General features: G+C 61.9%; 55 protein-coding genes (1 of these 55 only partly in view). 25 read left to right on the plus strand and 30 right to left on the minus strand.

The window, feature by feature from the left end:
• Positions 1–35 precede the first annotated feature (35 nt).
• From HX812_RS19040 to HX812_RS19050, 3 genes are read right to left on the minus strand one after another with little or no spacing between them, the layout of a single operon-like run.
• Positions 36–623: an HAD family hydrolase gene (locus HX812_RS19040; protein WP_038847561.1), complete on the minus strand. Its 588-nt coding sequence runs from the start codon at positions 621–623 to the stop codon at positions 36–38.
• A complete protein-coding gene (tesB, locus tag HX812_RS19045; RefSeq protein WP_016976734.1) occupies positions 620–1,489 on the minus strand; it encodes an acyl-CoA thioesterase II in 870 nt (289 codons plus the stop codon). Before tesB ends, HX812_RS19040 begins: the two co-directional genes overlap by 4 nt.
• Positions 1,490–1,527: 38 nt before the next feature.
• Entirely contained in the window at positions 1,528–2,097 is a 570-nt protein-coding gene (locus tag HX812_RS19050) for a GNAT family N-acetyltransferase (RefSeq protein WP_033897913.1), read from the minus strand.
• Between the two features lie 75 nt (positions 2,098–2,172).
• On the opposite strand from HX812_RS19050, the gene HX812_RS19055 reads away from it, so the two are divergent.
• From HX812_RS19055 to HX812_RS19065, 3 genes are all read left to right on the plus strand, one after another.
• On the plus strand, positions 2,173–3,093 hold the full coding sequence (locus tag HX812_RS19055) for a histone deacetylase (protein WP_038847559.1): 921 nt from the start codon (positions 2,173–2,175) through the stop codon (positions 3,091–3,093).
• A gap of 229 nt (positions 3,094–3,322) precedes the next feature.
• Positions 3,323–6,646, plus strand: a complete 3,324-nt coding sequence (locus tag HX812_RS19060) for a type III effector HrpK domain-containing protein (protein WP_038847557.1) — start codon at positions 3,323–3,325, stop codon at positions 6,644–6,646.
• A 73-nt stretch (positions 6,647–6,719) separates the two neighbouring features.
• Positions 6,720–7,949 carry a TIGR03862 family flavoprotein gene (locus tag HX812_RS19065; RefSeq protein WP_038847555.1) on the plus strand — a complete coding sequence of 410 codons (1,230 nt, stop codon included), beginning with the start codon at positions 6,720–6,722 and terminating at the stop codon, positions 7,947–7,949.
• Between the two features lie 80 nt (positions 7,950–8,029).
• On the opposite strand, the gene HX812_RS19070 is transcribed toward HX812_RS19065, so the two are convergent.
• Positions 8,030–9,364 carry a DEAD/DEAH box helicase gene (locus tag HX812_RS19070; RefSeq protein ID WP_038847552.1) on the minus strand — a complete coding sequence of 445 codons (1,335 nt, stop codon included), beginning with the start codon at positions 9,362–9,364 and terminating at the stop codon, positions 8,030–8,032.
• A gap of 48 nt (positions 9,365–9,412) precedes the next feature.
• Positions 9,413–10,309 carry a drug/metabolite exporter YedA gene (yedA, locus tag HX812_RS19075; protein WP_033896507.1) on the minus strand — a complete coding sequence of 299 codons (897 nt, stop codon included), beginning with the start codon at positions 10,307–10,309 and terminating at the stop codon, positions 9,413–9,415.
• A gap of 160 nt (positions 10,310–10,469) precedes the next feature.
• On the opposite strand from yedA, the gene HX812_RS19080 reads away from it, so the two are divergent.
• A complete protein-coding gene (locus tag HX812_RS19080) occupies positions 10,470–10,931 on the plus strand; it encodes an Lrp/AsnC family transcriptional regulator (RefSeq protein ID WP_016976725.1) in 462 nt (153 codons plus the stop codon).
• Between the two features lie 88 nt (positions 10,932–11,019).
• Here HX812_RS19080 and HX812_RS19085 read toward each other — a convergent pair whose 3' ends face one another.
• Positions 11,020–11,268: an acyl carrier protein gene (locus HX812_RS19085; RefSeq protein WP_038847548.1), complete on the minus strand. Its 249-nt coding sequence runs from the start codon at positions 11,266–11,268 to the stop codon at positions 11,020–11,022.
• Between the two features lie 233 nt (positions 11,269–11,501).
• Between HX812_RS19085 and HX812_RS19090 the strand changes: the two genes are divergently transcribed.
• Positions 11,502–11,801 carry a DUF6124 family protein gene (locus HX812_RS19090; protein WP_038847545.1) on the plus strand — a complete coding sequence of 100 codons (300 nt, stop codon included), beginning with the start codon at positions 11,502–11,504 and terminating at the stop codon, positions 11,799–11,801.
• A gap of 202 nt (positions 11,802–12,003) precedes the next feature.
• On the opposite strand, the gene HX812_RS19095 is transcribed toward HX812_RS19090, so the two are convergent.
• The 3 genes from HX812_RS19095 to HX812_RS19105 form a co-directional block, all read right to left on the minus strand.
• Positions 12,004–12,615 carry a PolC-type DNA polymerase III gene (locus tag HX812_RS19095; protein ID WP_038847543.1) on the minus strand — a complete coding sequence of 204 codons (612 nt, stop codon included), beginning with the start codon at positions 12,613–12,615 and terminating at the stop codon, positions 12,004–12,006.
• A 25-nt stretch (positions 12,616–12,640) separates the two neighbouring features.
• Entirely contained in the window at positions 12,641–13,117 is a 477-nt protein-coding gene (locus HX812_RS19100) for an NYN domain-containing protein (protein ID WP_033896500.1), read from the minus strand.
• 117 nt (positions 13,118–13,234) lie between these two features.
• A complete protein-coding gene (locus HX812_RS19105) occupies positions 13,235–13,972 on the minus strand; it encodes a DUF2076 domain-containing protein (RefSeq protein ID WP_038847542.1) in 738 nt (245 codons plus the stop codon).
• A 176-nt stretch (positions 13,973–14,148) separates the two neighbouring features.
• On the opposite strand from HX812_RS19105, the gene HX812_RS19110 reads away from it, so the two are divergent.
• Together HX812_RS19110 and HX812_RS19115 are read left to right on the plus strand one after the other, a co-directional pair.
• Positions 14,149–14,808: a YciC family protein gene (locus HX812_RS19110; RefSeq protein ID WP_033896516.1), complete on the plus strand. Its 660-nt coding sequence runs from the start codon at positions 14,149–14,151 to the stop codon at positions 14,806–14,808.
• Between the two features lie 40 nt (positions 14,809–14,848).
• Positions 14,849–15,937 (plus strand): endonuclease/exonuclease/phosphatase family protein, encoded by a 1,089-nt coding sequence (locus HX812_RS19115; RefSeq protein WP_038847540.1) that lies wholly within the window; start codon positions 14,849–14,851, stop codon positions 15,935–15,937.
• On the opposite strand, the gene hrpB is transcribed toward HX812_RS19115, so the two are convergent.
• Entirely contained in the window at positions 15,938–18,445 is a 2,508-nt protein-coding gene (gene hrpB, locus HX812_RS19120; protein WP_038847538.1) for an ATP-dependent helicase HrpB, read from the minus strand.
• 124 nt (positions 18,446–18,569) lie between these two features.
• On the opposite strand from hrpB, the gene HX812_RS19125 reads away from it, so the two are divergent.
• Together HX812_RS19125 and HX812_RS19130 are read left to right on the plus strand one after the other, a co-directional pair.
• Positions 18,570–18,989, plus strand: a complete 420-nt coding sequence (locus HX812_RS19125) for a hypothetical protein (protein WP_016978610.1) — start codon at positions 18,570–18,572, stop codon at positions 18,987–18,989.
• A 15-nt stretch (positions 18,990–19,004) separates the two neighbouring features.
• A complete protein-coding gene (locus HX812_RS19130; protein ID WP_016978609.1) occupies positions 19,005–19,898 on the plus strand; it encodes a cation diffusion facilitator family transporter in 894 nt (297 codons plus the stop codon).
• Here the strand turns inward: HX812_RS19130 and HX812_RS19135 are convergent.
• Positions 19,895–20,971 carry a DUF6515 family protein gene (locus tag HX812_RS19135; protein ID WP_038847537.1) on the minus strand — a complete coding sequence of 359 codons (1,077 nt, stop codon included), beginning with the start codon at positions 20,969–20,971 and terminating at the stop codon, positions 19,895–19,897. The genes HX812_RS19130 and HX812_RS19135 overlap by 4 nt on opposite strands.
• A 397-nt stretch (positions 20,972–21,368) precedes the next feature.
• Between HX812_RS19135 and HX812_RS19140 the strand changes: the two genes are divergently transcribed.
• Positions 21,369–21,848, plus strand: coding sequence for an Lrp/AsnC family transcriptional regulator (locus HX812_RS19140; RefSeq protein WP_003194418.1), 480 nt, complete (start codon positions 21,369–21,371; stop codon positions 21,846–21,848).
• 201 nt (positions 21,849–22,049) lie between these two features.
• On the plus strand, positions 22,050–22,259 hold the full coding sequence (locus HX812_RS19145; RefSeq protein WP_025999909.1) for a DUF2788 domain-containing protein: 210 nt from the start codon (positions 22,050–22,052) through the stop codon (positions 22,257–22,259).
• On the opposite strand, the gene HX812_RS19150 is transcribed toward HX812_RS19145, so the two are convergent.
• From HX812_RS19150 to HX812_RS19165, 4 genes are all read right to left on the minus strand, one after another.
• Positions 22,254–22,889, minus strand: coding sequence for a pseudouridine synthase (locus HX812_RS19150; protein WP_038847534.1), 636 nt, complete (start codon positions 22,887–22,889; stop codon positions 22,254–22,256). The two genes, HX812_RS19145 and HX812_RS19150, sit on opposite strands and share 6 nt — an antisense overlap.
• 71 nt (positions 22,890–22,960) lie before the next feature.
• Positions 22,961–24,433 (minus strand): AMP nucleosidase, encoded by a 1,473-nt coding sequence (gene amn / locus HX812_RS19155; RefSeq protein ID WP_161630243.1) that lies wholly within the window; start codon positions 24,431–24,433, stop codon positions 22,961–22,963.
• 66 nt (positions 24,434–24,499) lie between these two features.
• The gene (locus tag HX812_RS19160) at positions 24,500–26,146 is read right to left on the minus strand and encodes an acyl-CoA dehydrogenase family protein (RefSeq protein WP_038847531.1); all 1,647 of its coding nucleotides are present in this window, start codon (positions 26,144–26,146) and stop codon (positions 24,500–24,502) included.
• Positions 26,147–26,214: 68 nt separating this feature from the next.
• Positions 26,215–28,605, minus strand: a complete 2,391-nt coding sequence (locus HX812_RS19165) for a 7TM diverse intracellular signaling domain-containing protein (RefSeq protein ID WP_038847529.1) — start codon at positions 28,603–28,605, stop codon at positions 26,215–26,217.
• 276 nt (positions 28,606–28,881) lie between these two features.
• On the opposite strand from HX812_RS19165, the gene HX812_RS19170 reads away from it, so the two are divergent.
• The 4 genes from HX812_RS19170 to HX812_RS19185 all read left to right on the plus strand — a co-directional run bounded on the left by HX812_RS19170 (position 28,882) and on the right by HX812_RS19185 (position 32,402).
• The gene (locus tag HX812_RS19170; RefSeq protein ID WP_038847526.1) at positions 28,882–29,679 is read left to right on the plus strand and encodes a hydroxymethylpyrimidine/phosphomethylpyrimidine kinase; all 798 of its coding nucleotides are present in this window, start codon (positions 28,882–28,884) and stop codon (positions 29,677–29,679) included.
• Between the two features lie 18 nt (positions 29,680–29,697).
• On the plus strand, positions 29,698–30,321 hold the full coding sequence (gene thiE, locus HX812_RS19175; protein ID WP_016978602.1) for a thiamine phosphate synthase: 624 nt from the start codon (positions 29,698–29,700) through the stop codon (positions 30,319–30,321).
• Positions 30,322–30,338: 17 nt separating this feature from the next.
• The gene (gene hemL, locus HX812_RS19180; RefSeq protein WP_038847524.1) at positions 30,339–31,622 is read left to right on the plus strand and encodes a glutamate-1-semialdehyde 2,1-aminomutase; all 1,284 of its coding nucleotides are present in this window, start codon (positions 30,339–30,341) and stop codon (positions 31,620–31,622) included.
• Between the two features lie 225 nt (positions 31,623–31,847).
• Positions 31,848–32,402, plus strand: coding sequence for a tetratricopeptide repeat protein (locus HX812_RS19185; protein ID WP_010206766.1), 555 nt, complete (start codon positions 31,848–31,850; stop codon positions 32,400–32,402).
• An 8-nt stretch (positions 32,403–32,410) separates the two neighbouring features.
• Here the strand turns inward: HX812_RS19185 and HX812_RS19190 are convergent, their stop codons facing one another.
• Positions 32,411–32,737 (minus strand): DUF1820 family protein, encoded by a 327-nt coding sequence (locus tag HX812_RS19190; RefSeq protein WP_003194436.1) that lies wholly within the window; start codon positions 32,735–32,737, stop codon positions 32,411–32,413.
• A gap of 131 nt (positions 32,738–32,868) precedes the next feature.
• On the opposite strand from HX812_RS19190, the gene miaB reads away from it, so the two are divergent.
• The 5 genes from miaB (at position 32,869) to lnt (ending at position 38,179) form a co-directional block, all read left to right on the plus strand.
• Entirely contained in the window at positions 32,869–34,197 is a 1,329-nt protein-coding gene (miaB, locus tag HX812_RS19195; protein WP_038847522.1) for a tRNA (N6-isopentenyl adenosine(37)-C2)-methylthiotransferase MiaB, read from the plus strand.
• 113 nt (positions 34,198–34,310) lie between these two features.
• Positions 34,311–35,315, plus strand: a complete 1,005-nt coding sequence (locus HX812_RS19200) for a PhoH family protein (protein ID WP_016978598.1) — start codon at positions 34,311–34,313, stop codon at positions 35,313–35,315.
• Positions 35,308–35,766: an rRNA maturation RNase YbeY gene (ybeY, locus tag HX812_RS19205; protein ID WP_038847521.1), complete on the plus strand. Its 459-nt coding sequence runs from the start codon at positions 35,308–35,310 to the stop codon at positions 35,764–35,766. Before HX812_RS19200 ends, ybeY begins: the two co-directional genes overlap by 8 nt.
• 41 nt (positions 35,767–35,807) lie before the next feature.
• Entirely contained in the window at positions 35,808–36,647 is an 840-nt protein-coding gene (locus HX812_RS19210; RefSeq protein WP_010206772.1) for an HlyC/CorC family transporter, read from the plus strand.
• Between the two features lie 8 nt (positions 36,648–36,655).
• Complete coding sequence (gene lnt / locus HX812_RS19215) at positions 36,656–38,179, plus strand: apolipoprotein N-acyltransferase (protein WP_038847519.1); 1,524 nt, start codon at positions 36,656–36,658, stop codon at positions 38,177–38,179.
• Between the two features lie 14 nt (positions 38,180–38,193).
• Here the strand turns inward: lnt and HX812_RS19220 are convergent, their stop codons facing one another.
• Positions 38,194–38,955 (minus strand): YdcF family protein, encoded by a 762-nt coding sequence (locus HX812_RS19220; protein WP_038847517.1) that lies wholly within the window; start codon positions 38,953–38,955, stop codon positions 38,194–38,196.
• Between the two features lie 114 nt (positions 38,956–39,069).
• Entirely contained in the window at positions 39,070–39,387 is a 318-nt protein-coding gene (locus HX812_RS19225; RefSeq protein ID WP_038847513.1) for a hypothetical protein, read from the minus strand.
• A 261-nt stretch (positions 39,388–39,648) separates the two neighbouring features.
• Here HX812_RS19225 and leuS point away from each other — a divergent pair, with 261 nt between their 5' ends.
• The 5 genes from leuS (at position 39,649) to HX812_RS19250 (ending at position 45,662) form a co-directional block, all read left to right on the plus strand.
• On the plus strand, positions 39,649–42,255 hold the full coding sequence (gene leuS, locus HX812_RS19230) for a leucine--tRNA ligase (protein ID WP_038847511.1): 2,607 nt from the start codon (positions 39,649–39,651) through the stop codon (positions 42,253–42,255).
• Positions 42,256–42,343: 88 nt separating this feature from the next.
• Positions 42,344–42,949, plus strand: coding sequence for an LPS assembly lipoprotein LptE (lptE, locus tag HX812_RS19235; protein ID WP_038847509.1), 606 nt, complete (start codon positions 42,344–42,346; stop codon positions 42,947–42,949).
• A gap of 39 nt (positions 42,950–42,988) precedes the next feature.
• A complete protein-coding gene (holA, locus tag HX812_RS19240) occupies positions 42,989–44,026 on the plus strand; it encodes a DNA polymerase III subunit delta (RefSeq protein WP_038847506.1) in 1,038 nt (345 codons plus the stop codon).
• An 84-nt stretch (positions 44,027–44,110) separates the two neighbouring features.
• Complete coding sequence (gene arfA / locus HX812_RS19245) at positions 44,111–44,275, plus strand: alternative ribosome rescue factor ArfA (RefSeq protein WP_003176285.1); 165 nt, start codon at positions 44,111–44,113, stop codon at positions 44,273–44,275.
• 61 nt (positions 44,276–44,336) lie between these two features.
• Complete coding sequence (locus HX812_RS19250; RefSeq protein WP_038847503.1) at positions 44,337–45,662, plus strand: lytic murein transglycosylase; 1,326 nt, start codon at positions 44,337–44,339, stop codon at positions 45,660–45,662.
• Between the two features lie 125 nt (positions 45,663–45,787).
• Here the strand turns inward: HX812_RS19250 and HX812_RS19255 are convergent, their stop codons facing one another.
• The 12 genes from HX812_RS19255 to nadD all read right to left on the minus strand — a co-directional run.
• Positions 45,788–46,705: an LD-carboxypeptidase gene (locus HX812_RS19255; protein WP_038847656.1), complete on the minus strand. Its 918-nt coding sequence runs from the start codon at positions 46,703–46,705 to the stop codon at positions 45,788–45,790.
• A 106-nt stretch (positions 46,706–46,811) separates the two neighbouring features.
• Positions 46,812–47,813, minus strand: coding sequence for a lipoyl synthase (gene lipA, locus HX812_RS19260; protein ID WP_017735632.1), 1,002 nt, complete (start codon positions 47,811–47,813; stop codon positions 46,812–46,814).
• 26 nt (positions 47,814–47,839) lie between these two features.
• Positions 47,840–48,487 (minus strand): lipoyl(octanoyl) transferase LipB, encoded by a 648-nt coding sequence (lipB, locus tag HX812_RS19265; protein WP_033896440.1) that lies wholly within the window; start codon positions 48,485–48,487, stop codon positions 47,840–47,842.
• Positions 48,487–48,762, minus strand: a complete 276-nt coding sequence (locus HX812_RS19270; protein ID WP_010206784.1) for a DUF493 domain-containing protein — start codon at positions 48,760–48,762, stop codon at positions 48,487–48,489. Before HX812_RS19270 ends, lipB begins: the two co-directional genes overlap by 1 nt.
• Before the next feature lie 84 nt (positions 48,763–48,846).
• Positions 48,847–50,004 (minus strand): D-alanyl-D-alanine carboxypeptidase family protein, encoded by a 1,158-nt coding sequence (locus tag HX812_RS19275; protein WP_038847502.1) that lies wholly within the window; start codon positions 50,002–50,004, stop codon positions 48,847–48,849.
• 180 nt (positions 50,005–50,184) lie between these two features.
• Positions 50,185–51,183, minus strand: a complete 999-nt coding sequence (locus tag HX812_RS19280) for a septal ring lytic transglycosylase RlpA family protein (protein ID WP_033896438.1) — start codon at positions 51,181–51,183, stop codon at positions 50,185–50,187.
• Positions 51,183–52,193, minus strand: a complete 1,011-nt coding sequence (mltB, locus tag HX812_RS19285) for a lytic murein transglycosylase B (RefSeq protein WP_010206788.1) — start codon at positions 52,191–52,193, stop codon at positions 51,183–51,185. Before mltB ends, HX812_RS19280 begins: the two co-directional genes overlap by 1 nt.
• A gap of 17 nt (positions 52,194–52,210) precedes the next feature.
• On the minus strand, positions 52,211–53,314 hold the full coding sequence (rodA, locus tag HX812_RS19290; RefSeq protein ID WP_050572452.1) for a rod shape-determining protein RodA: 1,104 nt from the start codon (positions 53,312–53,314) through the stop codon (positions 52,211–52,213).
• Positions 53,315–53,345: 31 nt separating this feature from the next.
• Positions 53,346–55,244, minus strand: a complete 1,899-nt coding sequence (gene mrdA / locus HX812_RS19295) for a penicillin-binding protein 2 (protein ID WP_038847499.1) — start codon at positions 55,242–55,244, stop codon at positions 53,346–53,348.
• A gap of 15 nt (positions 55,245–55,259) precedes the next feature.
• The gene (gene rlmH / locus HX812_RS19300) at positions 55,260–55,727 is read right to left on the minus strand and encodes a 23S rRNA (pseudouridine(1915)-N(3))-methyltransferase RlmH (RefSeq protein WP_003176297.1); all 468 of its coding nucleotides are present in this window, start codon (positions 55,725–55,727) and stop codon (positions 55,260–55,262) included.
• 9 nt (positions 55,728–55,736) lie between these two features.
• Positions 55,737–56,231: a ribosome silencing factor gene (rsfS, locus tag HX812_RS19305; protein WP_003237041.1), complete on the minus strand. Its 495-nt coding sequence runs from the start codon at positions 56,229–56,231 to the stop codon at positions 55,737–55,739.
• A gap of 69 nt (positions 56,232–56,300) precedes the next feature.
• Positions 56,301–56,700, minus strand: partial view of a nicotinate-nucleotide adenylyltransferase gene (nadD, locus tag HX812_RS19310; RefSeq protein ID WP_033896435.1) — the 3' portion only. It continues 245 nt past the right edge of the window; 400 of the gene's 645 nt are visible here — the last part of the coding sequence; its start codon lies beyond the right edge, outside the window; the stop codon is at positions 56,301–56,303.

Raw genomic sequence — 56,700 nt, forward strand, 5'->3', positions numbered from 1 at the left:
TTGCTCGCTCCCACATTGGGTCTTCAGAGATCGATCTAAATCATCCGGCGCAACACCGAGCAATCCTCGGCATGCCAATCCACCAACTCCGGCCACGGATTCTCCGGCAAATTCACCAACACCGTCCGCGCCCCCGCCGCCCGACCGCAGTCCAGGTCAAACCGATAATCCCCCACCATCACCATCTCGCTCGGCGCCACGTCCCAAGCGGCCGCCAGTTTCAGCAAGCCATCCGGATCAGGCTTGGGTTGCGCATCGTCACGCCCCAGCACGTCCTCGATGGCAAAGCAGTCTGCCAGACCGATCGCCTCCAAGGTGACGTGCGCCAGCTCGCGCGCATTGCGGGTCAGGATGCCCAGGCGATAACCACGCCCGGCCAACTCGCGCACCAGCGCCACCGCACCTTCAGCCGCGACCGAACCCAGCGCCAACTCGCGCTCATGTTCCAGCAACCAGGCATGCTTGGTCGCCGCGACATCCGCCGGCAACGCCGCCAGGTGCGTGAGGATGTCGTCCTCGGGCGGAATCTCCAGGGCCACGCGAATGGCCGCGAAGTCATGCACGGCGACCGTGAGGGTGCCGTCCATGTCGAACACCCAGTGTTTGATGTCCGACAGACTCATGCCCAATCCTTGCGATGGCGAATCAGGCCTTCCTGGGTCACCGAGGCCACCAGTTGCCCGGCGCGGTTGTACACGCTGCCACGGGAGAAACCCCGGGAATTACCGGCCCATGGGCTGTCCATGGCGTAGAGCAACCAGTCGTCGGCACGCAGGTCGGCGTGGAACCACAGCGCATGGTCAAGGCTGGCGACTTGCATATCTTTCTGCCACACGGTCTTGCCATGGGGCAGCAAGGAGGTGGTCAGCAGGCCGAAGTCCGAGGCGTAGGCCAGCAGGTATTTATGCAGCGCCGGCGAGTCGGCCAACGCGCCATCGGCACGGAACCACACGTACTTGACCGGGTCGGACGGCTGCGGGTTGAACGGGTCTTTTTCGGTAACCGGGCGCACTTCGATGGGCTTAGGGCACAGCAGCTTGTCACGCATGTGCTCGGGGATCAGGTGCGCGCGCTGCTGGGTCAGCTCCAGCTCCGACGGCAGGTTTTCCGGGCCCACTACCACAGGCATGGTGGTCTGGTGGTCGAAGCCTTGTTCGTCGTACTGGAACGAGGTGGTGCAGGTGAAGATCGGGTGGCCCTTCTGGATCGCGGTCACACGGCGCGTGCTGAAACTGCCGCCATCGCGCACACGGTCCACCGAATACACCACCGGCAACTTCGCATCGCCGGGGCGCAGGAAGTAACCGTGCAGGGAATGCACGTGCCGCGCTTCTTCTACGGTCTGGCTGGCGGCCGACAGCGACTGGCCGAGCACCTGGCCGCCGAACAGTTGGCGAAAACCCAGGTCCTGACTGCGGCCGCGAAAGAGGTTTTCCTCGATCGGCTCCAGGGTCAGCAGGTCCACCAGATCTTCCAATACTTGGCTCATAGAGCAACTCCTACAATCTATGGGGCATTCCGGGCTGCTTATCCGTGCAGCGTGTCCAACCATTGGGCGCGGGTGATGCGGTACAAAACATGAGGGCGCAGCGGGTCATCGGCTGCGACCTTGGGGTGTTCAAAATCTGCCTGGGGATCGTAATGCATACCGATGGCCTGCATGACTTTTTGTGAGGGCAGATTGGCCTCCGTGGTGAAGGCGACGATTTCGTCCAGTTTCAAACGATCAAACCCACAGCGCAATGCGGTCCAGGCCGCCTCGCTGGCATAGCCCAGCCCCCAGTGTTCACGGGCCAGGCGCCAGCCGATTTCCACCGCAGGGGTAAAATCAGCCTCGAAACTGACATTCAGCAACCCGGTGAGGCCGATGAATTCACCCGTGTCCTTGCGCTGCAAAGCCCACAGGCCAAAGCCATACTCGGCGAAGTGCCCACGAATGCGGCCGATCAGCGCGGCGCTTTCCAGGTGACTCAGCTTGGCCGGGAAATAGCGCATCACCTGTGGGTCGGCGCACATGCGCGCAAACTCCGCCAGGTCGCTGTCGCGCCATTGGCGCAGCACCAGGCGTGCGCTTTCCAATTCCAGTATCGGCTCCATGGGTCCCCTCCCTTGCCATGTGCGTGAGTGTACAACGCGGGTAAGATGCGTCGCAGGTTCCCGTCAGAAAATCCCATGCCTTTGCCATTGATCTACCACGATGACTACAGCCCCGAGTTCCCGGCGGACCACCGGTTCCCCATGGACAAATTCCGCCTGTTGCGCGACCACCTGGTAGACAGTGGCCTGACCGAGGACAGCCAACTGCTGCGCCCACAACTCTGCCCACCCGAGATTCTGGCCCTGGCCCATGACGCTGGGTATATCGAGCGCTACATGGGCGGCGAATTGTCCCGCGAAGACCAGCGCCGCCTCGGCCTGCCCTGGAACGAAGCCCTGGCCCGCCGTACCGTGCGAGCGGTGGGCGGTTCGATTCTCGCGGCGGAACAAGCCCTGGAACACGGCCTGGCCTGCCACCTGGCCGGCGGCACCCACCACGCCCACTACGATTACCCGGCAGGCTTCTGCATCTTCAATGACCTGGCGGTGATCAGCCATTACCTGCTGGCCAGCGGCCGGGTCAGCCGTGTGCTGATCTTCGATTGCGACGTGCACCAGGGCGACGGCACCGCGCGCATCCTCCACGACACACCGGACGCCATCACCGTATCGCTGCACTGCGAAAAGAACTTCCCCGCGCGCAAGGCCCAGAGCGACTGGGACATTCCGCTACCCATGGGCATGGGCGATGCCGACTACCTCAAGGTGGTGGACGATGCCCTCAACTACCTGCTGCCGCTGTACCAACCCGACCTGGTGCTGTACGACGCTGGCGTCGATGTGCACAAGGACGACGCCCTCGGTTACCTCAAGCTGACAGACCAGGGCGTCGCCGCCCGCGATGAAAGCGTGATGCGCCACTGCCTGGGCCGCGATATCCCGGTGATGGGCGTGATCGGTGGCGGCTACAGCAAGGACCGCCCGGCCCTCGCCCGCCGCCACGGCATCCTGCATCACAGCGCGCAACGGGTGTGGACGTCATCAGGTTGTCACTGAAATGTGGGCGTTACCCACAATCCCTGTGGAACCACCTGTGGATAACTTGAGCGTAACGGCCTGAAAGCCAGTAGCCGTATAGCCCGCAAGAAACTGTACGTTTTTTGACCAGATACTTTTCCACAGCCGTGAAACGTTGTGGAACTTGGCGCCGGCGGCCGTTTTGCAACAAAACTGCCGCACGCCGTCGTCAACCTGAAGGCCTCTCCCGCTTTCAGAGTACCCAGCGATGGCAACTTACAAGATCGGCAGTAGCGCGACGCCCGGCAATGACGACGCCCTGAAGAAAGTCGCCGCCACCTTCGACGTGGCGATGTCCCGCGCCCTCTCCGGCTTCAAGGAAGCCGCCCACCCCGGCAACTTCAAGGTGCTGGCGGTAACCGATAACACCAAGGACAAAAAGATCGCCGACGTCAAAGCCACCGGCGACCAGGAAGCGATCAAGCGCCTCAACGACCCGAACCTGGCCGACATCAGCAACACCGGTGTGCCCCTGGCCAACATCGCCAGCATCACCAAGATTTCCGACAACGTCCTGGAGCTGAAAACCCGCGACGGCAAGGACATCATCATTATCAAGCAGATGACCCCGTACCTGTTCGAAGGCATGGCTGGCAAAGTCGACGCCGTGGACGCGCTGAACAAGAGCAAGGCCGACGGCTACCGCATCGCCCAGGCCGGCGACACCGCGCCGGGCCTGGACACCTACAAGGGCATCGGCCCGGCCGATGAAGTCGGGCCGGGCATGATCCGTTACGAAACCCTGTCGGGCGACAAGGTCATCGTCAGTAAGGAAACCAATAGCGACCTGTATGAAAAGGTTAAGTCTGACGGCGAAACCTGGGGCCTGATCAACGACAGCAAAAATGACGGGTATCGCCTGGCCGGTGCCGATGAGGCCGGCAGCGTGAGCCTGGTGGGCACGCCGGAAGAACTCGGCCACGGGCTGATCCGCTACGAGACCGCTTCCGGCGACAAGATCATCGTGTCCCAGGCCATCAGCCCCGACCTGTACGCCTCGGTGGTCAAGGAGTCCAACGGCATCTTTGGCGTCGACGGCGCCGTGGACACCAACTGGATCGACAACTCCAAGTACGCCAGCGCCAAGGACTGGGACAAGATCGTCGGCAACACCAGCGGCACACCGACCCAGGAAGAACGCGACCTCGACCGCCCGCGCGCCGCCTCGAAAATGCTCAGCGACAACTGGGACAAATGGGGCCTGCACGACCGCCCCATCGACTTCTCCAACCCGCCCGCCGACCTGCCACCCGAAGCCCAGGCTTGCCTCAAGTACCTGGCCGGCAGCCCGAGCCTGATGAACGCCCTCGACAGCGGCGGCCTGGGCAAAAGTGATGGGGTGATTACCCACGCCGATGTGGATAAGTTCATCAGCCAGTCGAACAAGGATCTGTCGGCCGCTTCGAAGTCCTACAGCACCTTCCTCAGCAAGAACCCCGATGCCACCGGCTTGGCCAAGGAAAACGCCAAGTCCGCCGCCATCGTCATGGCGAATATCTCCCTGGTAAGCAGCGCCGGCCCGGAAATGCAGGGGCCCAACCAGCGCGCCAACAATGGCAGCCTGAACACCGCCAACCTCAAGGCGATCAAGGATGACTCGGGCCTGAGCCCCGAGCTGACCGGCGCGGCAGGCTATTGGTCCACCCCCGGCATGCTGCGCACCCTCGACATGGCCGGCGACCTGCCCGCCACCGCCAAGGCCGACGGCATCACTCAACAGAAAAACCTCGGTGCCTGGCTGGAAAACCAGGCGCCCAAGGACGACCACGGCGTGTTGATGATGCTCAGCAACGCCGCGGTGCGCAGCTCGGTGGCCGACGTCGACACCTCCAAACTGACCAAGGACGTGCTCGAACACCCGGAGAACTACGACGGCAAGACCAAAGCCGCCGTGATGATGGAAATCAGCGACGCCCGCGCGCGCATGGCCGCCAGTGACAAAGTGGGCGACGGCGACCTGTATGCGGGGATTACCGCGGACACCGAATACCACCTCAACCCGACCAAATCCAAGGTCACCAACCAGCTCGACGCCGCCATCGGCCAGCTGTCCAGCGACCCGGACGTGAAGACCTTCTTGGCGCAGAACCAGGCGTCCGGCATGCGCGATATCGTCAACAGCGACCCGGCGATCAAGCATGAGCTGCAGGCCTACCAAGACGGCCAGATCAACAGCGGCAACGTGCTCAACACCGCCCTGAACACCAAAGGCGCCGATGGCAAACCGCTGTCGCTCATGGACGCCCTGAGCCTGGCCGGCACCGACGCCACCCTCACCGACCTGGCATTGGGCGGCGATGGGCATGTGGACCTGAGTGTCATCGCGCAAAAGTCCGGCAAGTCCGGGGACATCGAGCAGTTCTTCAAGGACCACATCCTCAACGGCAAGGACCTGGAAGACGCCCTCGCCCAGCCGAATGCCGACCCGATGACCGCCATCGGCCAGTACGCCGCCCACGCCGAGCTGCTCAAGGAATTCCTCGGTGACAAGGTCTCGGCCCAGGACTCATCGACGGTGCAGCAGTACGTCAACCAGGCGGTGTCCGACTCCCTGGTCAACGGCGCCAACGACGACGTGCTCAAGGGGGCGTTCGGCGATGCCAATGGCAACTTCGACGAAGCCAAGACCACGGCCATCATCGAGAAAGCCATGGCCGACGACCCGGAGATGTTCAAAGACGCCACGGGGGCGCAGATCAAGCCGCAGGACGTGATCTCGTTGATCCGCTCGATGTGGGACGTGAACCGCCAGGGCGAGAAGATCAGCGACGTACTGCCCAAGGCCGTGGATGGGCTGAAGCTCAACGTCAGCGATTCGTACAAACAGGGCCTGCTGCACATCGGCAGCGCCTTGCTGGCCGGCGGCGTGCTGGCGGCGCGCTCGGCCACGGGCGGCAACAGCCCGGCAGACAACGCCGGGCGCGTGGCGGCAGGCATGCAGTTTGCCGGCCTGATCACCGAAGGCGGCACCAAATACGCCAAGGAAGCCGGCTACGGCATGACCTGGAAACCCACGCCGATCGATCCGAATAAACCCCAAGGGATCGGCGACTTCCCCACCGGCAAAATGGTGCAGAACACCGACGGCCTCAACCGACTGGGCAACCTGGGCAAGATCGTCGGCGGCACCGGCAGCTTTATCGGCGGTGTGTTCGGCCTGATCAGCGGGGTCAACAGCGCGTTTGCCGGGGATAAACTCAACGCCGGCTTCTCCCTCACCAGCGGCGCCCTGGGCACCGGCGCGGCAGTGGCCTCGATCATCGAAGGCGGCGCGGGCCTGTTCGGCATTGCCGATGCGGCGGCCATCGCGGGGACCTTCGCCGGCGTACTGGGTTGGGCCACCGCCGGCCTGGGCATCGTGACCAGCTTTGTGTTCCCGATCATCGAGGTGGTGAAGCGGGAAAAACAACAGGACGCGTTCTTTGGCAACCTGGTGCCGACCCTGGATAAATATGGCCTGACGGGCGGCCCGATCACCGACGCCGACCGCAAGGATGAATACCCGCCCTACGCCAACACTGGTTTTGCCTGAGTACTTTTTGCCTAACGGCACGGGGCGCGCATTGCTTACAATGGGCGCCCTTTGTTTTTGACCAGGCCTGCCGATGTCCGCTACTGCTCCTTCCCACGTTGCCATCATCGGCGGCGGCCCTGCCGGGCTGATGGCCGCCGAAGTTCTGAGCCAGGCGGGCGTGCGGGTGGACCTGTACGACGGCATGCCCTCGGTGGGGCGCAAGTTTCTGCTGGCCGGCGTGGGCGGCATGAACATCACCCACTCCGAAGCGTACCCGGCGTTTCTGTCGCGCTACGCCGAACGCGCGCCGCACATGGCCCCGTTGCTGCGTAGTTTCGGGGCAGAGGCGTTGTGTGAATGGATTCATGGCTTGGGCATCGAGACGTTTGTCGGCACCTCCGGCCGCGTGTTTCCCACCGACATGAAAGCCGCGCCCCTGTTGCGCGCCTGGCTCAAGCGCCTGCGCGACCAAGGTGTGGTTATCCACACCCGTCATCGTTGGCTGGGTTGGAATGCCGAGGACGACTTACTTATCCACAGCCCCGACGGTGAGAAAACTGTCCACAGCGACGCCGTGCTGCTGGCCCTTGGCGGCGGCAGCTGGTCGCGGTTGGGATCTGACGGCGCCTGGCTCAAGTTGTTGGAGGACAAAGGCGTGCCTTACGCCCCGCTGCAACCGAGCAACTGCGGTTTCGAGGTGTCGGCCTGGAGCGAATTGATGGTCAGCAAATTCGCCGGCGCGCCGTTGAAAAACGTCGCGATTGGTTTGGGTGACGACAAGCCACGCCTCGGCGAATGCGTTATCACCGCCAGCGGGATCGAAGGCAGCCTGATCTACGCGTTGTCAGCGCCGATCCGCGAAGCGATCAACCGCGACGGCTCGGCCACCGTGCACATCGACCTGCTGCCGAGCAAGGCGCTGGACAAGGTTCAGGGCGCCTTGGACAAACCCCGTGGCTCACGTTCGATGAGCAAACACCTGCACAGTCAGTTGGGCTTGGATGGGGTCAAAGCCGCACTGCTGCGCGAGTTGGCGCCGGCCGACCACTTCAATGATCCGGCGCAATTGGCGGTGGATATCAAGGCGCTGCCTTTGACTCTGGTAAAGACCCGGCCGATGGATGAAGCCATCAGCACAGCGGGCGGCGTGCCGTTTGAGGCGTTGGATGAGCGCTTGATGCTCAAGCAATTGCCGGGGGTGTTTTGTGCGGGGGAGATGCTGGACTGGGAAGCGCCTACGGGCGGGTATTTGCTGACGGGGTGTTTTGCCAGCGGGCGGGCTGCCGGGCGCGGCCTGTTGGAATGGCTTAACCGACGCTGAGGATCCTGTGGTGAGCGGGCTTGCCCGCTCACTACAACAAGCCCGCTCACCACAGACAGCGCTCTCAATGCAGCAGTAACTTACTTCTTCTTACGCGGCCCGGTATTGAACACCGGCACCTTGCGCACCGGCTTGATCGACGGCTCCGCCGGCGCCACGTCCCCGCTGTCTACCCACTTGCCGAGGTTGCGCTTACCGCCACCGCCCGAGGTTTTAGGCTTTTTCGGTTTCTTTGGCTTCTTCACCACCTGCCCGCTGGCATCGGTGTCCGGCACGCGGTGTTCCGGTTCGAAGTCCTGCTCCATGTGGCGGGCCAAGGTCTGACGCGTCAGCATCTCGATGGCCGACAGCATGTTCACTTCATCGGCACACACCAGGGAAATCGCCTCACCGGTGTTACCCGCACGCCCGGTACGGCCGATGCGGTGGATGTAGTCCTCGGCCACGATCGGCAGGTCGAAGTTGACCACCAGCGGCAAGTCTTCGATATCCAGGCCTCGGGCCGCCACGTCGGTGGCGACCAGGATCTGCACGTCACTCGACTTGAAACGGTCCAGCGCACGCTGGCGCGTGGCTTGCGGCTTGTCACCATGGATACCGTCGGCATTGATGCCCAGGCCCTGCAACTTATCCACCAGCGCATCCACGCCATTGCGGGTCTTGGCGAACACCAGCACCTGCTTCCAGCGGCCTTTGCGCATCAGGTGCACAAACAGCTCCGGCTTGCGCTTCTTGTCCACCGGCACAATCCACTGCTTGACCGTGTTGGCAGCGACGTTGCGCGGGCTGACTTCGATGCTCAGCGGGTCGTTGAGCATCTGCCCGGCCAGCGTGCGGATCTCATCGGAGAAGGTCGCGGAGAACAGCAGGGTCTGGCGCTTCTTCGGCAGCATGCGGTAGATGTTCGCCAGCTCTTCGGAGAAACCCAGGTCGAGCATGCGGTCGGCTTCGTCCAGCACCAGGGTTTGCAGTTGGTTGAGTTTCAGCGCGTTCTGGCGGAACAGGTCGATCAGGCGGCCCGGCGTGGCGACCAGAATGTCGACGCCTTTGCGCAGCTTCATCATCTGCGGGTTGATGCTCACGCCGCCGTACACCGCGTAAGTGGTCAGCGGCAGGTTTTGCGCGTACTCGGCAACGCTGGCGTGCACCTGCTCGGCCAGCTCGCGGGTCGGGCACAGGATCAGCGCGCGTGCCGAGTTGGCGGCGACTTTCGGCCCTTCCATCGTCAGCAGTTGCAACAACGGCACGGCGAAACCGGCGGTCTTGCCGGTGCCGGTCTGGGCCGCAGCCATCAGGTCGCGACCGGCCAGCACCGCCGGAATGGCTTGCGCCTGCACCGGCGTCGGGGTCTGGTAGCCAAGCGTCTCAAGGGCGCGCAGCAAGGGTTCGATCAGGCCAAGGGAGGCGAAAGTCATGTGTTTACCGTAGGAAAAATTCAGCGCAAGGTCGCAATGCGCCGCAGTTTACCTTATTTCCGCCTTCGGCTTGCGCCACTGGGGCAGGCTGATCAGCAGGACGGCGCTGATAATCACCAGCATGGCCAACGCTTCTTCCAGACCAATGGTCTCGCCGACGAACACGATACCGAGCAATACAGCGACCGCCGGGTTCACATAGGCATAGCTGGTCGCCGCCGCCGGGCGCACATGCTTGAGCAGGTACATATAGGCGTTGAAGGCGATGATCGAACCGAACACGGTCAGGTAGGCCAGGGCCAGCCAGCCTTCCAGCGGTGGCACGGCCTGCAGGCGCTCACCGGACAGCGCGCTGATGATCAATAGCGCGACGCCCGCCACCAGCATTTCCGCAGCACTCGCCATGGCGCCTTGGGGCAGCGGCAATTGCCGGCTCCACACCGAACCGAACGCCCAGGAGGCCGCCGCCACCAACAGCAGCACAGCGCCCATCGGGCTCGACTGCAACGTGCTGCCCATATTGAGCATGGCGATGCCGATGATCCCCAGGATCACCCCCGCCCACTCCAAGCGAGTGTTGCGCGCGCCCCAGAAATACCCACACAACAAGGTGAACAACGGCACCGTCGCCACGGCCAACGCCGCCACTCCGGACGACACGCCCATGTGTTCCGCCACGCTGACACCGCCGTTGCCCACGGTGAGCAGCAAAAGACCGATCATCCCGGCAGCCTTCCACTGCGGCCACGTTGGCGCCGGCACCCCGCGCCAGCGCAGGAAGCCATACATCAACGCCCCCGCCGTGCAAAACCGAATCCCCGCCAGCAACAACGGCGGCCAGTACTCCACGCCGATGCGAATCACCAGATAGGTGGAACCCCAGATCACATACAGCGCAAAAAAGGCGGCGATCAACGGTAAGGGAAAGCGACGTGGGCCAGGCATTGGGTGGCTCTATGGCAGGAGATGGGAGGCTTATTCTAAAAAGGCAGGTCGTTAAACATAAGTTACAAAACCTGTTTAAAACGCCAATACACTTTTCAAAGCATGGTTGTGAAGGCTATAAACCGTGCTTTCGAAAGTCACTCGCAACCGGAGCCTTATCATGGACAAATACGACCGCATGCTCCTCAGCGCCCTGCTCGAAGACGGCCGCGCGTCCTACGCGCAACTGGCCCGCACAGTAAACCTCTCCGCCCCCGCCGTGGCCGAGCGCGTGGCCAAACTGGAGGCCAGTGGCGTGATCACCGGGTATCAGGCCAAGGTGGACCTGTCCAAAGTGGGCTTGCCGATTCAGTGCGTGATTGAGCTGCGCTTGACCAATCACGGCAGCCAGAAGGTGTATGACGCGTTGGCGGAAATTCCGGAGTTGACGGAGTGCCATCGGGTGACCGGCGATCCGTGCGTGATCATGCAGGCGGCGGTGGGGTCGATGCCGGAGCTGGAGAGCTTGATCAACCGCGTGGCGAAGTTCGGGTTCAGCAAGACCTCGATTATTTTGTCGAGCGCGATAGAGCGGCGGGTGCCGTTGGGGCAGTTGGAGGGCAATGGAAAAAGTGGTGGCTGAACCGCCGCCATCGCCGGCAAGCCGGCTCCCACAGTTGAAATGCATTCCAACGGTAGGAGCTGGCTTGCCTGCGATGACGCCAGTTGCATCAAAGCAGATTTGAGCGCTCAACAATCAAATCGACAATCTGCTTGATCGTGGTGATGTGATCCCAATCTGCCTGAGTGGCTTGCAGATTGAACTGCCACTTGATCTGCATGACGAAGCAGGTCAAGTCGTCATCAAAGATCTTAAAGTCATGGATGAAATCCGTTTGCTCTGTCACTTGGCTGCGGTCGATGAAGCCAACGATATCGACGAACAGTTGGATTACCTTTTCGCTGATCTCGGCTCTCATTTGGCTAACTCTCTTTTCTTCTCCCCCGATATCGGAACAGATACCAGAGGGCTGTTCTAGATGGCCAGCAAGACCGCTCCGTTTCACTTGCGGGAAGTTTCCGAGCGAGCTTCAACCCCTTGCTCCGCAAAGACTGCACCACTAATCTGCCCCACGTCATCGGCCCCTCGATGACCGGAAGTGCAAGCCGAAATTGACGGAAGGAGCGAGTCAAATACTCTGGAGTTCTGAACATGATCAAAGCAACTTCCACATCGAACGCAAACTTCCTCAGCGAAGACGCCCTGCTCAATCGCCGAGCCATCGACTACTACCTCAAAGCCTGCGCCCCGGATGCACCCAATTTCATTCTGAATGACAACCTGAGCTTCGAAGACGCGCTCGCCCATGCGGCGGATTTGCTGCATTGCGCGGTGGAGACGGTGCAGGAGTCGGCTGAGGTGCTGAGCGCGCAGCAGCGGGCGGTGATGCATTTGGTGGGGATGGCGAAGGGGGTGGTGGATCGGGCGTTGGAGTGTGTGCAGCCACAATAGCCTGACAACCGAGACGTTGTGGTGAGCGGGCTTGTCCCGCGCTGGGCTGCGGAGCAGCCCCAATTAAGGGCGCCGCGTTCTTTCAGTTAGAACGGAGTGTCAGGTTTTGGGGCTGCTACGCAGCCCAGCGCGGGACAAGCCCGCTCACCACAAAAAGCCCGCTCACCACAAAAGCACGCTCCCACACGGATTTGTGGCGAGGTCAGAACCCGCGATGCTTCTTCAGATGCTCATTGATCTTCGCCGCCGGCACTTTCTGCAAGGTGCACAGCAGGTCGTGGGACAGTTCACGCAAGCCATGCGTACCACGCAGCTCTTGGGCCAAATGGGCCGTGAGGTTGGCCGCCATCTCCGCATCCGCCATCGCCCGGTGGGCCTTGCCGGTGTGGGGCAGTTGGGCGTAGGCGTTCAGGGTGCCGAGCTTGTGGTTGGGCGCCGATGGCATGAGGCGACGCGCCAGTAGCAACGAACAGGCGAACTTCTGCAAACGGGTGCGGCGAATCAACCCCAGCTCAAAGTCCCAGAACTTCTGGTCGAACGCGGCGTTGTGCGCCAGCAACGGTGTGACGCCGACGAACTCATTGACCTCATTCATCACCCGCTCCGCCGGCGGCGCGCTGCGCAGCATGGCGTTGCTGATGCCGGTGAGTTGTTCGATGAACGCGGGCACATGCACGCCGGTTTTCATCAGGCTCTGGTAGCGGTCCACGATCTGGCCACGCTCAAGGATGACCACCGCGATTTCCGTGGCCCGGCAGTGGCTGCTCGGGGTGATGCCGGTGGTTTCAAAGTCGATGACCGCTATACGTTCCAAACCTGTTCCAACTCCGTCTTGGCATTTATTTGAGCAACAACGCGCCTTCGATCGGCACATAACGGCTGGCGGCGCGTATCAATGAATTGGCCGTCAGCCCTGGTACACCATAAGCCACGGCTTCGACGCCATGCTTGTGGATAACCCGGTCGAGCAGCATGTCGAAATCACCGTCGCCGGAGGCCAGCACGATTTCGTCGACGTGGTCGGCGGCGTCCATGATGTCGATGGTGATGCCCACGTCCCAGTCGCCCTTGGCCGAGCCGTCGCTGCGCTGGATGTAGGGCTTGAGTTTTACCGTAAAGCCCAGGTTGCGCAGGATCTGCTGGAATTGCTGCTGCTTGCTGTCGCCACGGTCGATGGCATACGCGTACGCCTCGACGATCTGCCCGCGCGAGCTGATGTCAGCCCACAGCGCGGCGTAGTTGAAGTGGCAACCATAGGCCTGGCGGACGGTGTAATAGAGGTTTTGCACATCGGCGAACACTGCAATTTTCTTCACCGCACTTCCTCATGACAGCCAGGCGCCAGGGCCCGGAAAGGGTGCCAGTATGCCAGCCGCGAGAAGGTTTCCGGGAAAAATCAGACCGGGGCGACTAGTCGCCCCGGTCTGGGTGGGTCAGACGAAGGAATCGTCATCGCCGAAAGAAGAAGAGTCGTCGGAATAATCGCTGTCGGCAAAGCTGTCCGAGTTGTTGCTGCCCCAGCTGTCATTGCCGGCGTACTTCTGGTCGTCGTTGCCCCAGTTGCCGTTGTCACTGGCAGGCGCTGGCTCTTCGCGGATGATTTCTTCCACGACTTGCGGCTGTTGCGAGCTGTGGTTGAACAGGCTGCTGATGCCTTCGGCCAGCAACACACCACCGGCTACGCCGGCCGCAGTTTTCATCGCGCCGCCGAGAAAGCCGCTGCCCACCGGAGCGGCCGGAGCAGGTTGTTGATAATTCTGCTGCGGTGCAGGCTGGCTGAACCCAGGCCGCGCCGGTTCGCGCCAGCCGCCACCGGAAGACGGCGGTGCACTTTGAGCCGGCTGCTGATCACGGGAACCGCCACCGCCAAAGATGCTCGACAGGAAACCACCGCTGCTCGCCGGAGCAGGCTGCGCGGATTTAGCCCGCTGCAGCTCTTCCTGCAATTGCTGGATCTGTTGCGCCTGCTGCTTGTTCTGCGCGTCGAGGCTCTTGAGCGCATGTTCCTGCACCAGGATCGACTGGGTCATGTAATACCCGGCCGCCGGTTGGCGCGTCATGTGCTCCTTGATCCGCGCTTCGGCCTGGGCGTCGCGGGGGGCTGAGTCCGTTTCGGCTTGTTGCAACCGTGAAAACAGTCCATCGATCAGGGTTTGCTCTTCGCTGTTCATGGCGACCTCGTTAGATTGCCGGTAGAAATCGTGGTCTCGCCTTTAATCAGGCGCCGTCCTAGTTATGGGGGTGTTACGAGTTGTTTCAATGGTCTTTACTCAAGGTTTACGTTTGCTTACCTCCGGTGATGATCGGTTAAAGTGTTGCCCTTGCTTTCAGGCCTGCGATGAACTTGATGAATCCGTTAGACGTGCTGCGCGACTCCTTCCGTTTCACCCAACGCAACCTGGGCGCCATCGTCCAGCTGTGTCTGCCGTTGGTGATTTTCGAAGCCCTGCTGCAACAGGTGCTCAACCACGTCGTCGGCCCGGATGCGTTTCCCGGCTATAGCGTGGTGGTGGGGTTGCTGGTGTACCCGCTGTATACCGGCGCGCTGATCCTGTTTCTGGACGCTCGCACCCGTGGCGAGTCGCCGCGCACTAAAGATGTGTGGGCCATGGCCCTCACGCTATGGCCGCGCTTCGCCCTGCTGACGGCCATGAGCACGCTGCTGATTCTGCTGGGGCTGTCGCTGTATTTCCTGCCGGGGCTGTGGCTGATGGTGGTACTGGCGTTTGCCGAGTACTTGCTGGTGCTGCGCGGCATGCCAGCGTTGGCGGCAATGAAGGAAAGTTTCCGCCTGAGCCGTGGGCATTTCTGGCTGATCCTGGTGTGCCTGCTGTGTGTGATGACGCCGCTGTGGTTGCTCAAAGGCGCCAGCGTTGCGGCCTACCCAACGCCCGCGCCGCTGCTGGGGCTGTTTCTGGACAGCGCCCACAGCTTCCTGCAGCTGTTTACCAGCGTGGTGCTGTTCCGTTTATTCATGCTGATCGGTGGCGATGCCGACGCGCGGTGATATGCTCCGTGCCACCTCTGAAACGCTATAAGCCGAGCCGATGACCCGTTTATTGCGCATCACCTTGCTGGGCCTGTTGATCATTGCAGGCCTGCTCACCGCCCTGATCTACAGCCTGACCTGGCGCCCCGAGGCGAAGGAAACCCTGCCGGTGAGCTGCGTCGCACCCCGCGCGCCCACGCTGTTGCCGGGGCAAGCGCTCAAGGTCATGACCTGGAACGTGCAATACCTGGCCGGCAAGAACTATGTGTTCTGGTACGACACCGCCGACGGCAGCGGCCCCGACGACCGCCCCACCGTGGAAGACATGGCCGCCAGCCTCGACGAAGTGGCGCGGGTGATTCGCGATGAACAACCCGACATCCTCCTGCTGCAGGAACTCGACGAAAACGCCAAGCCTTCCCACTATCAGGACCAACTGGCCCTTTTGCAGGAGCGCCTGGTCGACCTCTACCCGTGCAGCGCCCAGGCCTTCGACTGGAAAGCCGACTTCGTGCCAGACCTGCACATCTTCGGCAGTGTCGGCCGCAAACTGGCGACCCTCAGCCGCTACCAGATCGAACACGCCGAACGCCTGCAACTGCCGACGCCCGAGGCCAATATCCTCAGCCGCCAGTTCCAGCCCAAGCCCGCCTTGCTCCTGACCTACCTGCCCTTGAGCGATGGCGGCCAACTCGCGGTGCTCAACACCCGCCTGGACGGCGTTGCTCCTGGCCGCAGCGCAGTGCTGGAGCAGGTCAAAACCACGGTCAAACTGCTGGATAAATTCGAAGGCCGTGGCACGCCCTGGCTGATCGGCGGGGACTTCAACCTGCTGCCCCTCGGCCAGTTCCTGCGCCTGGACGCCACCAAACGCGGGCAGTATTCGCCGGACAGCGAGCTGCATTTGCTGTGGGACAAATACCCAATGATCCCGAGCAATAGCCAATCCAGCGGGATTGATCGTGAGCAATGGCTGACGCACTTCCCCAACGACCCGAGCGTGGACGGGCCGGATCGTACGCTGGATTACCTGTTCTACAGCCCAAGGATCAAGCGGGTGGAAGCCAAGGTGCGGCAGGAGGATACGTTGCGTATTTCCAACCATTTGCCGGTGATTGCGCGGTTCCTGCTACCGGCCGCGCAATAGTCACTTGCGCGGTTTGATCCGCGCCGTCGCCTCGGCCACCAATGGATCATCCGGCCAATAGTGCTTGGGGTACCGCCCCTTCAAATCCTTCTTCACCTCGGCATAAGTACTGCGCCAGAAGTTCGCCAGATCCTGCGTCACCTGCACTGGCCGCCGCGCCGGGGACAGCAAATGCAGCTTCACCACCTGGCGGCCGCCAGCAATGCGCGGGGTGTCGGCCAGCCCGAACAGTTCCTGCAAGCGCACCGCCAGGATCGGCGGCTGTTCGCTGTAGTCCAAACGCACCGACGAACCCGACGGCACTTTCACATGCTGCGGCGCCAGTTCGTCCAAACGTTGGGGCAGCGGCCAGGGCAGCAGGTTGTGCAGGAAGCTTGAGATGTCCAGGTTGGCGAAATGGCTCAAGCGCGAGACTTTGCCCAGGTAGGGCATCAGCCAGTGTTCGAGGCTGGCGAGTAGCGCCTTGTCACTGAGGTCGGGCCATTCGCTAGTTTTGCCGGCGTCGAGCTGGCGCAGCAACATGAGGCGGGCCTGCCATTGGCGCAGTTCCGGCGTCCACGGCAGCAGTTCCAGGCCTTTGCGGCGGACCAGGTTGACCAGCGCCTGGCTGCGGGCGGACTCGTCGAGGCCGGTGAGCGGTTCGCGGCTGAGCACCAGTTCACCGACTTTGCGTTGGCGTTCGGCGCGCAGGACGCCTTCGCGTTCGTCCCAATCCAGCTGGTCGACATTACGCACTTGCTCGGCCAGCACCGTGTCGAACAGCGCCGGATCAAAATCCGCCGCCAGGTAGATGCGCTCTTCACGCTGGCCCTGCCGGCTGCCCAGGTCAGCGATGACCAGCCAGGCTTGTTTCATCAGGCTGTCGGCTTCGGCGAACAGCGCCGCGCGGCCGTTGGCCAGGCGATATTCAGCACCGCCGGGACGACGCTGCTGGGCGACGCGATCCGGGTAGGCCAGTGCCAGCAAGGCGCCAAGCCAGCGCGGATGATCGGGGTCGGCAACGGCTTGAGTCGCCTGGCCTCTCAAGTAACCGCGATATTGTCTCGCCAGTTGCTTGGCCCGCTGCACGCCGCCTTGGGTGCCGCGTGCGCGTTCTTCGCCGGACAACAGCGCCAACCGACTGTGCAAATCCGCACCGCCACCGCGCAAGATATCGCGCTCTCCCAGCAAGGCGGCCACGTCGCAGGCCGTCGCGGCCAACCCAAGATCCTGCCCGCGCAGCAGCAGATGGGCGATACGCGGATGGGCCGGCAACTCGGCCATCTTCTGCCCATGGGCGGTGAGTTTTTCTTCATTCAAGGCGCCGAGGCGCACCAGCAAATCCTGAGCCTGGCCGTATGCAGCGGTTGGCGGCACATCCAGCCACACCAGTTGATTAGGCGTGACACCCCAACGCGCGAGTTGCAAGGCGAGGCCGGCCAGGTCGGCGGCGAGGATTTCCGCACTGCCATAAGCGGCCAGGCCTTCGTGCTGGTCCTCGGACCACAGGCGATAACACACGCCCGGCTCCAGGCGCCCCGCCCGGCCGGCACGCTGGGTGGCGCTGGCGCGGGAGATACGTTGGGTGTCGAGGCGGGTCATGCCGCTGCCCGGGTCGAAACGCGGCACCCGCGCCAACCCGGCGTCGATCACCACGCGCACGCCGTTGATGGTCAGGCTGGTCTCGGCAATGTTGGTCGCCAGCACCACTTTGCGCTTACCGGTCGGGGCCGGGTCGATGGCGGCGCGTTGGGCGTTGAGGTCCAGTTCGCCATGCAGCGGGCACAGCAGCACATCGGTGCGTTCGCCGAGGGCGTCGGCCAGTTGCTGGTTGACCCGACGAATCTCGGCCTGCCCCGGCAGAAACACCAGCACGCTGCCGGTTTCGTCGTGCAGGGCTTCGAGAATGGTCTGCACCACACGCGGTTCGATGAACTCGCCGGGCTGATAAGGGCGCCCCCAGCGCATCTGCACCGGGAACATGCGGCCTTCGCTGCGCAGGATCGGCGCGTCGTCCAGCAGACTGGCCAGGCGCTCGCCTTCAAGGGTGGCGGACATCAGCAGGATTTTCAGCGGTTGGTCATCGCGAAACAGTTCGCGGCCGTTGAGGCTCAGGGCCAGCGCCAGGTCGGCGTCGAGGCTGCGTTCGTGGAATTCGTCGAAGATCAACAAACCCACGCCGTCCAGCGCCGGGTCATCCTGCAGGCGGCGCGTAAGGATGCCTTCGGTGACCACTTCGATGCGCGTGTTGGGGCCGACTTTGCTGTCCAGACGAATGCGATAGCCGACGGTTTCACCGACCTTTTCGCCCAACTCACTGGCCAAGCGTTCGGCCGCCGCACGGGCTGCAAGACGGCGCGGTTCTAGCATCAGGATGGTCTGCCCGGCCAGCCAGGGTTCGTTCAATAATGCCAAGGGCACGCGGGTGGTTTTACCGGCGCCGGGGGGCGCTTCGAGCACGGCTTCATGGCGATTCGCCAAGGCGTCACGCAGTGCAGGTAAAACTTCATCAATCGGCAACGAATTCATACTGGCTCCAAAGCAGAGCGGCGAGTATAACGGCGAACTGCCGAGTGCCGACGATGGTCTCAAGGCCATTGCCATAAGGCCGTTGCTATATAGTCCCGTATCAACCGTGTTCAGGAGAGTCTCCATGCGTATCGCTTCCCGTGTCATTGGCGGTGTCCTCGCCGTCACCCTGCTGAGCCAATTGACGGCCTGCGGTTCGATCTTCTATCCGGACCGCCGTGGCCAGATCGACGGCAAGATCGACCCGACCATCGCCGTGCTCGACGCCGTGGGCCTGCTGTTCTATGTGATCCCTGGCCTGATCGCGTTCGGCGTGGACTTCGCCACCGGCGCTATCTACTTCGAACCGGGCAAGACCGCCCAGGTCGATCCGCAGAAACTCCACGAAGCCATTGGCGCCGACGGCAAGGTCGACAACGCCAAGCTGCAAAGCATCATCCAGAACGAAACCGGCCGCAGCCTGCCGCTGGACGACCCGCGCATGATCCAGTTCAAGGGCAGCGTACAACAGCTCGCCAGCCTGGGCCTGCAACCCGCCGCTTAAGGATCCGAGCCGCCTATGACCAGCAGTCCCGAACACGCCAGGCTCTTGCGCCTGGCCACCCGCGCCTCGGTGGGCGTGGCTTGTGCGCTGATTATCACCAAGGCCATCGCCTGGTGGCTCAGCGGCTCGGTGAGCATGCTTGCCGGGTTGACCGATTCACTGCTGGATGGCGTGACCTCGCTGCTGAACCTGGTGGCGGTGCATTACGCGTTGCGCCCGGCCGATGACGATCACCGTTATGGGCACGGCAAGGCGGAGTCGCTGTCGGGCATGGCCCAGGCGCTGTTTATCGGCGGCAGTGCGGTGTTGATCGCGTTCCAGGCCTATCAGCGTCTGCAACATCCGGAACCGGTGGGCGCACCGTGGTTGAGCATTGGCGTGATCGTGTTTTCCCTGGTACTGACCGTGGCGTTGCTGATGCTGCAACACCGGGTGATCCGCGAAACCGGGTCCAACGCCGTGCGCGCGGACTCATTGCACTACCGCTCCGACCTGATGCTCAACGGCAGCATTTTGGTGGCGCTGGTGTTGGCGGGGTTTGGCTACCATCAGGTCGACGCCTGGTTCGGCCTGGGCATTGCCGCCTACATTTTGTGGAGCGCCATCCAGATCGCCCGTGAAAGCTTTGCAGTGTTGATGGATGAAGAACTGCCGCCGGACGTCAGCCAGCACATGCTGGAACTGGCCCGTGGCGTACCGGGCGTCTTGGGCGCGCATGATTTGCGCACGCGGATTTCCGGCAGCCACTGGTTTGTGCAGCTGCACCTGGAATTACCGGGGGAATTGACGCTGTCAGTGGCCCACGGCATCAGCGACCAGGCCGCCGATGCGATTCACAAGGCTTACCCGCGTGCCGAAGTGCTGGTGCATGCCGACCCGCGGGAAGTGGTCACCGGCAATAAAACCTAGTATTGCACCTGATAACCACGACTGCTCAGGCAGTTGCCCTGGGCCTGGCGGTAGGTTTGCACCACCGCCGGATCGGGAGCGTAGGTGACTTGCTGCGGGTCGAAGCCACTTTGCTGCACGGCCCAGCGATAACAATCATAACCGTCCTGCTGCACCTGGGCCGGTGACTGGCCGTTGGCGGGGTACGCCACCACGTCATAGCCATTGCCTTGGGGCGCGGGCTGCGGTGCCGGTACGGCGGCCGGCGGTTGCACCACCACGTACTGCTGGGAGCTGCTTTCGTAGGTGTAGTAGGAACCCGCCGCGAGGAAGAACAGCGCGCTGCCGATCCACACTTCACGGGCGTAGTCCGGCAGGTAATGCACACGGATGCCATACGGCGGCGTCACCACCACATAACGCGGGCCTTGCGGGCGGTACCAGTAGCCGCCGGAGTAGAAGTAATCCTGGCCACGGTAAGGCACGCGGTAATTGCGATCAGGGAAACGGTCGATCACGTAGCCGGGGCGATGTTGCGGGCCTGGGCCCCAACCGTTGCCATGGCCGTCGGGGCGACCGGGCCAGCGGTTGTCGCCGGGATGACCATTGCCATTGTTGTACCCACCGCCATTGTTACCGGGACGTGAGCCTGGGCCGCCGGCTTCCCAGTGTTGGTTGCCGTCATTGCGTCGAGGGATGTCACGGTAATAGCCCTGGCGCGGTTCCTGGGTCTGGCGCACGGTGTCGGGGCGACTCTGGATCGGCAGGTTATTTGAAGGCTGGGGTTGTGGCTGCTGAACTGGCCGCCCCTGCTCATTGCCTTGCGGACGCCCTTGCCATTGACCACCACCGTTCTGGCCACCGCGATCAAAATGTTGATTCTGCGGGCGTGGCTGGTTGTTTTCCGGCCGTGGCTGAGTGTTCTGCGGACGCGGCTGTTCATTACCGCCCCCTGGCCGTGCGCCCTGCGACCCTCTTTCATGCTGACCACCGCCCTCACCGCGCGGCCCGTTGTCCCGTTCGTCGGCCACTGCCTGGGCGCCAACGGTGACCACCAGCAAACCTACACCTGCCAAACGCCAGATGCGCTTCATGCTATTCCTCACTGCGGATTAGGGCCTGTCCATGAGACTGGAAAAGCCAGGCCCGGTTCTCGGACAGGTTATCAGCAGGTAAAAGAAAAGGGGTGACCCGTCGGCCACCCCTTGAGAACTTCGTCCTGGCTCAACGCTTTTGACGTTGGCTCACCTCACGCCGTCTTGTGGACAGTGTGCAGCCTGGAGGCCGGCTCAACCCTGCTGGGGTGGCGGCCGCAGCGGGCCTGATTGGGCGGGCTGCTGTGGACTGTTGTCCAGGCGGTGATTCTGTTGATAAAGATACCCGCCAGCGCCCGGCAGATGATTGCGAAGATTGCGTCAATAAACAGTGCTTGCGCAATTTTTAACCCTTCATGGATAATTCACCGCAATAGTTACGACATAGGCCATCCCAATGAGCAAGCTTGACCGATACGACCTGAGTATTTTGGCGGAATTGCAACGTGATGCGAGGATCTCCAACCAGGAGCTGGCCGAACGCATCGGCTTGTCGCCGTCGCCGTGCTCGCGCCGGGTCAAGCAGTTGGAGGATGACGGCTACATCGCTCGCCAGGTCGCCTTGCTCGACCGCAAGATGCTCGGCCTGAGCCTGACCGCCTATGTATTGATCGGCATGGACCGCCACACGCCCGAACGTTTCGAGAATTTCGAAGCGGCGATCCGCACCCTGCCCCAGGTGCTGGAATGCAGTTTGGTCACCGGGATGGATGCGGACTATCAGCTGAAAGTAGTGGTGCCGGACATGGACCACTACCAGAAACTGCTGCTAGGTCACCTGACCCGCATTGAAGGCGTGACCAGCGTGCGCTCCAGCTTTGTACTGAACCAGGTGCTCAACAGCACCGAGTTGCCGCTGACGCACCTGCGCACCTGATCTCAAGAACAATGCAGATCCCCTGTGGGAGCGGGCTTGCTCGCGAATGCAGTCTGTCAGTTAATACCTATATGACTGATACACCGCATTCGCGAGCAAGCCCGCTCCCACATTTTGACCGTGCACGACGCAGGTCAATGTTGCGCCTTTGACGCTGCCGTATACTGCCCTCTTGCCCTGTCGGAAGTCCCCATGAACAACATCGACCCCGCCCTCTTTGAAGAATGGATGATGACCGGCCTGGTCACCATCCTGATCATTTTCATGGGCTTTATCGTCTGGGACCTGGCGAAGAAGTCCAAGGCCGGGCGTTTTGGCTCGTTTATCCTGTTCTTCGTGTTGGGCCTGGGCGTGGCCGCGTTCATCATCAAGAGCGTAGTGATCGGCCTGATCGAGTCCGGCGCCTTATAAGCGCGCCGGTACTTCCTTCCACTGGCCTTGATCCAGGCCGTCGATCGTCCACTCGCCAATGCGCACCCGCACCAGGCGCAAGGTAGGCAACCCCACGGCAGCGGTCATGCGCCGTACCTGGCGGTTACGCCCCTCGCGAATCACCAATTCAAGCCAGTAAGTCGGTATGTTTTTGCGAAAGCGCACCGGCGGGTTGCGTGGCCATAACTCGGGCTCGTCCAACTGCCGTGCTTGCGCAGGCAAGGTCTTGCCGTCATTCAACTCGACACCGTCGCGCAGGCGTTGCAGCTGTTCTTCGGTCGGTTCGCCTTCCACCTGCACCCAATAGGTTTTCGCCAGCTTGTGCTTGGGGTCGGCAATCCGCGCCTGCAACTGGCCATCATTGGTCAGCAGCAACAAGCCTTCGCTGTCACGGTCCAGACGGCCCGCCGGGTAGATGCCGGGAATGTCGATGAAATCCTTAAGCGTCGCGCGCCCGCCTTCGTCGCTGAACTGGGTCAGCACGTCGAAGGGTTTATTGAACAGGATCAATTTCGGCTCGGCCGGTGGCGCCTTGGCGACACGCCGCGCGGCGGAATACGGAGGTTTCACGCCAGGGCGGCGCGAATCGGGACGGGTGGGACGGGACATGGCAAAGGAACATCTAACGGTCAGGACCGACAATGCTAGTGGCCTGACCGTTAAATGACCATCCCAACCGCTTAGCGGAACGGCGGCTCGTCGAAGCTGCGCAGTTTGCGCGAGTGCAGCGAATTGAGTTCGGTGCGCAACAAATCCACCGCCTCGATGCCGATCTTCAAGTGCTGGCTCACCGCGCGCTCATAGAAGGCGTTGGCCGAACCCGGCAGCTTGATTTCGCTGTGCAGCGGTTTGTCCGAAACACACAGCAAAGTGCCGTACGGTACCCGCAAGCGATAACCCTGGGCGGCGATAGTGCCGCTTTCCATGTCCACGGCCACGGCGCGGGACAGGTTGATCAGCGGCCGCTCCTGGGCCCAGCGCAGTTCCCAGTTGCGGTCGTCGTAGGTCAGCACGGTGCCGGTGCGCAGGCGTTTTTTCAGTTCTTCGCCTTTTTCGCCGGTGACGTTGGCCGCCGCTTGCTGCAAGGCCAACTGCACTTCAGCCAGGGCCGGGATCGGGATGTTCGGCGGCACCACGCGGTCGAGAATCCCGTCGCGGCGCATGTAGGCGTGAGCCAGTACATAGTCGCCGATGGTCTGGGATTGGCGCAGGCCGCCGCAGTGGCCGATCATCAGCCAGCAATGCGGACGCAGCACGGCCAGGTGGTCGGTGATGTTCTTCGCGTTGGACGGGCCGACGCCAATGTTGACCAAGGTCACGCCGTGGCCGTCAGTGGCTTGCAAGTGATAAGCCGGCATCTGGTAGCGGTGCCAGACCACCCCGGCAGCAATGGCGGAGGCCTCGCCATGGTCCATGCTCTTGTCGATCACCACGTTGCCCGGCAGCACCATGCGGATAAAACGCGGGTCGCTGCGCAGTTGCTCCAGGCCATGCAGGATGAACTGGTCGACATAACGGTGGTAGTTGGTCAGCAGGATCCACGGCTGCACATGGCGCCAGTCGCTGCCGGTGTAATGCACCAGGCGGCGCAGGGAAAAGTCCACGCGCGCCGCATCGAACAGCGCCAGGGGCAGTGGGTCAGTGTTTTCCCAGTCGTACAGGCCATCGGCAATGCCATCGGTGGCGGCCGACAGGTCGGTGCTCGGGAACACGCGGGCCAGGGTCGCCGCAGTCACGCCGGAGCCGGCCAGTTCATCGCCCTGCTCCACCACGTACGGGTACGGGATGTTCTGCTGGCTGACGCCGACTTCCACCGTCACGGTGAAGTCGTGCATCAGCGGCACCAGTTGCTCCAGCAGATATTTACGGAACGCCGCAGGATGGGTGACGGTGACGCTGTAGGTTCCCGGCAACTGAACCTTGGCATATGCGCGAGTGGTCTGTGGGACTTCGCCGTGGCAGTGGTAGGTCAGGCGCAGTTCCGGGTAGCGAAACAACGCACGTTGCTCGGCGTCGGGTTCGACGCGGTCCTTCAGATATTGCTTGAGGGCTTGATTGAGCGCGCCCGTGGCGCGCTCATGCAGGGCCGCCAGCCGATCCACGGCTTCTTCGGCGGTTTGAACGACAACAAAAGCTTCGGTCACGGTAAGCATCCTGTGTTCTGACGTGCAGGCCTTTATCTTGCCTGTATCCCCGTCAGACGCAAACTTTGAATGCAATCAACAAGGTGTGGACCTGGCGACAATCGCCGCTACATCCACACCTCGCGGCAACGTGCCATACACCCGGCCGGACGATTCACCCAAACGACTGGCGATAAACCCATCGCTGACCGCTGCATTGCCGGCTTCCAGCAACAGCTTGGCCTGCAATGCCACCGCGATGTCTTCGGTGAGCTGCCGCGCGCGGTATTGGATGTCCTGGGTGTCCATAAAGGCTGACTTCAATTGCTCGATATGCCGCGCCAGTAGCTTGTCGCCATGCCCATCCCCCAGCTCGACAAACAGCGCTTCCAGCACGCCCGGCTCTTTCGACAAGGCGCGCAGCACGTCCAGGCATTGCACGTTGCCGGAACCTTCCCACGTCGAATTCACCGGCGCCTCACGGTACAGGCGCGGCAGGATGCTGTCCTCGACGTACCCGGCACCGCCCATGCACTCGGCGGCTTCATTGATCATGGCCGGGGCGCGTTTGCAGATCCAATACTTGCCGACCGCCGTCACCAGCCTGGCGAACTTGGCTTCCTGCTCATCGCCCAGGTTATCCAGGGCCCTGCCCATGCGCATGCTCAGGGCCAACGCGGATTCGCTTTCCAGCGCCAGGTCCGCCAACACGTTTTGCATCAAGGGTTGCTCACTGAGTACCCGGCCCCCCACCGAACGATGGGCACAATGATGGCTGGCCTGGGTCAGCGCCTGGCGCATCAAGGCACTGGAACCGACCATGCAATCGAAGCGGGTCATGGCAACCATCTCGATGATGGTTGGCACGCCACGGCCTTCTTCACCGATCATCCAGGCCAGGGCGCCACGGAACTCCACTTCGCTGGAGGCATTGGAGCAGTTGCCGAGTTTGTTTTTCAGGCGCTGGATGTAGAACTCGTTGCGCGTGTCATCCGGGCGGTGCCGGGGCAGCAGGAAGCAGGTCAGCCCCTTGTCAGTTTGCGCCAGGGTCAGGAAGGCATCGCACATCGGGGCCGAGCAAAACCACTTGTGGCCCACCAGTTCATAAGCCTGGCCCGGCCCACCAGCGCCCACCGGGTAAGCACGGGTGGTGTTGGCGCGCACGTCGGTGCCGCCCTGTTTCTCGGTCATGGCCATGCCGATAGTGGCACCGGCCTTGTGAGCGATGCCGACATTGCGCGGGTCGTATTGGGTATTGAGGATTTTCGGCAGCCAGGTCTTGGCCAGGTCCGGTTGTAAGCGCAGGGCCGGGACACAGGCGAAGGTCATGGTCAGTGGGCAACCGGTACCGGCTTCCGCCTGGCTGTGCAAATAAGTCATGGCGGCGCGGGCCACATGGGCGCCGGACTGCGGATGTGCCCAAGGCAGCGACGGCAAGCCATGTTCGACGGCGGTGCGCATCAGTTCGTGGTAAGCCGGGTGAAACTCCACCAGGTCGATGCGATGACCATAACGGTCATGGCTGCTGAACACCGGTTTGTTCTGGTTCGCCAGGAACCCGGCCTCCATCAACGGCCCACCCGCCAGCGCACCGTAGGCATCGATACGCGCTTCTGCCCAGCCCGCGCCAAAGCGGCGCGACCAGTCCTGCAGGGGCAAATCGATGCGGTACAGGTTGGTGCCGTCCAGGGACGGTGGCTGGTTGGTGACGTGGTGGGTTTCGGCAAACTGATGCAGGTTCATGACGGGCCTCCTGGAAAAAGGCCCCGTTCAGTTGAGGCCTTAAATTCAGTTAAGCACCGTCATACCGCTTAAAAAAGTGGCATACCCGCCGAATGCACGGCGCTTTCGCCCTCTACCGGACACAACAACCGACGTGCCAACACCGCCTGCAAAGCCTCGAAACGCACAGGCTTGGCCAGGCGCTCAGAGAGGCCGATACCATGACAGTGCTCGCGCTCTGACACATTAAGCGACGTACTCAAAGCGATCACCGGCAGCTCACCGCAGCCAGGCAGAGCACGGATCTGACAGCACAACGAGAAACCACCTTCAGGAATATCCAACAGTACCGCGTCGAAATCTCCTGCTTGCAAGGCGGCTAAAGCGTTCGGGCCAGTGTCCACGGTTTTTACCCGGTAACCGAGCTTGAGCAGCATGCCGCGCACCACCAATTGGCCGACGCTATTGTCATCCACCAACAACACCGAACACTCCTGCGGTGCGCGCTGCTTATCCGGCGCAGGCTTGGATTCAGGTGCTAGCGGGCTGACCTCCACTTCCAACTGGAAACGGCTGCCTTTGCGCGGCTCGGAATGATGGGTCAGACGCCCGCCCAGCAGCTCGATCAGTTGCCGGCAGATCGCCAGGCCGATACCCAGGCCGCCGTACTCGCGGGTCATGGAACCATCCAATTGGAAGAACCGCTGATACAGGGTCGCCTCGTCAAGGAAGGCAAAGCCGATACCGGTATCGGTCACGATAAAGCTCAAGCGCAAGCCACCGTCACTCTGGGGCACGCCGACCACGCGCAGGCGCACCGAGCCTTCGTGGGTGAACTTGAAGGCGTTGTCCAGCAGGCAATCCAGGCACTGCAGCAGTTTGTCGGCGTCGCCCAGTACGCGGTCCGGCAACTCGTCCGCCACATCGATGGAGAACGCCAGGCCTTTGCTCTGGGCGCTGGCGGTGAACTGCTGGCGCAAGGTGTCGAGCGTACCGCGCAGGCTGAACACCTGGGGTTGCGCGCTCAAGCGGCCGGCCTGCAATTCGGTGAGGGTAAGGATGCCGTTGACCATGCGCATCATGTCCCGCGCCGAACCGGCGGCGGTTTGATGGTATTGCGCCAGGTCCACGTCCAGGGGCACGGTCTGCATCAGCTCGAGGGAGCCGATCACGCCGTTCATCGGCGTGCGCAGTTCGTGGGTCAGGGTGGCGAGGAACTCATCCTTGAGGCGGTTGCTGCGCGCCAATTGCTGGTTGAGCACTTCAAGCTTCTGACTGGCATCGAACAGGATCTGCGCCTGTTGCTCGCGCATGGAATTGATGCGGTCGGCCAGGGCCAGGGACAGCAGCGCCACTTCAATCGCCGAGCCAATCTGGCTGGCGTACATGGTCAGGAATACATTGGGCAGATAACCCAGCACCATCAGCGTATTCACCACCCCGCCCAGCAGGAACGCCGACCAGGCGATGATGAAATAGCGCGCCACGCGCTGCCCGCAATACCAGGCCTTGATGGCGGCGACGAAGATGGTCACGGTAAACACCAGCGCCAAGCCGGTGGCCAGGCGCAACGCCAGGGCGTAGCTGGTCATCAGCGACAGCAGCATCACCACGCCACCGCAGGCCACCAACGCCAGCAACAGCCGGTTGATCCAGCGACTGTGCTGGGCCGTGTGCAAAAAGCTGCGCGCAAACAGGCTGCCGAACAACGCCGCCGAGCCGATCAGGAATGGCGTCGCGGCGTTCGCCCACCAGGGATTGTTCGGCCAGAAATACTCCACCGCCGCGCCGTTGACCGACAGCTGGTACATGCCGAACGAGGCGATATAGAAGATGTAATAGAGGTAGCTGGTGTCGCGCACGCTGAGGTAGATGAACAGGTTATAGACCAGCATCCCCAGCAACACGCCATAGATCAGGCCCAGCACATACAGGCGCAGCGGCTGTTGCTCCAGGTAGGCGGTGCTGGACCAGAGCGTCAGAGGCGCCTGGATCGAACCTTCGCTTTGCAGGCGCAGGTACAGGGTTTTTGCCTCGCCCGGCGTAAAGTCGACCTTGAACAGGTAGTTGTTCTGGCGGATTTCACGGGCGGAAAACGGCAGCGCATCCCCGGTGCGCCCGGCCAGGCGATAACTGCCAGAGCTGTCGGGCAGGTACAGGTCCAGATGGTCGAGCGGTGGGTACGCCAGCTCCAGCAGCCAGGTGCGCTGCGCTTCGGGATTAGTGGGCAGGTACTGCAGATTGACCTTGAGCCAGAACACCGAGCGCGAGTAGCCGGCATTCAGGGTGTCTTTATCGTGGGGTTTGAACTGCGCGGTGGCGGACGGCGCACTGACATCCGCGATGGTGAGGGCATCGGTCGGGTCTTCGAGCACTTGCATGGCTCGGCCCAACGGCAGGCTTCGCGTGTCCTGGTTGAACTCGATGGCGTTGGCGAGCATCGGTAGCCCGCACAACAATAAAATCAGCAAATAGCGCATAGAGCCCCAGCGTGGCCTGTCCGGTTATGTCAAAAAGCCCCCCATTCCTTTTGAGAAGACGTACACCGGCAATACAGTTAGTAGTTTGGATCCACTCTAGCATAGCTGCTAAAGGCCACTAGGCACCATTGAAATAATTTTTTGAAAGGCTCTAGAACGCGGCTTTCAGCGATTTTTATCGGCCGTGAAACCGCCAAAAAAGCGTCACTTCGATGGCAAAATTCAACCATCGCCAGACGGCCCCGCCAAAAGCGTTTGGTGGTAAGCTCGCGCACCATGAATATCTACAGCTCTCGTCCCGTTGTCCTCTGTCTCTCCGGCCATGACCCCAGTGGTGGCGCCGGCTTGCAGGCAGATATCGAAGCCCTGCTCGCCCAGGGTTGCCATGCCGCTGCGGCCGTCACCGCCTTGACCGTGCAAAACACCGTCAATGTCAGCGATTTTCGCGTGCTCGACCGCGAGTGGGTACTGGCCCAGGCCAATGCCGTGCTCGGCGATTCCGAGGTGGCGGCGGTCAAGCTGGGCATGCTCGGCTCTACCGCGATGGTCGACACCGTCGTCGAACTGCTGCAGGCGCATCCGCACCTGCCGGTGGTGTGCGACCCGGTGCTGCGCGCCGGCGGCGGTGGCAGCCTGGGCAAGGACGAGGTCGGTTATGCGATGCGCGAGCGGCTTTTCCCCCTGTCGTTGATCGCCACGCCCAACCTGCCGGAAGCGCGCATCCTCGCGGAGCTGCCTGAAGGCACGGCGGACGAATGCGCCGAGAAGCTGTTGCCGTACATCAAGCACCTGCTGATCACCGGCGGCCATGGCGACGAGCATGAAGTGCACAACCGCCTCTACAGCCGCGACGGCACGCGCCAGACCTTTACCTGCCAGCGCCTGCCCGGCAGCTATCACGGTTCGGGCTGTACGTTGGCCAGTGCGCTGTCCGGTCGGATTGCCCAGGGCGAAGGCTTGGTGAGCGCCGTACAATCGGCCCTCAACTACACTTGGCGCACCCTGCGTGACGCCGAACAACTCGGCCAGGGCCAGTTCGTACCGCGCCGGTTGCCGCTGGATTTCTGCTCTTAAGATCAAGGGGCCTGCCCGATGAAATTACGTGGCCTTTACGCCATTACCGACAGCCAACTGTTGGCCGGTAAATTCCTCGCCTACGTCGAAGCCGCGTTGGACGGTGGCGTGACCCTGCTGCAATACCGCGACAAAAGCAGCGACGAAGCCCGGCGCCTGCGTGAAGCAGAAAAACTGCGGGAGCTGTGCTCGCGCTACAAGACCCAGTTGATCATCAACGACGACGCCGAACTGGCTGCGCGCCTCGGCGTCGGTGTGCACCTGGGCCAGACCGACGGCCCACTGACCCCGGCCCGTGCGCTGCTTGGTTCCAAGGCGATCATCGGTTCCACCTGCCACAGCCAGATTGAACTGGCCGAGCAAGCCGCCAAGGAAGGCGCCAGCTATGTCGCCTTCGGCCGCTTCTTCAATTCCAACACCAAGCCCGGCGCACCGGCCGCTACTACAGAGATGCTGGCCCAGGCCCGTGCGCGTTTGCAGTTGCCGATCTGCGTGATTGGCGGCATCACCCTGGAGAACGCCGAGCCCTTGGTGGCCCACGGCGCCGACCTGTTGGCGGTGGTGCATGGCCTGTTTGGCGCCGACAGCACCCAGGAAGTCACGCGCCGCGCCCGTGCGTTCAACGCCCTTTTTCAGATTTGATTCAAGAGAGCCCGATCATGTCCCGTTCCGAAACGCTGTTTGCCAATGCCCAGAAACACATCCCCGGCGGTGTGAACTCCCCCGTGCGTGCGTTCAAGAGCGTGGGCGGCACGCCGCTGTTCTTCAAGCATGCCGAAGGCGCCTACGTCACTGACGAAGATGACAAGCGCTACGTGGATTACGTCGGTTCCTGGGGCCCGATGATCCTCGGCCACAGCCATCCGGACGTGCTGGACGCAGTGCGCAAGCAACTGGAACACGGCTTGTCCTACGGCGCGCCGACCGCCATGGAAACCGAGATGGCCGATCTGGTCTGCTCGATCGTGCCGTCGATGGAAATGGTGCGCATGGTCAGCTCCGGCACCGAAGCCACCATGAGCGCGATCCGCCTGGCCCGTGGTTTCACCGGCCGCGACAGCATCATCAAGTTCGAAGGCTGCTACCACGGCCACTCCGACAGCCTGCTGGTGAAAGCCGGTTCCGGCCTGCTGACCCAAGGCGTGCCAAGCTCTGCCGGTGTGCCGGCGGCGTTCGCCAAACACACTCTGACCCTGCCGTTCAACGACATCGCCGCCGTCGAGCAGATGCTCAATGAAGTGGGCCAGGACGTGGCGTGCATCATCGTCGAGCCGGTGGCCGGCAACATGAACTGCGTGCCCCCGGCGCCAGGCTTCCTCGAAGGCCTGCGCGAGCAATGCGACAAGCACGGCGTGGTGTTGATTTTCGACGAAGTGATGACCGGTTTCCGCGTTGCGCTGGGTGGCGCCCAGGCTCACTACGGCGTCACGCCCGACCTGAGCACCTTCGGCAAGATCATCGGCGGTGGCATGCCGGTGGGCTGCTTCGGCGGCAAGCGCGAAATCATGCAGCACATCGCGCCACTGGGCCCGGTGTACCAGGCGGGCACCTTGTCGGGTAACCCGTTGGCCATGGCCGCCGGCCTGACCACCCTGCGCCTGATCAGCTGCCCGGGCTTCCACGCCGAGCTGACCGACTACACCACGCGCCTGCTCGACGGCCTGCAACAGCGTGCCGATGCCGCCGGTATCCCGTTTGTCACCACCCAGGCGGGCGGGATGTTCGGCCTGTATTTCAGCGGCGCCGACGATATCGTCACTTTTGATGACGTGATGGGCAGTGACGCCGATCTGTTCAAGCGTTTCTTCCACTTGATGCTGGAAGGCGGTGTGTACCTGGCGCCAAGCGCTTTCGAAGCCGGCTTCACCTCGATTGCCCATGGCGACACCGAGCTGAAACTGACCCTTGATGCCGCTGAACGCGCCTTTGCTGCACTGAAATAATTGGCCGCAAAAATCAGGCACCGCGCAAACGGTGTCTGATTTGCTACTTTGCTTACAGAGATTTCCGCGTTTTTTAGAGAAATCACCTGCAATCCGGCAGATAACTTGCCCAAGCAGCAGAAAAACGAGTAAAGACTTTGTAAGCAGAGGCCTGCTTATTTCATAATGCGCGCTTATTGGATCCCCCGAGGGTCCGCGCGCCCCGTCAGAGGTAAGTCGATTCCCATGAAACGCACCGGCCGCACCCTGGTTCTGGGCTGCCTGTTGCTCCTTCAGCCGCTGCTGGCACATGCACAAGCAGGCGGCAACTCGTTGTTAATCCCAGCGATGGGTCGTTGCACCCTCAATACCCAGCCAGACAGCCAGGCCGAAGCCCTGAGCGCGTGCCAGAAACAGGCCGATGGCGGGGATGCGCAGGCGCAATACGAGTTGGGCGAGTACTTCCACGACAGCAAAAACCCCGCCCGTGACCTCAACAAGGCCTTGAGCTACTTCGAGAAAGCCTCGCTGCAGGGCCACGCCCAGGCACAATTCGAACTGGGCAACATGTTCTTCAAAGGCGAAGGCGTGCCGGCCAACAACGTCCAGGCGTACATTGTGCTGAAAATGGCCGCGGTCAACGGCGCCGAAGACGCGTTGGACACCGCCGACGAAGTCGCCGAGCACATGCAGCGCGATGAGTTGGAAGTGGCGACCCAGGTGCTGGGGCAAATTTTCCGCAATTATCTGCAGGAGTTGCAGAGTGCCGACGGGCGTTCGCCCTTCTCACCCCTGCCCTGACAGCGCCTTTACTTCTCCGGCATCGGCATCGGAAATGGCATCACATTGCTGGTGCCACGCGCTTCGCTGATCTTCGGCGTGCCCAAACGCTCGACCTCATCGATGCGCACAATCGAATGCATCGGCACAAAACTGCGCACCACGCCCTCGAACTGAGCCTTGAGTTTCTCTTCGCCCGGGTCGACGACCAACTGGGTGCGCTCGCCAAAGACGAACTCTTCCACCTCCAGGAAACCCCACAGATCACTCTGATAGATCTGCTTGGCGTACATTTCGAACACCTGGCCCTGGTTGAGGAAAATCACCTTGTAGATTGGAGCTTCACGTTTGGTCATGGTGGGCGAATAACACATCGGGGATATAAAAGAGGGCGCGAACTATAGCATGGCACCCGATGCACAACGCTAGGAACCAATGGGCATGCCCCCTATAATGCGCGGTTCTTTACCACCAGTTGACGATTCCCATGGCCAAGAAGCTTTACATCGAAACCCACGGTTGCCAGATGAACGAGTACGACAGCTCGCGCATGGTCGATCTGCTGGGTGAACACCAGGCCCTGGAAGTCACCGCCCGCGCCGAAGATGCCGACGTGATCCTGCTCAATACCTGCTCGATCCGCGAGCGGGCCCAGGACCGTGTGTATTCCCAGCTGGGCCGCTGGCGCGAACTGAAACTGGCCAACCCGGACATGGTGATCGCCGTTGGCGGTTGCGTGGCCAGCCAGGAAGGCGCCGCGATCCGCGACCGCGCGCCCTATGTCGACGTGGTGTTCGGCCCGCAGACCCTGCACCGCCTGCCGGAAATGATCGACGCTGCGCGCTTTACCAAGCTGCCCCAGGTCGACGTGTCATTCCCTGAAATAGAAAAGTTCGACCATTTGCCCGAGCCGCGCATCGACGGGCCGAGCGCCTACGTGTCGGTGATGGAAGGTTGCAGCAAGTACTGCACCTTCTGCGTGGTGCCCTACACCCGTGGTGAAGAAGTCAGCCGGCCATTTGACGATGTGCTGTCGGAAATCATCCACCTCGCCGAAAACGGCGTGCGCGAAGTGACGCTGCTGGGCCAGAACGTCAACGGCTATCGCGGCCAGACCCATGATGGCCGCCTCGCTGACCTGGCGGAGTTGATCCGCGTGGTCGCCGCCGTGGACGGTATCGAGCGCATCCGCTACACCACCTCGCACCCACTGGAGTTCTCCGACAGCCTGATCCAGGCCCACGCCGAAGTGCCGGAACTGGTCAAGCACCTGCATTTGCCGGTGCAATCGGGCTCGGACCGCATCCTCGCGGCGATGAAGCGCAACCACACAGCCCTGGAATACAAATCCAAACTGCGCAAATTGCGCGCGGCGGTGCCGGGTATCTGCATCAGCTCGGACTTTATCGTCGGTTTCCCCGGCGAGACTGAAAAAGACTTCCAGCAGACCATGAAGCTGATCGAAGACGTCGGCTTCGACTTCTCCTACTCGTTCGTCTACAGCCAGCGCCCCGGCACTCCGGCGGCCGACTTGGCGGATGAAACCCCGGAAGCGCTGAAAAAAGAGCGCCTCAACGCGCTGCAACACCGCTTGAACCAGCAGGGTTTCGAGATCAGCCGACAAATGGTCGGCTCCACCCAGCGCATCCTGGTCACCGACTACTCGAAAAAAGACCCGGGCGAACTGCAAGGCCGTACCGAGAACAACCGAATCGTAAACTTCCGTTGCGATAATCCGACCCTGATCGGCCAGTTTGCCGATGTGCACATCGACGCGGCGCAGCCGCATTCGCTGCGCGGGTCGTTGATCCCGTAATCACTCTTTGAATTATCGCCAGCCAACATGTGCCGTTTAAGTGCTTTCGCACACAGCCGGCTGGCGTTATTCTCTATTTCACCTCAACAGCCAAAGGGCGGCTAAAAGCGACCTTGAACGCACCCATAGCAGAACCCCATCGTTTTATTCTCGAGCCCTTTGAGGCTCTCCGTTTCGCCAACCTGTGCGGACAGTTCGACGAGCACCTGCGCCTGATCGAACAACGCCTGGGCATCGAGATCCGCAACCGCGGCAATCAGTTCGAGCTCATTGGTGAGGCCCTGCACACCAAATCTGCAGAAAACCTGCTGCGCCGTCTCTACCGCGAAACCAAGGGTAGCGAGCTGTCGCCAGAAATCGTGCACCTGTATTTGCAGGAATCGGCTGTGGAAGACTTGGCCAACAACCCAGTCGCTGAAGCCAGCGTGGCCCTGCGTACCAAAAAAGGCATGATTCGCCCAAAGGGCTTGAATCAGCAGAAGTACGTCAAGGCAATCCTCGGTAACGACATCAATTTCGGCATCGGCCCCGCCGGTACCGGCAAGACCTACCTGGCCGTGGCCTGCGCGGTCGACGCGTTGGAACGTGAGCAAGTACGCCGCATCCTGCTGGTGCGCCCAGCGGTCGAGGCCGGCGAAAAACTCGGTTTCCTGCCTGGCGACCTGGCCCAGAAGATCGACCCGTACCTGCGCCCGCTCTACGACGCGCTGTACGAGATGCTTGGCTTTGAATACGTGGCCAAATTGATCGAGCGCCAGGTGATCGAGATCGCCCCGCTGGCCTACATGCGCGGCCGCACCTTGAGCAACAGTTTCATCATCCTCGACGAAAGCCAGAACACGACGGTCGAGCAGATGAAGATGTTCCTGACCCGCATCGGGTTTGGCTCCACCGCCATTATCACCGGCGACATTACCCAGGTTGACCTGCCCAAGGGCACCAAGTCGGGCTTGAGCCATGTGATTGAAGTGCTCAAGGACGTGCCGGGCATCAGTTTCACGCACTTCTCGCCCAAGGACGTGGTGCGCCACCCGCTGGTACAGCGCATTGTCGAGGCCTACGAGCGCTTCGAACACCGCGATGACGGGCTGTCCAAGGACGTTCGCCGCGATGCTTGAGCTTGACCTGCAGCTGGCCACCGACGCGCCCGCCCCCAGCGAAGCCCAATTCCGCCAATGGTGCGCCCTGGCCCTGCGCCAGCGCACCGCCGACTCGGAGCTGACCATTCGTCTGGTGGACGAGCCCGAGGGCCGTGAACTGAATCACACCTGGCGCCAGAAGGACTACGCGACCAACGTGCTGTCCTTTCCCGCCGACGTACCGGATGAGCTGCTGGATATCCCGCTGCTGGGCGATCTGGTCATCTGTGTCGCCGTGGTGGAGCGCGAAGCAAAAGAACAACGCAAGGAACTTGAGGCCCATTGGGCCCATCTAGTCATCCACGGCTGCTTGCATCTCTTGGGTTACGACCATATAGACGATGACGAAGCCGAGGAAATGGAAACACTGGAACAAACGTTGCTTGCAGAATTGGGTCATCCGGACCCGTATGCCGACGACGAAGCTTAAAAACACTCAACTGTAACAATAAAGGATTCAGAGTAATCGCTATGAGCGAAGACCGATCGAGCAACGGGCAGAAGTCATGGCTGGGTAAACTGACCCAGGCTTTTGCCCACGAGCCGAAAAACCGCCAGGAGCTGCTTGAGCTGCTGCGCGAGGCCCATCAGAACAAGTTGCTGGACAGCGAAGCGCTGGCCATCGTCGAAGGCGCCATCCAGGTGGCTGACCTGCAAGTACGCGACATCATGGTCCCGCGCTCGCAGATGATCAGCATCAAGGCGACCCAGACCCCACGGGAATTCCTCCCGGCCGTGATCGACTCGGCGCACTCGCGCTACCCGGTGATCGGTGAAAGCCATGACGACGTCATGGGCGTCCTGTTGGCCAAGGACCTGCTGCCGCTGATCCTCAAGGAGAACGGCGACAGCTTCAACATCAAGGACCTGCTGCGTCCGGCCACCTTCGTGCCCGAGTCCAAGCGCCTGAACGTGTTGCTGCGTGAATTCCGCGCCAACCACAATCACATGGCCATCGTGATCGACGAATACGGCGGCGTGGCCGGCCTGGTGACGATTGAAGACGTGCTGGAACAGATCGTCGGCGACATCGAAGACGAACACGACGTCGAAGAAGACAGCTACATCAAGCCGCTGCCCAGCGGTGACTTCCTGATCAAGGCGCTGACGCCGATCGAGAACTTCAATGAGTTCTTCGACAGCGAATTCTCCGATGACGAGTTCGATACCGTGGGCGGGCTGGTGATGAGTGCGTTCGGGCATCTGCCAAAACGTAACGAGACCACCGAGATCGGCGCGTATCGCTTCCGCATCCTGAATGCCGACAGCCGCCGGATTCACTTGATTCGCCTGACACCTATTGCCCGCTAAGGAATGACATGCAGCGCCTAACCCGCCCCGGCTGGCCCGGTAATTTGCTGGCCGTGGTGGCCGGCGCCATCACCACCCTGGCGCTGGCGCCGTTCGACCTGTGGCCGTTTGCGCTGGTCGCGGTCGGCCTGTTCTATGTCGGGCTGCGGGACCTGAGCCCGCGCCAGGCATTGGGTCGTGGCTGGTGTTTCGGTTTCGGCCTGTTCGGCGCCGGCACCAGTTGGATCTACTACAGCATCCACCACTTCGGTGGCGCTTCGGTGCTGCTGGCGGGTTTCCTGATGCTGCTGTTTACCGCCGCCATCGCCTGGTTCTTCGCCCTGCCCGCCTGGCTGTGGGCGCGCTGGCTGCGGCGCAATGAGGCGCCGTTGGCGGATGCGCTGACGTTTGCGGCGTTGTGGGTGGGCCAGGAGGCGTTTCGCGGCTGGTTCCTGACGGGGTTCCCGTGGCTGTATTCCGGTTACAGTCAGCTTGACGGCCCGCTGACGGGCTTGGCCCCCGTGGGTGGCATGTGGCTGATTTCCTTTGCCTTGGCACTCACGGCGGCGCTGCTATGCAACCTGCCGCGCCTGCTGGCCGGCAAGCGCAACGCCTTTATCGGCGCAGGCCTGGTGCTGCTGGTCGCGCCCTGGGCCATCGGCCTGGCGCTCAAGCATCACGCCTGGACCAGCCCCTCCGGTGCGCCACTGACCGTGGCCGCCATCCAGGGCAACGTCGAGCAAAGCATGAAGTGGGATCCGGAGCAGCTCAACGCACAGCTCGCGTTGTACCGCGACATGAGCTTCAGCTCCAAGCCCGTCGACTTGCTGGTGTGGCCGGAAACCGCTGTGCCGGTGCTCAAGGAGTCTGTCGAAGGCTACCTGGGCATGATGGGAAAATTCGCCGCCGACCGGCACACCGCGCTGATCACCGGCGTGCCAATCCGCCAGGAAGTGCATCACCAGAAGCGCTACTTCAACGGCATCACCGTGGTTGGCGAAGGCGACGGCACCTACCTCAAGCAGAAGCTGGTGCCCTTTGGCGAGTATGTGCCGCTGCAGGACATGCTGCGCGGCCTGATCGCGTTCTTTGATCTGCCAATGTCGGACTTCGCTCGCGGCCCTGCCGACCAGGCGATGCTGCAGGCCAAGGGTTATCAGATCGCGCCGTTCATCTGCTACGAAGTGGTCTACCCGGAGTTCGCTGCCGGTCTGTCGGCCCAGAGCGATTTGCTGCTGACCATCAGCAACGACACCTGGTTCGGCCGCTCCATCGGCCCGTTGCAGCACCTGCAAATGGCGCAGATGCGTGCACTGGAAGCCGGGCGCTGGATGATCCGCGCCACCAACAATGGGGTGACCGGCTTGATCAACCCGTTCGGGCAGATCACGGCGCAGATCCCGCAGTTCGAGCGCGGCATCCTCTACGGTGAAGTGGTGCCGATGCACAACCTCACGCCGTACCTGCAATGGCGTTCGTGGCCGTTGATTATTGTGTGCCTGGGCCTGTTTGGCTGGGCGCTCCTCGCGGGCCGGATGTCGAAGACCCTGTAGGTTTCGCGACGGGGTTATCGGTAGAACAACCGGTAACCCACCTGCCCCATTGCTTCATTGATCAACTGCCCGCTCTGCCAGATCGACTTGAACTCCGGCATCCACCCACCCAGCGGCCGGGCGTTGTCCACGCCCAGGAAACCCACGGGTGCCGGCACCACGGTGAAGCCAGCCTTCTCAAAGCTCCACACCGAACGCGGCATGTGCCAGGCCTGGGTCACCACCACCACGCGTTTAATGCCCTCCGGCAAAAGAATCTCGGCACTCATCTGCGCATTTTCCCAAGTGGTACGGCTGCGTTCTTCCTTCCAACGCACCGTTACGCCGAAGTCATCCTGCATCGACACTGCCATCAACGCCGCTTCGCTGGGCGGAGTGCCGTAATGCAAGCCGCCGGTAGTCAGCACCGGCAGGCCGGAGGCTTTGGCCAACCGAGCGGCGTAACGCTGACGTTCCAGGCCGATCCCGGTGGGCTGGTCGGTGCCCCAGGCCGGGTCACCGCGCTCGCGGCCAGAGCCCAGTACCACAATGGCATCCGCGCGCTGGGCCAAGGTCGACCAGTCTTCCCGAGCCAATGGCGGTTCGGTCTCCAGGGCCCGAGCGCCCCACTCCACCATAACCGGCAGGCTGATCAGCCACATCCCCCCAAAACCCAGGGTAAAGCAGCACGCCGCCAAACGCGGGCGGCTGCGACGAAACCACCAGGCAAGCGCCAGTAGCAGCAAGAGAATGCCGGGCGGCAGAAGCAGTTGTTTGATGAAGTAACGAATAGGCATCGGGCATCTCCATAGATGCCCGAAGCCTAAGGTGTAACGGGGTTTAGCGACAATCTTTACGGTGACATGCTTACAGTGAAACGGCGTGGTGAAGCCGTTCAGGGGGGCAATGAATTACTTGTAGCGGGCGGACCGGAGCTTTTCCGGGCCACGACCGGCCGACAAGTCCTTGAGCCACACCACTTTGGCTGAATGCGTAGGCTCCTTGATTGGCGGGGTTGCCACCCAAGGAGGCGCACTGCGCCCATTCCTTTCCAGATACGCCTTGATCAGTTCCAACTCCGCGCGACTCAGACCGCGCAGTTCCAACTCCACAGGCCGTTCATCACGCAATCGGCCCGCTGTCCTCGCTGCATCCAATGCACGACCCAAGCGGTCGATCAGTCCTTCGTAGACATCCGGTTTCGATACGATTCTTTGCGATTCAACCATCCCCTCACCTCATTGAAGAAAGACTTGCTCCCCAATAAACAGCGTAGTCCTCGTGGCCGGGCACGCCTGGCGCCGCGACAGACGGCCCTGCCTGCGCAATCAGGGTTTCCCTCGATAGAGTGGGGTCATGTATGCTACGGCGCTTCCTGTAACTCCACTTCCCGCAGGGTTTGGGCACGGACGCGCCGCTTCTTGGTGTCGATCAGCCTGAACGCTGCACCGAAGAGGATTAGGCCACCCCTATTCAGTTCAAAAGTAGCCATGCACGAACAATATCAGCCCCGTGAAATAGAAAATGCCGCCCAAACCTTCTGGGACGAGCAAAAGTCCTTTGAAGTCAGTGAACAGCCAGGCAAGGAGACTTTCTATTGCCTATCGATGTTCCCTTACCCCAGCGGCAAGCTACACATGGGGCACGTGCGTAACTACACCATCGGCGACGTGATTTCCCGCTACCAGCGCATGCAAGGCAAGAACGTCCTGCAACCCATGGGTTGGGACGCCTTCGGCATGCCGGCGGAAAACGCCGCGATGAAAAACAACGTGGCTCCCGCCAAGTGGACCTACGAAAACATCGCCTACATGAAGACCCAGCTGCGCAGCCTGGGCCTGGCGGTGGACTGGTCCCGCGAAGTGACCACGTGCAAGCCGGACTACTACCGCTGGGAACAATGGCTGTTCACGCGCCTGTTCGAAAAAGGCGTGATCTACAAGAAGAGCGGCACCGTGAACTGGGACCCGCTGGACCAGACCGTACTGGCCAACGAGCAAGTGATCGACGGTCGCGGCTGGCGCTCCGGCGCACTGATCGAAAAGCGCGAAATCCCGATGTACTACTTCAAGATCACCGCCTACGCGGATGAGCTCTTGTCGAGCCTCGACGACCTGCCGGGCTGGCCAGAACAGGTCAAGACCATGCAGCGCAACTGGATCGGCAAATCCAAAGGCATGGAAGTGCAGTTCCCGTACAACGTTGATTCGATCGGCGAAGCGGGCGCACTCAAAGTCTTCACTACCCGTCCGGATACCCTGATGGGCGCGACCTACGTCGCCGTGGCCGCCGAGCACCCGCTGGCCACCCAGGCCGCACAGAACAACCCTGAGCTGCAGGCGTTCATCGCCGAATGCAAAGGCGGCAGCGTGGCTGAAGCCGACGTCGCCACTCAGGAGAAAAAAGGCCTGCCAACCGGCCTGTTCGTTGAACATCCACTGACTGGCGAGAAGCTGCCGGTGTGGGTCGCCAACTACGTGCTGATGCACTACGGCGATGGCGCCGTAATGGCTGTGCCGGCTCACGACGAGCGCGATTTCGAATTCGCCACCAAGTACAGCCTGCCGATCAAATCCGTAGTGCGCACCAGCTCGGGCGATACCAACCCGGCCCCGTGGCAAGACGCCTACGGCGAGCACGGCACCCTGATCAATTCCGGCGAGTTCGACGGCCTGGACTTCCAGGGCGCTTTCGATGCGATCGAAGTGGCACTGATCAAGAAAAGCCTGGGCGCCTCGCGCACCCAGTTCCGCCTGCGCGACTGGGGCATCAGCCGCCAGCGCTACTGGGGCTGCCCGATCCCGATCATCCACTGCGAAAGCTGTGGCGACGTGCCAGTACCGGAAGACCAACTGCCGGTCGTCCTGCCGGAAGACGTGGTGCCGGACGGCGCCGGTTCGCCACTGGCGCGCATGCCTGAGTTCTACGAGTGCAGCTGCCCGAAATGCGGCCAGCCTGCCAAGCGTGAAACCGACACCATGGACACCTTCGTCGAGTCCTCCTGGTACTACGCCCGCTACGCCTCGCCGCACTACGAGGGCGGCCTGGTGGAAAAATCCGCAGCCGACCACTGGTTGCCGGTGGATCAATACATCGGCGGTATCGAACACGCCATTCTTCACCTGCTGTACGCGCGTTTCTTCCACAAGTTGATGCGTGACGAAGGCCTGGTGAGCTCCGATGAGCCGTTCAAGAACCTGCTGACCCAGGGCATGGTGGTCGCCGAGACTTACTATCGCCGCGAAGCCAACGGTGCCTACACCTGGTTCAACCCGGCCGACGTGGAGCTTGAGCGCGACAGCAAAGCCAAGGTCATCAGCGCCAAGCTGATCGCCGACGGCCTGCCGGTGGAAATCGGCGGCACCGAGAAGATGGCCAAGTCGAAGAACAACGGCGTTGACCCACAGTCGATGATCGACCAGTTCGGCGCCGACACCTGCCGCCTGTTCATGATGTTCGCCTCGCCGCCTGACATGAGCGCCGAATGGTCCGACTCCGGCGTCGAAGGCTCGCACCGTTTCCTCAAGCGCGTCTGGCGCCTGGCGCACGCCCACATCAGCCAGGGCCTGCCGGGCAAACTGGACGTGGCCGCCTTGACCGACGAGCAGAAGCTGATTCGCCGCAGCACCCACCTGGCCATCAAGCAAGCCAGCCAGGACGTGGGCCAGAATCACAAGTTCAACACCGCCATCGCCCAGGTGATGACACTGATGAACGTGCTGGAAAAGGCGCCACAAGCCACCGAACAGGATCGCGCATTGGTACAGGAAGGCCTGGAAACGGTCACCCTGCTGCTGGCACCGATCACGCCGCACATCAGCCATGACCTGTGGAACCGCCTGGGCCACAGCGACGCCGTCATCGACGCACGCTGGCCGGTGCAGGATGACAGCGCCCTGGTACAGGACACGCTGCAACTGGTGATCCAGGTCAACGGTAAACTGCGTGGCCAGATCGACATGCCGGCCACCGCCAGCCGCGAAGACGTCGAGGCGGCTGCCCGCGTCAACGAGAACGTACTGCGCTTTACCGAAGGCCTGACGATCCGCAAAGTGATCGTGGTGCCTGGCAAACTGGTCAATATCGTCGCTAGCTAATCGGATCGGGCGCAGGGTTAGCACCCTGCGCCGAACAAAGCCTTCAGGGCCTCGATAAGGCCCACATGGTTTCAAGGGGAGCAACAAAATGATCAAACGCAATTTGCTGGTAATGGGCCTAGCCGTGCTGTTGAGCGCTTGCGGTTTCCAGCTGCGCGGCACCGGCACCAACGAAATGGCGATCAAGGAACTGGACGTCAGTGCCCGCGACGCCTACAGCGAAACGCTGACCCAGCTGCGTCAGCTCCTGGAAAACAGCGGTGTTCACGTCTACACGGGCGCGACCTACAAGCTGTTCCTGGCCAATGAAAAACAAACCCAGCGCAACCTGAGCTACGCCAGCGCCGGGCGTGCATCCGATATCGAACTGAGCACCGTGCTCAGCTTTGAAGTCCAGGGCCGCGATCACCTGCCGTTGTTGAATGACGACGTTCAGATCCAGAAAATCGTCAGCCACGACGGCAACAACCTGGTAGGTTCGGACTCCGAAATCAACCAGGTGCGCAAGGAAATGCGTCGCGAGTTGGTACAACGCATGGCGCTGCGCCTGTCGATGATCACGCCGCAACAACTGGAAACCTTGCAGCAACAAGCTGACAACAAGGCCAAGGCCGACGCCGATGCGTTGAAAGCCGCCCAAGAGTACGAAGACAACACGCCGAAACAATCGCCTGTTGAAGTCCCTGTCGAGTAAGCCAGACGGGGCGCCCCAAGCGCCCCGTTCGCCCTGCCTATGAAACTCGCTCCCGCCCAACTCGCCAAACACCTGCAAGGTGGCCTGGCGCCTGTCTATATCGTCAGCGGCGATGACCCGCTGCTGTGCCAGGAAGCTGCCGACGCCATTCGCGCCGCTGCACGCCAGCAAGGCTTCGACGAACGCCAGGTGTTCAGCGCCGACGCCAGTTTCGACTGGGGCACGCTGCTGCAAGCTGGCGCGAGCATGTCGCTGTTTGCCGAAAAGCGCCTATTGGAACTGCGCCTGCCTTCGGGCAAGCCTGGGGACAAGGGTGCGGCCGCCCTGATGGAATACTGCTCGCGCCCCGCTGAAGACACGGTGCTGCTGATCAGTCTGCCCAAGCTCGACGGCAGCGCGCAGAAAACCAAGTGGGGCAAGGCGTTGGTGGAAGGGGCGCAAACCCAGTTCATCCAGATCTGGCCAGTGGACAGCAACCAGTTGCCGCAGTGGATTCGCCAGCGTTTGTCCCAATCGGGGCTGTCGGCGACCCAGGACGCGGTGGAGCTGATCGCCGCCCGGGTCGAAGGCAACTTGCTGGCCGCCGCCCAGGAGATCGAAAAGCTCAAGCTGATGGCCGAAGACGGGCAAATTACCGTCGAGACCGTCCAGGGCGCCGTGGCCGATAGCGCGCGCTTTGATGTGTTCGGGTTGGTAGACGCGATCCTCAATGGCGAACCCGCCCACGCCCTGCGCATGCTCGAAGGCCTGCGCGGCGAAGGCGTCGAGCCACCGGTGATTCTCTGGGCCCTGGCCCGGGAGCTGCGCGTGTTGGCCAATATTGCCCTGCAATACAGCCAGGGCACGCCATTGGACAAGGCCTTCAGCCAAGCCCGACCGCCGGTCTGGGACAAGCGCAAACCGCTGATGAGCAAAGCTCTGCAACGGCACTCGGCGCAACGCTGGGCGCAACTTTTGCTGGAAGCGCAGCGCATCGACGCGCAGATCAAGGGCCAGGCGGCCGGTTCGCCGTGGATGAGCCTGAGCCGTTTGTCGCTGTTGATGGCCGGCCAGCGCCTGACACTGCCAGCAGAATAGTCCTACCTCTCGAAGGGCTTTACAGCAGCGCAACATCGGCAGATGATTTGCACCGCTTGATCCCACCTATCGAGAGTAACGACCATGAGCAAAAAGCCATCCAAGCATGGCCCCAATAAGGCCAAATCCATCATCGCCCAGCCACTGTTCCGCAGCCGTCAAGAACGCGCCGGCAAGGGCAAAGGCAGCTACCGCCGCGAAGCCTTCCAGTCTAATAGCTGGGAGGCTTCTTACTTTCTGGCTGCCTGAAGGCAAGCCCCCCTCTGGCATGATAAGGTCTGCACCTGATTTGTAATCCCTGGACCTGTGCATGCCCTCTAGTCTTTCCCGTCGTTGGCACCTTCGCCAATTGATCGCTGCCTCCAGCCTCATTCTGCTCGTCGCCTGCGCGGAAAAACCCACCGCCGCCGACGCTCAACCCCTGCCCAAGCTCCAGACCGCCCCTGTGGTAGCGCCCGCTGTCGTGGCCCCGCTGGCTGTGGACAATCTGGATATCCAACCGACCCAGACCTTCGCCGAATGGCAGGCGGGCTTCCGTGTGCAAGCCCTGCAGGCCGGCATCACCGCTGCGGTGTTCGACAACGCGTTCGCCAACGTCACCCCGGACATGGCGGTCATCCGCGCCGACCGCAGCCAGCCGGAGTTTTCCCGCCCGGTGTGGGAATACCTCGACGGCGCCCTCTCGCCCCTGCGCGTGCGCAATGGCCAGGCGCTATTGATCAAGTACGCCGACATCCTGCAAAGCATCGAGCAGCGTTATGGCGTCGACCGCCAGGCATTGGTGTCGGTCTGGGGCATGGAGAGCAACTTCGGCCAGTTCCAGGGCAATAACTCGGTGATCCGCTCCCTCGCGACCCTGGCTTACGAAGGCCGTCGCCCGGCATTCGCCCAGGCGCAATTGCTGGCCGCGTTGCAGATCATCCAGCACGGCGACATCCAGGCCGACCAGATGAAAGGCTCCTGGGCCGGCGCCATGGGCCAGACCCAGTTTATCCCGACCACCTACAACACCCACGCCGTGGACTTCGATGGTGACGGTCGCCGCGATATCTGGAACAGCCCGGCCGACGCCCTCGCCTCCACCGCGCACTACCTGCAGAGCTCCGGCTGGCAGAAAGGCCAGCCGTGGGGTTTCGAGGTGAAACAACTGCCGGCGAACTTCGATTACGCCCTGGCCGATGGTGGCATCCGCAAGACGGTTGCCGAGTGGATGAAACTTGGCGTCCAGCTCCCATTTGGCGCAAGCATGCCGCCAAACGTCGACCAACTGTCCGCTGCCCTGCTGCTGCCCGCAGGTTATCGCGGCCCGGCGTTCCTGGTGCTGGATAACTTCCGCGCGATCCTCAAGTACAACAACTCGTCGTCCTACGCCTTGGCGGTCGGCCTGTTGTCGGAACGCTTCGGTGGTGGTGGCGTGATTCGCGGCGACTGGCCAAAGGATGAGCTGCCATTGAGCCGCTCGCAGCGCATCGACCTGCAGACGGCCCTGAGTGCCAATGGCTACGACGCGGGCAACCCGGACGGGATTATCGGCGCCAATACGCGCAAGGCGATTCGTGCGGCGCAGCAAGCGCTGGGTTGGCCGGCGGATGGGTATCCGACTGTGAAGTTGCTGGAGTCGTTGCAGAACCGTTAGATTTGCGTATGACGGCTACCGTCTTCGCGAGCAAGCCCGCTCCCACATCTGACTGCATTCCAAAGTTGGAACTCGGTTGAATGTGGGAGCAGGCTTGCTCGCGAAAGCGGCATCACAGTCAACAGCTATTTAAAGACCACATCCTGCTCCAACACCAACCGCTGCTCCCCCGCATCCAACCGCACCAACGCGCCCATCGGCAGCGTCAGGTTCGGATCGCAATGCCCACTGCGCCAGCCGGACAACACCGGAATGCGCAACGGTTCGAAGGTCTGCTTGAGCAGCCGCTCCAGCGCAACGCCCTCCACGCCCGCGACATCCCCCACCAACACACCGGCCACTTGTGCCAGCTTGCCGGCCAAACGCAGGTGCGTCAGCAGGCGGTCGATGCGGTAGATCGGCTCGTTGACGTCTTCGATCAGCAGGATGATGCCTTCAGCGTCGATCTCAAAGGGCGTGCCCATGACCGCCGCGATCATCGACAGGTTGCCACCCAGCAGACGCCCACAGGCGATGCCAGGCTCAATGGTGGTCAGCGGATAGGCTGCCGGGTGCGCGAGCACGCTCCCGCTACCTAGTTGACCGCGTAGCATGCTGAACAATGAAGACTCGGTAGGTTGTTGCTTGTCACCCAACAGGTCGGCGTTGAGCATCGGACCGTGGAAGGTCACGAAACCGGCGTAACGGCTGATGGCCAGGTGCAACGCGGTGATGTCGCTGTAGCCTACGAAGGGCTTGGGGTTGGCGCGCAGCAGGTCGAAGTCCAGGCTATCGAGCAGGCGTGGCGTGCCGTAGCCGCCACGCAGGCAGAAAATGGCGTCGATGTCAGGGTTGGCAAAGGCGTTGTGCAGGTCGTTGAGACGGGTTTTATCGCTGCCGGCAAGGTAGCCGTCGCGCTCATAGACGCCGGGGAAGATTCGCAGGTCGTAACCGCGAGCGCGCATCCATTGGCCGGCTTTTTCCACGTCCAGGGTGGCGGGGCCGGCGGGGGCGATCAGGGCGATGGTGCCTTCGCTGCGGAGGGCCGGTACTGCAGCGGTCAGTTGAGTCATCCGTGGATCTCATCAGTTGATGGGGCTGCTTCGCAGCCCAGCGGGGCAAGCCCGCTCACCACAGCAAGCCCCACCCATGTCTGGGCTGCGGTACGGTTTACGAAACCAGGCTCGCCTTGACCAGCTTGGCCTGCTCGTCCGCATGGTACGAGGAACGTACCAGCGGGCCCGACGCCACGTTCTTGAAGCCCATCTTGTAACCTTCCTCGGCGAACCAGGCGAAGGTGTCCGGGTGCACGAAACGCTGCACCGGCAAGTGGCTGCGGGACGGTTGCAGGTACTGGCCCAGGGTCAGCATATCGATGTCGTGTTCGCGCATGCGCTTCATGACTTCGATCACTTCCTCGTCGGTCTCGCCCAGGCCCAGCATCAAGCCGGACTTGGTCGGGATGTGCGGCATCATCTGCTTGAATTTCTGCAGCAGGGTCAGCGACCACTGGTAGTCCGAACCCGGACGCGCGGCCTTGTACAGGCGCGGCACGGTTTCCAGGTTGTGGTTGAACACATCCGGCGGCTCGGCGGCGGTGATTTCCAGTGCCACGTCCATGCGACCACGGTAGTCCGGCACCAGGGTTTCAAGCATCACGTTCGGCGACAGCTTGCGGATTTCGCGGATGCAGTCGGCAAAGTGCTGGGCACCACCGTCACGCAGGTCGTCGCGGTCTACCGAGGTGATCACCACGTACTTGAGGCGCAGGTCGGCGATGGCAATGGCCAGGCTTTCCGGCTCGTTGACGTCCAGTGGCTTCGGACGGCCGTGGCCGACGTCGCAGAACGGGCAACGACGGGTGCAGATGTCACCCATGATCATGAAGGTCGCAGTGCCGCCGGAGAAGCACTCGCCCAGGTTCGGGCAGGACGCTTCTTCGCACACGCTGTGCAGCTTGTGTTTGCGCAGCAGCGCCTTGATACGGTCGACTTCCGGCGAAACCGGGATGCGTACGCGGATCCAGTCGGGTTTCTTCGGCAGTTCGGTGGTCGGAATGATCTTCACCGGGATGCGTGCAACCTTCTCGGCGCCGCGCAGCTTGACGCCGGCTTCCACCTTGGCACGCGGGGCCGGGGCCGGACGGTCGGTAACGTCCACCGTCGGGATCATGGTTTGCACTGCATCAGTAGTCATAATCAGTCGATTCCGCCCGTAAGGGTCGTCTGCTCAGCATAGTCGAGGTGTTTGACGAGCTGCGCACGCAGCCGGGCACTCACCTCGGCAAATTTAATCGGTGAAGCATGGTCACTCAGTTGCGTCATCGCCAACCCGGCATAGCCACACGGGTTGATCCGCCGGAACGGGGCCAGGTCCATGTCCACATTCAGGGCCAGGCCATGAAAGGAACAGCCGTGGCGAATCCGCAGCCCCAGTGAGGCGATTTTCGCGCCGTCGACATACACACCCGGTGCATCGGGCTTGGCCGCGGCGGTCACGCCATAACTGGCCAACAGCTCGATCAGGCAAGCCTCCATGCGGCTGACGAGGTCACGCACGCCAAACCCCAGCTTGCGCACGTCCAGCAAGAGGTATGCGACAAGTTGTCCAGGGCCATGGTAAGTCACTTGGCCACCTCGGTCGACCTGCACCACCGGAATATCCCCCGGCAGCAGCAGATGCTCAGCCTTGCCGGCCTGGCCCTGGGTGAAGACCGGCGGGTGTTCCACCAGCCAGATTTCATCGGGGGCCGACGTGCCGCGTTCATTGGTGAACCGCTGCATGGCGTGCCAGACGGGCTCATAGTCCATCCGGCCGAGCTCGCGAAAGCCCAGGATTTGAGACATCACAACACCATGTGCACGAAGCCGGTGGCCCGCAGTTCGCTGTTGATGTTGTAGAGCTGGTCTTGATCAATCGCAACGATGTGCAACTGGATCGTGGTGTATTTGCCGGTCGAGCTGGATCGCTCGTCCACGCGCTGGTCGTTGATCGTTGCGTGCTTGCGCACGATCTCGAGGATCAGGTCTTTACGGCCGACACCGGTATCGCTGATCACCTTGATGGGATAGTCCACCACCGGGAATTCGATCTTTGGCGCCTTTACTTCTTTATCGGTCATGGCGTAACGGCCTCGTAAGCGTAAGCCGTGGCGACGGGCAAAGCCCCGCGTCGGATCAACGCGGGGCTTTGCAGGTGCACACTATCAGTTGAACAAGCTGTAGAAGAATAGACGGATGCTATCCCAGACGCGGCGGAAGATACCACCTTCGTCGACGGCGTCCAGCGCGATCAGGTCGGCGCTGTGCACCACCTTGTCATCCAGCTTCACTTCGACCTTGCCGATCACATCACCCTTGGCGATTGGGGCAACCAATTGCGGGTTCATGGTCATGCTGGCCGCGAGCTTTTTCAGCTGGCCTTTAGGCATGGTCAGGGTCAGGTCGTCGGCCAGGCCGGCTTTGACCTGGGAGGTCGCGCCTTTCCACACCGGCGCGGTCGCCAGCTCAGCACCCTTCTGGTAGAAGGTCTGGGTTTCGAAGAAGCGGAAACCGTAGGTCAGCAGTTTTTGCGTCTCGGCCGCACGGGCCTGCTCGCTGTTGGTGCCGAAGACCACGGCGATCAGGCGTTGGCCGTCACGTACAGCGGACGACACCATGCAGTAGCCGGCTTCGTCGGTGTGGCCGGTTTTCAGACCGTCGACGGTTTTGTCGCGCCACAGCAGCAGGTTACGGTTAGGCTGCTTGATGTTGTTCCAGAAGAATTCCTTCTGGGAGTAGATCGCGTAGTGCACCGGGTCAACGCGGATGATCGCGCGTGCCAGGATCGCCATGTCGTGAGCCGACGAGTAGTGCTCTGGGTTCGGCAGACCGGTCGGGTTCATGAAGTGGCTGTTGGTCATGCCCAGGTCGGCCACGGTTTTGTTCATCATGTCGGCGAACGCGTCTTCGCTACCGGCGATGTGCTCGGACAGGGCCACACTGGCGTCGTTACCCGACTGGATGATGATGCCGTGCAGCAGGTCGCTCACAGTGACTTGCGAACCGACCTTGATGAACATCCGCGAACCGCCGGTACGCCAGGCGTTTTCGCTGACGGTGACCGGGTCGTTTTCGCCGATCTGGCCGCGACGGATTTCCAGGGTCGCGATGTAGGCGGTCATCAGTTTGGTCAGGCTGGCCGGCGGCAGGCGCTGGTCACCGTTGCTCTCGACCAGCACGTTGCCACTGGCGGCATCCATGAGGACCCAGGACTTGGCGGCCAGTTGCGGGGAAGCCGGCACCATTTCAACGGCCCAGGCGGCCGGGGTGATGATCAGCGAAAGAAGCAGGCACGTGCGTTTGGCTAAGGTGGTGATGTTCATCCGTCTCTCGAAATTGCTTATGGAAACTTGCCCTCGCGGGCAAAACTTATTCAGACAGCCCGTTGCCAGACTGTCGCGTGTTCGGTTGCCCGCTCACCCCTTGCCCCTGGGTTTTTATTGTTCAACGAGCCAACAACCAGGGTTCGAGCCCGCGCACGAGCCTGAACCATCAATTCTCTATTATTCGGCAGTGACCACACTGGGTTGCCCCAGGTTGGCCATGCGTACGCTGTTCTGTACCTGTGCCACTTCGCTAGGAGAGCCGATCGGGCCCATACGCACACGGTGCAAGGTCTGCTGGTTACGCACAATGGAGCTGATGAACACCGGCGCGTTGACCATGCCACTGAGCTTGGACCTTAACAGTTCTGCCGCATCCGGGTTGGCGAAAGCGCCGACCTGCAGGTATTGCCCGCCGGCCATCGAAGCGCCAGGCGCGGCATGGGGCACAACCACCGTGTCAGGCGCGTGCTGTGCCGGCGGTGGCGTCCACTGCTCGATCTTGCCGGTAGAGGCGGTCACTTGCGGCTGCTGGGTTTGCGGCTCGTTGAGCATCAACGGCGCAGGTTTGCCACGCTGGGCCCAGTACTGCGCCGGGTCGATACCTTCGACCTTCACGCGTGCGGTGCCGGTTTCGGCGTAACCGAGTTTCTTCGCGGCGGCGTAGGACAAGTCGATGATGCGGTCCGAATAGAACGGTCCACGGTCGTTCACACGCAGGATCACCGTGCGATTGTTGTCCAGGTTGGTCACACGCACATAGCTGGGCAGCGGCAAGGTCTTGTGCGCGGCGCTCATGCCGTACAGGTCATACACTTCGCCGTTGGCGGTGTTCTGGCCGTGGAATTTGGTGCCATACCAGGACGCCGTGCCCGACTGCACGTAGGTCTTGGATTCCTGCAGCGGGAAGTAGCTCTTGCCCAGCACGGTATAGGGGTTGGCCTTGTACGGACCGGTGTGCAGGGTTGGCGTGGCATCCGGGATCTTCGACACGTCGACGTCCCACCACGGCGCGCCGTCTTTGTGCGCGCGGTTGATGTCCAGGCCCGGCTGGGAACGGACGACCGCGCCCCCGGACTTCTGCGCCGGGCCACGGCTGGTGGAGCAACTGACGACCAGCAGGGACAACGCGGCGAACGCCACCAGCTTGAGCGGTTGATTGAACGGCGATGCCCGCATTACTTGTTGCCCCGTGCTTGGACCAGCATGTCTGACAGCTGATGCACGGCCATGGCGTACATCACACTGCGGTTATAACGCGTGATTGCGTAGAAATTCTTCAGGCCCATCCAGTATTCCGGGCCGTTTTCGCCTTCAAGGCGGAACGCCGTGACCGGCATATCATCCGGCAGCGCATTCTGACTCGACCAGCCCAGCGCCCGCAACTCCCCGACCGTCTTGGCCGGCTCGATGCCCTGGGTCAGGCCTTCATCGGCGCGGTCACCGGTGACATCGGCGCGGATCACTACCGGTTCGCCGGCTACCCAGCCGTGGCGCTTGAAGTAGCTGGCCACGCTGCCGATGGCGTCGTCGGGGTTGCTCCAGATATTGATATGCCCGTCGCCGTCAAAGTCCACTGCATAAGCGCGAAAGCTGCTCGGCATGAACTGCGGCAAGCCCATCGCACCGGCGTAGGAGCCTTTGAGGGTCAACGGGTCGACCTGTTCTTCGCGGGCCAACAGCAGGAATTCGCGCAGTTCCTTGCGGAAGAAGTCAGCACGTGGCGGGTAATCGAAGCCCAGGGTCGACAACGCGTCGATCACCCGGTAACTGCCGGTATTGCGCCCGTAAAAAGTTTCGATGCCAATGATCGAGACAATCACCTGGGCCGGTACGCCGTATTCCTGCTCGGCGCGAGCCAGCACCGCTTCGTGCTGGCGCCAGAAGTCCACACCCCGCGCCACGCGGGCGTCGGTGAGGAACATCGGGCGGTATTCCTTCCACTGTTTCACCCGTTCGGCGGGGCGAGAAATGGCGTCGAGGATCGCCTGCTTTTTCTGGGCTTCGCGAAACACACCCATCAGCTGTTCACCGGCGAAACCATAGTCGCGGGTCATTTCACCGACAAACTCGGCGACCTGGGGTGAACCATCGTAGTCACCGGCCTGCGCCTCTTGCGTTGCGCCCAGCAGGCCAATCAGGCCCATCCAGGACGCGTGCCGAGTCGCCCAGCCGCGCATTACTTGCATTGACATCTTCACCTTATTCAAACCTGTGCGATCCATTTGCGATGCGTATGAATCGACATCAAAACCCCAAACGCTGACAGCAATGTCACCAGCGAAGTTCCGCCATAGCTAATGAATGGCAACGGCACCCCCACCACCGGCAACAGGCCACTGACCATACCGATGTTGACGAAAACGTAAACAAAAAAAGTCATGGTCAAGGCACCCGCCAGCAATTTGCCGAACAGTGTCTGCGCTTGCGCAGTGATCACCAGGCCGCGACCAATCAACAGCAAATAGATCAGCAACAGCGCGCAAATGCCCACCAGGCCGAACTCTTCGCCCATTACCGCAATAATGAAGTCGGTGTGGCTCTCGGGCAAAAAGTCCAAGTGCGACTGGGTGCCCAGTAACCAACCCTTACCAAATACTCCGCCGGAACCGATGGCGGCCTTCGACTGGATGATGTTCCAGCCGGTGCCCAGCGGGTCGCTTTCCGGGTCAAGGAAGGTCAGGATCCGTTGCTTCTGGTAGTCGTGCATAAAGAAGAACCACATGGCGATGGCCACGGGCACGGCGGCGGCCAGCACGCTGAGGATCCAGCGCCAGCGCAAACCGCCCATGAACAGCACGAACGCCCCGCCGGCCAGAATCAGCAGCGAGGTGCCGAGGTCCGGCTGGCGCACGATCAGGATGAAGGGTATGCCGATCAGGATCAGGCTGATCCCCACGTGCTTGAGCTGCGGCGGCAAGGTGCGCTTGGACAGGTACCAGGCGATGGTCGCCGGCATCAGAATCTTCATGAACTCCGATGGCTGGAAGCGGATCACCCCCGGAATGTTGATCCAGCGGGTCGCGCCCATGGCGTTGTGGCCCATTACGTCCACTACCACCAGCAGCAACACGCCCGCCACATAACCCAGTGGCACCCAGCGCGCCATGAAGCGCGGTTCCAACTGGGCAATCACCACCATCGACAGCAGGCCCAGGCCGAATGAGGACGCTTGCTTGATCAGCAGGTCCCAGTTTTTGCCACTGGCGGAATACAGGACGAACAGGCTGCCGGCCGCCAGAGTCAGCAGCAGGATCAGCAACGGGCCATCAATGTGCATGCGCTGCAGCAACGTCGCACGGCGACGCATCACATCTTCGCTGGAGAGGATGCGGTCAAAATTACTCTTCACGGGCCGTAACCTCGGTACTTGAAGGGGGGCCGCCATATTCGGGCTTGAGCCTGCCGTCGTCGGCCAACAGCCAGGCGTCCATGATCTGGCGCACCACAGGCGCCGCGACGCCGGAGCCGGACTCGCCGTTCTCGACCATCACCGCTACCACGATTTTCGGGTCATCCGCCGGCGCGAAGCCAACAAACAAGGCGTGGTCTCGGTGGCGTTCCTGGACTTTGGTGCGGTCGTATTTCTCGCCCTGCTTGATCGCCACAACCTGGGCCGTACCGCTCTTGCCGGCAATGCGGTATTGAGCGCCAATCGCGGCCTTGCGCGCAGTACCACGGGCGCCGTGCATCACTTGCTGCATGCCATGGTTGACCTTGGTCCAGTCGGACGGGTCGCGCAGCACGATGTCCGGGATCGGGTTTTCGTCCAAAGGCTTCTCGCCCTCGATGGTCTTGGCCAGGTGTGGACGGTTCCAGATGCCTTTGTTGGCTACCAGTGCCGTGGCCTGGGCCAATTGCAGCGGCGTGGCTTGCATATAGCCCTGGCCGATACCAAGAATCAGGGTTTCACCCGGGAACCACGCCTGGCGGCGAGTCGCGCGCTTCCATTCGCGCGACGGCATCAGGCCAGGCGACTCTTCGAACATGTCCAGGGAGACTTTCTGACCGAGGCCGAATTTGCCCATGTAGGCAGAGAGGCGGTCGATCCCCAGCTTGTGCGCCAGGTCGTAAAAATAGGTGTCGTTGGAGCGCATGATCGCGGTGTCCAAGTCGACATAGCCGTCACCGGTGCGGTTCCAGTTGCGGTATTTGTGATCGTAGTTGGGCAGCATGTAGTAGCCGGGGTCGTAGACTCGGCTGGAGGCCGTGACCACGCCCGCGTCCAACCCCGCAATCGCCACCGCCGGTTTGATCGTCGACCCCGGCGGATACAGGCCACGCAGTACGCGGTTGAACAGCGGGCGGTCGATGGAATCGCGCAACTCGGCGTAGGCCTTGAAGCTGATGCCGGTCACGAACAGGTTGGGGTCAAAGCTTGGCTGGCTGACCATCGCCAGTACTTCGCCGGTCTTCGGGTCCAGCGCCACCACCGCGCCACGACGACCACCCAGGGCCATCTCGGCGGCTTCCTGCAACTTGATGTCCAGGCTCAGCACGATGTCCTTGCCCGGCACCGGGTCGGTACGCTTGAGCACCCGTAGCACGCGGCCACGGGCGTTGGTCTCGACTTCTTCGTAACCCACCTGGCCGTGCAACTCCGGCTCGTAGAAACGCTCGATGCCGGTCTTGCCGATATGGTGGGTACCGCTGTAATTGACCGGATCGAGGGTTTTCAGCTCTTTCTCGTTGATCCGCCCCATGTAGCCGACGGAGTGGGCAAAGTGCGGCCCTTGCGGGTAATGGCGCACCAACTGCGCCACCACTTCCACACCTGGCAAGCGGAACTGGTTCACCGCGATCCGGGCGATCTGCTCTTCGGTCAGCTCAAACAGGATCGGCACCGGCTCGAAAGGTCGGCGCCCCTGTTTCATGCGTTTTTCGAAGATCACCCGATCTTCCGGCGTCAGTTGCAGCACCTCGACGATCACATCGAGGATCTGCTGCCAGTCGCCGGAGCGCTCGCGGGTCATGCTCAGGCTGAAGCTGGGCCGGTTATCCGCCACCACCACGCCATTGCGGTCGAAAATCAGCCCTCGGGTCGGCGGAATCGGCTGCACATGCACCCGGTTGTTTTCCGACAAGGTGGAGTGATAGTCGTACTGGATCACCTGCAGGAAATACAGGCGCGCGATCAGCACGCCCAACAACGCCACCACCATGATTGCGCCAAACACCACGCGAGCGCGTACAAGACGTGCGTCTTTCTCGTGGTCCTTGATGCGGATCGGCTGGGTCATCGGGAGGGGCGCAGATTATTTGTGGTAAGGGTGCCCGGACAGAACTGTCCAGGCGCGATACAGCTGTTCACCGATCAGAATCCGTACCAACGGGTGCGGCAACGTCAGCGCCGACAGCGACCAACGCTGATCCGCCCGCGCACAGACTTCCGGCGCCAGCCCTTCGGGGCCGCCGACCATGAAGTTGACCGTGCGCGAATCCAGGCGCCAGCGATCCAGCTCCACCGCCAATTGCTCGGTGCTCCAGGGTTTGCCGTGCACTTCAAGGGTGACGATGCGCTCGTTGGGGCCGACCTTGGCCAACATGGCTTCGCCTTCCTGACGGATAAAGCGCGCCACATCGGCATTCTTGCCCCGGGTGTTAAGCGGTATTTCCACCAGTTCAAGCGACAGCTCAGCGGGCAGACGCTTGGCATACTCGTGCCAGCCTTCTTCCACCCACTTGGGCATGCGTGAACCGACAGCGATCAGACGCAGGCGCACAGCCGTTCCTTATTCCTGGTCTTTGTTCAGCTTGTCGAAGTGCGCGTGGCCCACTTCCGGGCTGTGGTGCTTGCCATCGGCGGCACGGCTCTGCTCGGCGCCTTTCCACAGACGCTCCAGGTCGTAGAACTGGCGGGCGTTGGAGGTCATCATGTGAACGATCACGTCGTCCATGTCCAGCAGCACCCAGTCGCTGTCGCCCTTGCCTTCTTCACCCAGTGGCTTGACGCCTTGGGCTTTGACGGCTTCGCGGACTTTGTCCAGCATCGCGCCAATCTGGCGGTTCGAAGTACCGGTGGCGATGATCATGTAGTCGGTGATGCTCTGCTTGTCGCGCACGTCCAGCACCTGGATGTCCTGGGCTTTAACGTCTTCCAGGGCAGCCACGGCGACTTTTACCAGCTCTTCGCCAGCCAGTTCTGGGCCAACATGGGCTTCTACCGGCAGCGGCGCGCTTTTGAAGGTGCCTTTGCGCTTAACTTTGCTTACGTCTTTGTTCGTCATATAAAACTCGTTTTGCTCGTATGTTCGGGCGCTCGCTGCACGACATTTCGTGCGTTCAAGCGCGCCTTTTCAGTTCGACGCACGGTAAAGCCCGTGCGCATCGATGTAGGCCAGGACCGCGTCAGGCACCAGGAAACGTACCGACTTACCGCTGGCCAGCAGTTGACGGATCTGGGTGGCGGACACCGCAAGCGGGGTCTGCCAGACGAATGCAATATTCCCGTTCGGCCCGGTCAGGGCCAAGGGGTCACTTACCGACCGCGCAGCCAGCAGGTTGCGCAAGGCATCCGGCGGTTCGCTGTCGGCATCCGGGCGTTGCAAAACCAGGATGTGGCAATGCTGGAGGAGTTCCTCCCAGCGGTGCCAAGAGGGCAGGCCGCAAAATGCGTCCCAGCCCAAAAGCAGAAACAACTGGTCATCTGCGGCCATTTCAGCGCGCATCACTTCCAGGGTATCGACAGTGTAGGAC

Origin of the sequence: Pseudomonas sp. IPO3749, assembly GCF_013386605.1 — a bacterium.
Classification (GTDB): domain Bacteria; phylum Pseudomonadota; class Gammaproteobacteria; order Pseudomonadales; family Pseudomonadaceae; genus Aquipseudomonas; species Aquipseudomonas azotoformans_A.

Coding starts and splice junctions, on each gene's coding strand:
- HX812_RS19040 (WP_038847561.1), bottom strand. CDS start 623: ATGAGTCTGTCGGACATCAAACACTGGGTGTTCGACATGGACGGCACC.
- tesB (WP_016976734.1), bottom strand. CDS start 1,489: ATGAGCCAAGTATTGGAAGATCTGGTGGACCTGCTGACCCTGGAGCCG.
- HX812_RS19050 (WP_033897913.1), bottom strand. CDS start 2,097: ATGGAGCCGATACTGGAATTGGAAAGCGCACGCCTGGTGCTGCGCCAA.
- HX812_RS19055 (WP_038847559.1), top strand. CDS start 2,173: ATGCCTTTGCCATTGATCTACCACGATGACTACAGCCCCGAGTTCCCG.
- HX812_RS19060 (WP_038847557.1), top strand. CDS start 3,323: ATGGCAACTTACAAGATCGGCAGTAGCGCGACGCCCGGCAATGACGAC.
- HX812_RS19065 (WP_038847555.1), top strand. CDS start 6,720: ATGTCCGCTACTGCTCCTTCCCACGTTGCCATCATCGGCGGCGGCCCT.
- HX812_RS19070 (WP_038847552.1), bottom strand. CDS start 9,364: ATGACTTTCGCCTCCCTTGGCCTGATCGAACCCTTGCTGCGCGCCCTT.
- yedA (WP_033896507.1), bottom strand. CDS start 10,309: ATGCCTGGCCCACGTCGCTTTCCCTTACCGTTGATCGCCGCCTTTTTT.
- HX812_RS19080 (WP_016976725.1), top strand. CDS start 10,470: ATGGACAAATACGACCGCATGCTCCTCAGCGCCCTGCTCGAAGACGGC.
- HX812_RS19085 (WP_038847548.1), bottom strand. CDS start 11,268: ATGAGAGCCGAGATCAGCGAAAAGGTAATCCAACTGTTCGTCGATATC.
- HX812_RS19090 (WP_038847545.1), top strand. CDS start 11,502: ATGATCAAAGCAACTTCCACATCGAACGCAAACTTCCTCAGCGAAGAC.
- HX812_RS19105 (WP_038847542.1), bottom strand. CDS start 13,972: ATGAACAGCGAAGAGCAAACCCTGATCGATGGACTGTTTTCACGGTTG.
- HX812_RS19110 (WP_033896516.1), top strand. CDS start 14,149: ATGAATCCGTTAGACGTGCTGCGCGACTCCTTCCGTTTCACCCAACGC.
- HX812_RS19115 (WP_038847540.1), top strand. CDS start 14,849: ATGACCCGTTTATTGCGCATCACCTTGCTGGGCCTGTTGATCATTGCA.
- hrpB (WP_038847538.1), bottom strand. CDS start 18,445: ATGAATTCGTTGCCGATTGATGAAGTTTTACCTGCACTGCGTGACGCC.
- HX812_RS19125 (WP_016978610.1), top strand. CDS start 18,570: ATGCGTATCGCTTCCCGTGTCATTGGCGGTGTCCTCGCCGTCACCCTG.
- HX812_RS19130 (WP_016978609.1), top strand. CDS start 19,005: ATGACCAGCAGTCCCGAACACGCCAGGCTCTTGCGCCTGGCCACCCGC.
- HX812_RS19135 (WP_038847537.1), bottom strand. CDS start 20,971: ATGAAGCGCATCTGGCGTTTGGCAGGTGTAGGTTTGCTGGTGGTCACC.
- HX812_RS19140 (WP_003194418.1), top strand. CDS start 21,369: ATGAGCAAGCTTGACCGATACGACCTGAGTATTTTGGCGGAATTGCAA.
- HX812_RS19150 (WP_038847534.1), bottom strand. CDS start 22,889: ATGTCCCGTCCCACCCGTCCCGATTCGCGCCGCCCTGGCGTGAAACCT.
- amn (WP_161630243.1), bottom strand. CDS start 24,433: ATGCTTACCGTGACCGAAGCTTTTGTTGTCGTTCAAACCGCCGAAGAA.
- HX812_RS19160 (WP_038847531.1), bottom strand. CDS start 26,146: ATGAACCTGCATCAGTTTGCCGAAACCCACCACGTCACCAACCAGCCA.
- HX812_RS19165 (WP_038847529.1), bottom strand. CDS start 28,605: ATGCGCTATTTGCTGATTTTATTGTTGTGCGGGCTACCGATGCTCGCC.
- HX812_RS19170 (WP_038847526.1), top strand. CDS start 28,882: ATGAATATCTACAGCTCTCGTCCCGTTGTCCTCTGTCTCTCCGGCCAT.
- thiE (WP_016978602.1), top strand. CDS start 29,698: ATGAAATTACGTGGCCTTTACGCCATTACCGACAGCCAACTGTTGGCC.
- hemL (WP_038847524.1), top strand. CDS start 30,339: ATGTCCCGTTCCGAAACGCTGTTTGCCAATGCCCAGAAACACATCCCC.
- HX812_RS19185 (WP_010206766.1), top strand. CDS start 31,848: ATGAAACGCACCGGCCGCACCCTGGTTCTGGGCTGCCTGTTGCTCCTT.
- HX812_RS19190 (WP_003194436.1), bottom strand. CDS start 32,737: ATGACCAAACGTGAAGCTCCAATCTACAAGGTGATTTTCCTCAACCAG.
- miaB (WP_038847522.1), top strand. CDS start 32,869: ATGGCCAAGAAGCTTTACATCGAAACCCACGGTTGCCAGATGAACGAG.
- ybeY (WP_038847521.1), top strand. CDS start 35,308: ATGCTTGAGCTTGACCTGCAGCTGGCCACCGACGCGCCCGCCCCCAGC.
- HX812_RS19210 (WP_010206772.1), top strand. CDS start 35,808: ATGAGCGAAGACCGATCGAGCAACGGGCAGAAGTCATGGCTGGGTAAA.
- lnt (WP_038847519.1), top strand. CDS start 36,656: ATGCAGCGCCTAACCCGCCCCGGCTGGCCCGGTAATTTGCTGGCCGTG.
- HX812_RS19220 (WP_038847517.1), bottom strand. CDS start 38,955: ATGCCTATTCGTTACTTCATCAAACAACTGCTTCTGCCGCCCGGCATT.
- HX812_RS19225 (WP_038847513.1), bottom strand. CDS start 39,387: ATGGTTGAATCGCAAAGAATCGTATCGAAACCGGATGTCTACGAAGGA.
- leuS (WP_038847511.1), top strand. CDS start 39,649: ATGCACGAACAATATCAGCCCCGTGAAATAGAAAATGCCGCCCAAACC.
- lptE (WP_038847509.1), top strand. CDS start 42,344: ATGATCAAACGCAATTTGCTGGTAATGGGCCTAGCCGTGCTGTTGAGC.
- holA (WP_038847506.1), top strand. CDS start 42,989: ATGAAACTCGCTCCCGCCCAACTCGCCAAACACCTGCAAGGTGGCCTG.
- arfA (WP_003176285.1), top strand. CDS start 44,111: ATGAGCAAAAAGCCATCCAAGCATGGCCCCAATAAGGCCAAATCCATC.
- HX812_RS19250 (WP_038847503.1), top strand. CDS start 44,337: ATGCCCTCTAGTCTTTCCCGTCGTTGGCACCTTCGCCAATTGATCGCT.
- lipA (WP_017735632.1), bottom strand. CDS start 47,813: ATGATCCCGACGGTGGACGTTACCGACCGTCCGGCCCCGGCCCCGCGT.
- lipB (WP_033896440.1), bottom strand. CDS start 48,487: ATGTCTCAAATCCTGGGCTTTCGCGAGCTCGGCCGGATGGACTATGAG.
- HX812_RS19270 (WP_010206784.1), bottom strand. CDS start 48,762: ATGACCGATAAAGAAGTAAAGGCGCCAAAGATCGAATTCCCGGTGGTG.
- HX812_RS19275 (WP_038847502.1), bottom strand. CDS start 50,004: ATGAACATCACCACCTTAGCCAAACGCACGTGCCTGCTTCTTTCGCTG.
- HX812_RS19280 (WP_033896438.1), bottom strand. CDS start 51,183: ATGCGGGCATCGCCGTTCAATCAACCGCTCAAGCTGGTGGCGTTCGCC.
- mltB (WP_010206788.1), bottom strand. CDS start 52,193: ATGCAAGTAATGCGCGGCTGGGCGACTCGGCACGCGTCCTGGATGGGC.
- rodA (WP_050572452.1), bottom strand. CDS start 53,314: ATGCGTCGCCGTGCGACGTTGCTGCAGCGCATGCACATTGATGGCCCG.
- mrdA (WP_038847499.1), bottom strand. CDS start 55,244: ATGACCCAGCCGATCCGCATCAAGGACCACGAGAAAGACGCACGTCTT.
- rsfS (WP_003237041.1), bottom strand. CDS start 56,231: ATGACGAACAAAGACGTAAGCAAAGTTAAGCGCAAAGGCACCTTCAAA.